Origin of the sequence: Mesorhizobium sp. M0478, from assembly GCF_040321305.1 — a bacterium.
Taxonomy (GTDB): Bacteria; Pseudomonadota; Alphaproteobacteria; order Rhizobiales; family Rhizobiaceae; genus Mesorhizobium.
The window spans coordinates 114,680-172,002 of sequence record NZ_JAMYRH010000013.1; the positions used below are offsets into that span (position 1 = coordinate 114,680).

Below are 57,323 nucleotides of genomic sequence, written 5' to 3' on the forward strand. Positions count from 1 at the left end.
CGGCTCAACCCTTTCAGAAGGTCGATCTCCATTCCGGGATGGTCGTCGGGGGCGCTCATGGCATGGCTCCGTGGCGGGGCTGTTTCAGGCGGTCTGGATGGCGCCGGTGATCAGGCCGGTCACTTCCTCGGGGCTGGATTGCGCGATCGGCTTGTCGGCGACCTTGCGGCCGCGGCGCATCACCACGACCCGGTCGCAGACCTCGAACACGTCAGGCATGCGATGGCTGATCAGGATGACCGAGAGGCCCTGGTCCTTCATGCGGCGGATCAGGGCCAGCACTTCGGCGACCTGCCTGACGCTGATCGCCGCCGTCGGCTCGTCCATCAGCACGATCTTGGATTTGGCCAGCCGGGTTCGGGCGATGGCCACCGCCTGCCGCTGGCCGCCCGACATGCGCACGACGAGATCGGCGGGCCGCGTCTCCGACTTCAACTCGCGGAAGATCTCGGCCGAGCGCATGTTCATGCTCTTGTGGTCGAGCACTTTCAGCGGCCCAACCTGCTTCATGATCTCGCGGCCGAGGAAGACATTGGCCGAAGCCGTCAGATTGTCGCAAATCGCCAGGTCTTGATAAACGACCTCGATGCCATGCCTGCGTGCATCCGCAGGCCCCGATAACAGCACCGGCTTGCCTTCCAGGACATAGGTGCCTGATGTCGGCTGGAAATTTCCGGCGATGGTTTTGACCAGCGTCGATTTGCCGGCGCCATTGTCGCCCATCAGGCCGAGAACCTCGCCCTCGTTGATGTCGAGCGAGACATTGTCCAGCGCGCGGACGGCACCGAAATCCTTCACGATGTGTTCGAGACGCGCTAGAACCGGCATCGCATCCTCCCATGCCAATTTGTAAGTTTCTGATACAAATCATCGTTTGAAACTTGGGTCAATGGGCCTGGGGATGCTGAATATTTGTTGCAATGCACCCAACCTTGGGCCTTTCAAACCGCCTAGAAATTCTATTAGTATGATAATCAAACAAATTGTGGAGAACGACGTGCTGGTGTCGACCGATCTTCGGCCGAACGAAACGCGGGCACTTGCGGCGCTGTTTCGTGTCGGCGCGTTGAGCCGAGCGGCGCTCGCACGCGATCTCGGCCTGACCCGGTCGACCACCGGCGCCCTGGTGCTGGGGCTGACCGAAGCCGGTCTGGCGCGCGAGCGGTCGGATGGAACGGACGACGAGCAGGATAGCGAGGGTCGGGTCGGCCGTCCCGGTATCCTTGTCGAGATCGACGGCAATGGCGGCTTCTTCCTTGGCGCTTATATCGGCGTCAACTGGATCGCAGCCGTGGCTGTCGACCTTGCCGGCGCGCGGCGTGCGAGCGCCTCTAGGGCATTTGCCGGCCCCGGTAGCACGCCCGAAGCCGCGGTCGACATCATCGGGGAACTCGTCGCCGAGATCCGCTCACAATTGCCTGCGGGCACGCGCCCCTACGGGCTCAATGTCGCCGTGCCCGGCTTCCCCGCCGCCGACGGGATTTCATACCATGCCACCATCCTTGGCTGGCACGGGGTCAATCTGGCGGAGCTTTTGCGCACTGCCTTTGGCGCGGACTTTCCGATCCTCTTGGAAAACGATGCCAATGCCGTGGCGGTGGCCGAGACATACCGGGCGCAGCCGGGCAAGGACCATGAGGATGCTCTGGTCATCCTGATCGAGAACGGCGTTGGCGGCGGCATCATCAATGCCGGCAGGCTGCATCGCGGCCGGCTCGGCGGCGCCGGGGAAATCGGGCATCTGCGCATCGGCGACGAAGGTTTTGTCTTCGACGCGAAGCGCCCGGGCCGACTGGAATCCTATGTCGGCAAGGATGCTTTACTGGCTCGCTATTTGCACATAAGCGGACTGCGCGCCGGCGTGGATGAGTTTGTCGCAGCGCTGGCCGGCGGCGATCCGGCAGCCGTTGCCACCGCGCGCGACTGGGCGCTCTGGTTCGGCCGCGGCCTGGCGACACTTGCCTGCACCTTGCAGCCGGAGCGCATCATCCTCTCCGGCTCGGTCAATGCGGTCTATCCCTTTGTCGCCGAGCAGGTGGAAGCTTTCTTGCTGGACTTCCTGGCTGAAGGTTACCCCGTTCCCACGGTCGAACTGTCGCGCGTCGGGGCCGACGGTCCGGCATTGGGCGCTGCCTGTCTGCTGCATCAGGCAGCTTTGTCGGGCGATCCGCAATTTCAACTTCGCGGCCTCGCCGCGCGCTAATCAGGAGAGATTCAATGCCTCGCAAAGACGAAAAGCGGCTGCGTGTCGGCGTGCTCGGCTGCGGTCCGATTGCCCAGGCGGCGCATTTCGAATCCTGCACCAAGGCACGCAATGCCGATCTCTATGCCATTTGCGATGTCGCCGACGATCTGCGCGACAGGATGGCCGCGACCTACGAGCCTGAAAAATCCTATGCCGACTACGGCCTGATGCTGGCCGATCCCGATCTCGATGCCGTCATCATCGCGACATCGGACATTTTTCACGTCAAGGCCGCGGAACTGGCGCTCGATGCCGGCAAGCATGTGCTTTGCGAAAAGCCGCTGGGCGTTTCGGTCGAGGAGGTCGAAGGCTTGCGGGCCACGCTCGACAAGAGCGGCAAGGTGCTTCAGGTCGGCCATATGAAGCGCTTCGATCCCGGCATCCAGGCGGCAAAGGCTTTCGTCGACGACGAAATGGGCGAGCGGCTGGCGTTCAAAGGCTGGTACTGCGACAGCACCCACCGCTACCCGATGACCGATGCAGTGCAACCGCTGATCATCACCAGCGCCAAGGCGCGCAAGCCTGCCGTCAATCCCAAGGCGGATCTGCGCCAATACTACATGCTGGCGCATGGCAGCCATCTCCTTGATACGGCGCGCCATCTGCACAGGTCGATCGAGGCGGTGGAGGCCCGGCTCACCGAGCGCTATGGCGCCTATTGCTGGTTCATCACCACCATCTTCGCCGACGGCACGATCGGCCATCTCGACCTGACGGTCGCCGTGCGCATGGACTGGCACGAAGGGTTCCAGATCTACGGCGAGAACGGCAGCGTTCTCGCGAAGACCTATAACCCCTGGTACTACAAGAGCAGCGAGGTCGACATTTTCCGCGAGGCCGATGGCAGTTGGCACCGGACGCTTGGCGCGGATGGCCACTTCTATCGCCGGCAGCTCGAAGGCTTTGCCGATGTCGTGCTAAATGGCGCGCCGATGATCGGCGCCGGCATCGAGGACGGCATCGCCTCGGTCAGGGGCATGGCGGCCATCGCCCGCTCGGCCGCTGCCGGCGGCCGCGCCGTCCGTCTGGCCGATGTCGACGGGGTCGTGTGATGCAGCTTGGGATTTTCGCCAAGACCTTCGCCACCACCGGCGCCTTGCCGGTGCTGCGCGCGGTCGCGGACGGCGGCTACACGGCGGCGCAGTTCAACATGGCGTGCCTTGGACTGCCGTCGATGCCGGACAGCATTGAGCTCGGCGCGGCCCGGTCCGTCGCTGAGGCGAGCGGCGAGGCCGGCGTTTCGATCGCGGCGGTTTCGGGAACCTACAACATGATCCACCCGGATCGCACGGTTCGCATCCAGGGACTCGCCCGGCTTGAGGTACTGGCCGCGTCATGCGCCGATATGGGCACCCGTCTGATTACGCTGTGCACCGGCACAAGGGATGCGCAGGATCAGTGGCGCTGGCATCCCGACAATGCAAGCGAGGCGGCATGGAGCGATCTGCGGACGGAGATGGAAGCGGCGATCGCGATTGCCGAGCGCTTCGACATCGAGCTTGGCATCGAACCGGAACTGGCCAATGTCCTCTCCAGCGCCCGGGCCGCACGCCGCCTGCTGGACGAAATGAACAGCACGCGGCTGCGCATCGTGCTCGATCCGGCCAATCTGTTCGAAGTGGCCGACAGCGCGGAGCGTCATCGCCTCATCGACGAAGCCATCGATCTGCTGGCCGCCGAGATCGGCATGGCCCATGCCAAGGACCGCCATGCCGATGGCAGTTTTGCCGCAGCCGGAAAGGGCGTGGTCGACTTCCCGCATTTCATCGGCCGCCTGAAGGCTGCCGGGTTCGACGGCCCCTTGATCACACATGGCCTGACAGAGGCCGAGGCGCCCGGCGTCGGCGCTTTTCTGCGCACCGTGCTGGAAGCGAGCGACGACACGTGAAAAAGACCTTCAGCCGAGATGGCGTCGACCTTGCCTACCGGGACGTCGGCGCCGGGCCTCCCTTCATCTTTCAGCACGGCCTAGGCGGCGACGACGCGCAGGTCGCCGACGTGTTTCCCGATCTGCCGGTGACCCGGCGGGTGACGCTCGAATGCCGTGGCCAGGGTGGATCCGGCTACGGGCCGGTCGAGCGGCTTTCGATCGCGACGTTTGCCGAGGACATTGAAGCGTTGGCCGACGATCTCGGCATCGGTCCGGCCGTCGTCGGCGGCATTTCGATGGGCGCGGCGCTGGCACTGCGCCTGGCGGTGCATAAGCCGGCCCGCGTGCGCGCGCTGGTGCTCGCGCGGCCCGCCTGGGTAGCCCAGGCGGCTCCGGAAAATATGAAGCCCTATGCCGTCGTCGGCAATCTCTTGATGCGCCATTCGCCTGAAGACGCCAGGCGTCTGTTCGATGACAGCGCTATTGCCGGCGAACTGGCCAGGCTGGCGCCGGACAATCTCGCCAGCCTGCAAGGCTTCTTCAATCGCCCGGACCCGGTTCTGTTCGGTAGGCTGCTTTCGGCGATCGCCGGCGATGGTCCCGGCGTGAGCGAGGCGGACATCCGCGCTATCGCGGTGCCGACTCTTGTCATCGGCCATGACCATGACCTCGTCCATCGCCTGGCCGACGCACAGACGCTGGCCGGACTCATTCCGTCGGCCCGGCTTTGCACCATCACAGCCAAATCGCAGGATCGCGCCGCCTACCGGCTGGAATTCCGCGCCTGTCTTTCGGAATTCCTGGAACCGCTCGCATGACGCATCAAACGATGGACGACACGATCGCCGTGGTCGAGATCGGCGGCACGTCGGTCAAGGTTGGCTTTGCCGACCACGGCATCCCGGTGGATTTTGCCCGCACCTACCCGACCGCGCAACTGCGCAAGGGCGCGCCCGTGGCGGGGTTGGCCGATGCGGTCACCGCAGCCTGCCGCGATGCCGGGCTCAAACCTGCACGGGTGGTTGCGACGGTGCCTGGGTTCATCGACCGCGACTTCGACACGGTGCTGCACACGGCCAACATTCCCGAGCTGAACGGCATCCGGCTGGGTACGGAACTGGCATCGCGGCTCCGCGTTCCCGTGCGGCTCGAACGCGACGTCGTGCTGCAATTGCTCGGTGAAAGCGTCGCCGGCGCAGTGAAGCGGCAAAAGGAAGTGCTGGCGGTCTATCTCGGCACCGGCATCGGTGCGGCCTATCTCGGCAAGGACGGCATTTTCAGGGGCGGCGGCTGGGCGCTGGAAATCGGCCATATGCCGATCTACCGGCCTGACGAAAGCGGACCGCCAAACCGCGTCGAGACCTACGCCTCAGGGGCAACGCTTGTCGACCTTGCCGCGGACTACGATATCCCGGTTGCCGAGCTGTTTTCGGCAACCGGGCAGCCGCCGTCGCTGCGCGAATGGCTCGATGAGATCGTCTGGCAGCAGGCGGTGACCATCGCAACGGCAGCCGCTTTGTTTTCCCCGCAGACGATCCTGATCGGTGGCGGCATTGTCGACATGAAGTCCTATCCCCGCCAGGCGCTCAAGCAGCGCATCGCGGACAGCCTGCCGCATTCGCTTGTTGTAGAGCCTCTGGACATACGCTGGGCGGCCCTGGGCTGGCAGGCGGCGATCCATGGCGCGGTGCTGCTCGGCGCGGTGTGATCGCCGTGGTTGCTGTCGGCGAAGGATTACTTGATCGTCTTCCCGTCCGCCCCAAACCGGTATGTCTTACCCGGCTCCGGCGTTGCATACAGCGTCGCACCTGGCTCGGCGTCGTAGACACCGAAAATGCGGACCGTGATCAGCCCGGCCTTTTCGCAGTCGAGATAGAGGTTGGTGTCGGCGCCGAGATGTTCGGCATGCACCACCGTTCCCTTCCAGGCGCCGGACCTTGGATCCACGGTCAGATGCTCCGGCCGCACGCCGATCGTCTTGGCCGTCTCGCCCAATCTGGCGCCGTCGATGAAATTCATCTTCGGCGAGCCGATAAAGCCGGCGACGAACTCGTTTGCCGGCGAATTGTAGAGCTCCATCGGGCCGCCGATCTGCTCGATCTGGCCGGCGTTGAGCACGACGATCTTGTCGGCCAGCGTCATCGCCTCGACCTGGTCGTGGGTGACGTAGATCATCGTCGCCTTCAGCCGGCGATGCAGCTGCGCGATCTCCAGCCGCGTGTTGACGCGAAGCGCTGCGTCGAGGTTCGACAAGGGCTCATCGAAGAGGAACAGTTTTGGCTCGCGCACCACGGCGCGGCCGATGGCGACGCGCTGGCGCTGGCCGCCTGACAGCTCCGCCGGCCGCCGCTCGAGATACGGTTCCAGCGACAGCATCGACGAGGCGACGCCGATGCGGCGTTCGATCTCCGGGGCGGGCGTGCCGGCCTGCTTGAGGCCGAGGCCCATATTGTTCTTCACCGTCAGATGCGGGTAGAGCGCGTATGTCTGGAACACCATGGCGATGCCGCGTTTTGCCGGGGGCGTGGCCGAGACATCGGCGCCGTCGATCACCACCCTGCCGGAGGTCGAATCCTCCAGCCCGGCGATGACCCTGAGCAAGGTTGACTTGCCGCAGCCAGATGGGCCGACGAAGACGACGAATTCGCCGTCGGTCACTTCGAGGTTGATGCCTTTCAGCACCTCGACCGGCCCGAAGGCCTTCTTCACATTCTCGATTACCAGCGAGCCCACGGCTTCGTCCTTGTTCTAGAGTTTGCCCTACTAGAGCTTAACTGGGGCGCCGCTGCGCACGCTCTCATCGGCGGCAAGGCAGACGGCGAGCGATTTCACCGCGTCGTCCATGTGGCGGGTCAGGTCAATGTCTTCCCGGATCGCCTTCAGCACGAAGGCCTGTTCGAGATCGCAGAGGTCCTGGTGGCCGGGTTCGCCGTCCATCGACAGCATCTCGTCCGGCCTGGCGAACTTGCCGTCCGCGCCGGTCGCCGCACTGTGCAGGCGGATGGTCGAGGTCTTGGTGTGGGTGTCGATGTCGTCCGACTTCACACCTTCCTTCATGACGATCGACACGCAGCCATTGGGCGAAATCACGTCCTTCACGAAGAACGCTGTCTCGGAGATCATCGGGCCCCAAGCCGCCTCGTACCAGCCGACCGAGCCGTCGTCGAACAGCACCTGGAGATGGCCGTAATTGTACATTGTCGGCGCGATCTCCTCGGTCAGCCGCAGCCCCATGCCGCGCACCTCGACCGGCCTGGCGTCGGTGATCTGCAGCATCACGTCGAGATAGTGCACGCCGCAATCGACGATCGGCGACGTCGTCTGCATCAACTGCTTGTGCGTCTGCCAGGTCGGGCCTGACGATTGCTGGTTGAGGTTCATGCGAAACACGTAAGGGCCGCCGAGCTTGCGCGCCTCGGCGATCAGCCTGACCCAGGACGGGTGGTGGCGCAGGATGTAGCCGATCACCAATTTTCGGCCATTGGCCTTGGCCGCGGCGACGACGCGCTTGGCGTCCGCCACCGTCGTTGCGAGCGGCTTCTCGACGAAGACGTGGCAGCCGGCCTCGAATGCCTTCACCGCATAGTCGGCATGGCTGTCGGAATAGGTGGCGATGCAGGCGACATCCGGCTTTTCATCGCGCAACGCGTCGTCGAAGGAGCGCCTGATGCCATAGCCCGACAGCCCGTCCGGTAACGGCACGTCGGAGCGGTTGATCAGGGCCGCGATCTCGAAGCCCGGATTAGTGTGGTAGGCCAGCGCATGGCTACGCCCCATGTTACCGAGGCCTGCGACGACGACGCGAAGGGGCGATTTAGAGGTCACCTAACTACTCCAGATGTTCCAGTTGTTCCTTCTGAGAGGGTGTCACCCCACCCGGCGCTTCGCGCCGACCTCCCCATCGAGGGGAGGTAGGACGTTGGCGCGAACACCCTCACTGCCAAAGAAGCTTCTCCGAAAGTCGCCCTTTGGCGGTCGTGAATGAAGCCACGACCTTTTACCTCCCCTTGATGGGGAGGTCGGCGCGCAGCGCCGGGTGGGGTGAAGGCTCCAGCAGAGATTTGTAGGGCTCACTTGACGGCTCCGGATGTGATGCCGCGGATCAGCTGCCGCGAGAAGATGACGTAGAGGGTCAGCACCGGCATGATCGCCAGCGAGAGTGCGGCCAGGATGGCGTTCCAGTTGGTGACGAACTGGCCGAGGAACAACTGCGCGCCGAGCGTCACCGTCTTGGTCTCTTCCGACGGCGCCAGGATCAGCGGGAACCACAGATCGTTCCAGATCGGGATCATGGTGAAGACGGCGACCGTCGCCATCGACGGCCGCACCAGCGGCAGCACCAGCCGGAAGAAGATCGTGTATTCCGACAGGCCGTCGATGCGGCCGGCATTCTTCAGATCGTCGGACACCTGCTTCATGAATTCCGACAGGATGAAGACGGCCAGCGGCAGCCCCTGCGCGGTGTAGACCAGGATCAGCGCCGTCAGCGTGTTGACCAGCCCGCTCGCCACCATCAATTGCAGGATGGCGACGGTGCCGAGCCGGATCGGGATCATGATGCCGAGCGCGAGGTAAAGCCCCATCAGCGTGTTGCCGCGGAAGCGGTATTCCGAGAGCGCGAACGCCGCCATCGCGCCGAACAGAAGCACGAAGAACAGCGAGGCGACGGTGACGACCAGGCTGTTCTGGAAATAATGGATGAAGTCGCCCTGGCCGATCACCGTGGTGTAGCCGATCAGGTCGAAGGTTTTTGGCGTCGGCGGCGTCAGCGGCTCGCTGAAGATGCCGGCGCGCGATTTGAACGAGTTCATGATGACCAGGATCACCGGAAACAGCGCGATCGCCGTATAGGTCAGAAGGATCGCGTGGGCGCCGATGGTGCGGGGCAGCGAACGGGTGGCGGTGCTCATTGGAAGGTCTCCTGACGAGCGATGACTGTTGAGGTCGGCACCAAGGCACCCCCCTCTGTCCTGCCGGACATCTCCCCCTCAAGGGGGAAGATTGGCAGCTTGAGGCTCGGCGCCTCTTCTCCAACGCTGGAGATTTGCGAAGCCAATGGTGCCATCCAATCTCCCCCCTTGAGGGGGAGATGGCCGGCAGGCCAGAGGGGGGTGTTTAGCCGTAACATGTCTGCCCTCTAAAACTGGTAGCGACGCAGGCGCGTCTGGACGAGGAACAGGTAGACGCAGACGCCGCCGAGGATGATCAGGAACATCATCGTGGCGATCGCCGCACCCATATTGGGATCGCCGGTCTGCAGCTGGAAGCCGAAGAAGGCGCGGTAGAGGAAAGTGCCCAGAATATCGGTCGAATAGTTCGGGCCGGCCAGCGCCCCTTGCGCGGTGTAGATCAGGTCGAAGGCGTTGAAATTGCCAACGAAGGTCAGGATCGAGATGATGCCGATCGAGGGCAGGATCAGCGGCAGCTTGATCTTCCAGAACTGCGACATGCCGGTGATGCCGTCACACTCGGCCGCCTCGATCACCTCTTCGGGGATCGACAGCAGCGCCGCATAGATCAGCATCATCGGAATGCCGACGAACTGCCAGACCGAGATCAGGCTGAGCGCGGTCAGGGCATATTGTTCTTTGCCGAGCCACGGCGTGAACAGGCTTTTCAGGCCGACCAGATCCATCAGATGCGGCGCCACGCCCCACAACGGCGACAGGATCAGTTTCCAGGCGAAACCGACGATGACGAAGGAGAGGATGGTCGGCACGAAGATCGCGGTGCGATAGAAGGCGGCGAATCTCAGCCTCGGGCTGGACAGCAATGCCGCCAGCATGACACCGATCGGGTTCTGCACCACCATGTGGATGATGAAGAACCAGGTATTGTTCCGCAGCGCGTTCCAGAAGCCGACCGACCAGTTGGGGTCGCCGAACAACGTACGGAAATTAGTGAAACCGACGAACACCTGATGCTGATCGACATTGCGGAACAGCGACAGCTGCAGCGTGCCGGCCAGCGGCAGGATCATGATCGCCGTATAGACCAGCAGCGCCGGCGCCAGAAAGACGCCGATATGCCAGCGGAACGGTCGTTTCGGTCGTGTTTGTGCGGCCATGAGTGCGGTCCCCGCCGATCAGGTTTAGCAATGCCTTCGACGGCAGCGCTGCCCCCTCACCCTTACCCTCTCCCCGTGAAGGACGGGGAGAGGGGGCGCCTGCGTTTCGGCTAATCCTTCTCCCGTCACTATACGGGGAGAAGGTGCCGGCAGGCGGATGAGGGGCGGCGCCGTCGTTCGCAGTCGATGATGCTGTCGAAAAACGCAGGGCCGTCCACTTGGGGCCCTGTCTGTTGTCTGAGCTCTTATTTGCCCGGCTTGTACCAGCTGTCGAGGCCGTCCTGCAGCTTCTTGGCGGCAGCTTCCGGCGTGTCGGTGCCATTGATCACGTTGGCCGATTCAACCCAGGTTTCGTTCTCGAGGTTCGGCGTGCCGCGCGACAGGATCTGGTAGGTCGAGCGGATCGTCGACTTGCACTTGTCGCGCCAGGAGACGAATTCCTGCGCCACCGGGTCTTCCATCTTCACCGGGGTGGAATTTAGGCTGAAGAAGCCCGGCAGTGCGTTGGCGTAGATGGTGGCGAAGTCCGGCGAGGCGACCCAGGACAGGAAGGTCTTGGCCGCGTCGGCATTCTTCGACGCCGCATTCAGGCCCATGCCGATATCGGTATGGTCGGAGATGTAGCAGGTGTCGCCGGCCTTCTCGACCGGCGGCGGGAAGGCGCCCATCTTGAACTGCGCCTGGGTGTTGAACAGACCGATCTCCCACGATCCCGCCGGGTAGATGGCGGCGCGGCCAAGCGTGAACAGGTTCTGGCTGTCCGGATAGGTCTGGGCCTCGAAGCCGTCGCCGAGATAAGGCTTCCACTTGGCCAGTTCCTCATAGGGAGCAACCCAGTCCTTGTCGGTCAGCTTCTGGTCGCCCTTGATCAACGCTGCGCGGCCCTCTTCGCCCTTCCAGTAGTTCGGACCGATGTTCTGATAGCCCATGGTCGCGGCTTCCCAGAGGTCCTTGGTGCCCATGGCCATCGGGATGTAGGTGCCGTCGGCCTTGATCTTGTCGAGCGCGGCGAAAAACTCGTCACGCGTCGTCGGCACCTTGAGGCCGAGCTTGTCGAAGGCGTCCTTGTTGTAGATGAAGCCGTGAATGACCGAGGCCATCGGCACGCAGAAGCTCGCCTTGCCGTCGTCGGTCTGCCAGGCGGCCTTGGCAACGGGCGAAAAGTTTTCCATGCCGGGCAGCGCCGACAGGTCGGCAAGGTTGCCCTTCTTGAACAGTTCGAGCGACTTGTCGAACGGGCGGCAGGTGATCAGGTCGCCAGCCGAGCCGGCGGCGAGCTTGGCGCCGAGTGCGGCATCATACTCGGTCGGCGCCGACGGTGCGAACACCACTTTGATGCCCGGGTTCTTGGCCTCAAAAGCCGGGATCAGCTTGTCCTTCCAGATGGCAAGGTCGTCGCCGCGCCAGCTTTCGATATTGAGCGTTACGTCATCGGCGTGAGCCAACCCGGCGGTGCCGAGAATGCTGGTGCCGAGAAGCAGTGCCGTCAGTAATTTCGTTGTCATGCTAGTCTCCCTGTTGACCTTTTTCAGGTTCGGTTTTGAGAACAGGGGCCTTCGCGCCCTTGTTCCCCTCGATCGCGGAAAGGGCTGGCCGCAGCTTCTGGCCGGTCCCTTCCAGTATCTTCTCGGCCGCAACGGCGTTGGCAGCGCCGGCGGCGAGCAGAATGGCTGTCTTGACGACGCCGCCGCTCGCTTCGAGCAGCCGCACGGCGTCTTGCCGGTCGCGGCCGCTGATAGCGGCGACGATGCGAGCCGCGCGGTCGCGCAGCTTGATGTTGTCGGCGGTGAGATTGACCATGTAGCCGTCATGGACATGGCCGAGATGAATGGCGGTAAGCGTCGACAGCATGTTGAGCGCGATCTTCTGGGCAGTGCCGGCGCCCATGCGCGTCGAGCCGGCAATCACCTCCGGTGGCGTCTCGAGCAGGATGGCGACGTCGGCCAGCCTGAGCAGGGGCGTGTCCTTGTTGTTGGCAATGGCGATGGTTGCCGCGCCCCGGCTGCGCGCATCCTTCAGCGCCTGCACCGCATAGGGCGTCGAGCCGCTGGCCGAAATCGTGATCAGGCAGTCGCCCTTGCCGATGCCGGCGCCGGCAATTGCCGTCGAGGCTTCGTCGGTGTCGTCTTCCGGTCCGCCGGCCAGGGTCTTGAAAGCGTCGTCGCCACCGGCGATGAGGATGGCGATGCGTTCGCGCTTGATGCCGAAGGTGCCGGGCAACTCCAGCGCGTCGGCCAGCGCCATCAGGCCGGAGCTGCCGGCCGCAGCATAGGCGAGCTTGCCGCCGCCGTTCAGCCGCCCGGCGATGATTTCGGCTGCGGCGGCGATGGCAGGAATGGCGTCGCGCACAGCCTTGGCGGCCTCGATCTGCGCATTGACCAAAGAAGAAAGGATGGCGTCCGGGGCCTGGATGTCCAGTCCCTCGGCATTGCTGTGAAGCGCTTCGGTGCGCGGTTCGGTCATCCCTGTCCCTCCGATGGAAGAACAATACCAAAAAAATACCACTTGTCCACACGCATTAACGAAATTGCGAACTGGAAAGCCTTGATCCGGCAAAATTCCCGGGTTTTTCAACCTGATACGCCTTAATCTTTTTGAAACGGAAATTAATCCCTTGGCTATTGGTATTTTATTGGTATTATCCGCCCGGAGGAGACATCGCGTGAAATTCGTGCTCGGTATCGACGGCGGCGGCACCAGCTGCAGGGCAGCCCTTGCGACAGGCGATGGCGTTGTCATTGGCCGTGCCAAAAGCGGCGCCGCCAACATCCGCACCGATCTCACCGGCGCTCGCACCCACATCGTCGAGGCTGCTCGTCAGGCCTTCATCGCCGCCGGGCAAGATCCGGACCTGATCCCGCAGACACCAGCCATTCTCGGCCTTGCCGGAGCCAATGTCGGCACCTACCGCCAGCAGCTTGAAGCAATCCTGCCGTTCAGCATCAGCCGCGTCGAGACGGACGCCGAGATCGCGCTCGAAGGGGCAGTCGGCTCTGGTGACGGCGCCATGGCTATCCTCGGCACCGGCACCGCCTATATGGCGCGCAAGGGCGGCACGTCGCGCGCCATCGGCGGCTGGGGCTTTCAGGTCGGTGATCAAGGCAGCGGCGCCCGGATCGGCCGCGACCTGCTGGAGCAGACGCTGCTCGCCCATGACGGCGTCCGGCCGCGCTCAGCCCTGACCGACAGCATGATGGCCATTTTCCGCAACAATCCCGAAGACGTGGTCGAGTTCACCACCAATGCCAAGCCCGGCGATTTCGGCGGCTTCGCGCCCAAGGTTTTCGAGCATGCCGAGAAGGGCGACAGCGTCGCCAACTGGATCGTGGACAAGTCGGTTGCCGATGTCGAGGCGTCGCTCCACGCGCTCGACCTCTCTGATGACGCCCCGCTCTGCCTGCTCGGCGGGCTGGCGCCGCTCTATGGGCCGCGCCTTTCCCAGCGCTACCAGGCGCTGCTGAAAGCGCCGCTCGACGATGCGCTGGGCGGCGCCGTGCAGATGGCGGCCCGCATCTTCGTCAAAGCGGAGGCGACGCGATGAGCGATGCCGCCGACCAGATCTTCGCCACGCTGAGGCAGTCGTCGCAGAGCGGCGCCCCGCTCTACCTGCAGCTCAGGAAAAGCATCGAGGACGCCGTCAATCGCGGCCTGATCGGGCCGGGCGATGCGCTGCCTTCCGAGCGCGACATCGCCACCAAGGCCGACATTTCGCGCGTCACCGTCCGCAAGGCGGTGCAGGACCTAGTCAAGGGCGGCATCCTCGTGCAGCGCCACGGCTCCGGCACCTTCGTGGCGCCGCGCATGGAGCGCGTCGAGCAGTCGCTGTCCAGGCTCACTTCATTCACCGAGGACATGGCAAGGCGCGGCATGGCGGTGCGTTCAGCCTGGCTCGACCGCGACCTCTACCCGCCCTCGCCCGACGAGATGATGGTGCTCGGCCTGTCCTCGAACGAGCTGGTGGCGCGCGTGGCGCGCCTGCGCATCGCAAACGACACGCCGCTGGCCATCGAGCGCGCCTCGTTGTCGGCCAGCGTGCTGCCGGATCCGGCCGGGATAGGCTCGTCACTCTATGCGGCGCTGCAACTGACCGGCAACCGGCCGGTGCGGGCGGTGCAGCGCATTTCCGCCGCCAATCTCGGCGACGCCGATGCGCGTCTGCTCGAAGTGCCATCCGGCATTGCCGGCCTGCACATCGAACGCATTTCCTATCTCGCGAGCGGCAAGGTGATCGAGTTCACCCGCTCCATCTACCGCGGCGACGCCTATGATTTCGTTGCCGAACTGCGCCTGACAGGGCCGAGCGAAGAGGGCCGACCATGATCCCCAAGACCACCCATATGCGGCGCGAGATCGACGAAATTCCGCAAGCCGTCGCGCGTCTGCTCGATGGCTCGGCGGCGGTGCTGACCGAGGCCGGACGCGGCATTCGCGAGCGCGATCCGAGCTTCGTCGTTACCATCGCGCGCGGTTCGTCCGACCATGCCGCCACCTTCATGAAATATGCCGTCGAACTGACCGCCGGCCTGGCCGTGGCATCGGTCGGTCCGTCGATCGCCTCGATCTACGGCGCCAAGCTCAAGCTCGCCGGTTCCGCTTGCCTCGCCATCTCGCAATCCGGCAAGAGCCCTGACATCGTCGCCATGGCCGAGACGGCACGGGCCGGCGGTGCGCTCACCGTCGCCATCACCAACACCGCCGATTCGCCGCTGGCGCGGGCTTCGGATTTTGCCATCGACATTCTGGCCGGCCCCGAGCGCAGCGTCGCGGCGACCAAGACATTCGTCAATTCGGCGGTCGCCGGCCTGGCGCTGATGGCGCATTGCACCGGCGACGACAGACTGCTGGCCGCCCTTGCCCGCCTGCCCGAGCATTTTAGCAAGGCGATCGCCTGCGACTGGATGGCGCTGGCCGGCGCGTTGGAGACGCCGCAATCGCTGTTCATCCTGGGACGTGGCCCGTCGGCGGCGATGGCCGACGAGGCGGCGCTGAAATTCAAAGAGACCTGCGGCATGCATGCCGAGGCCTACAGTGCAGCCGAAGTCATGCACGGCCCGCTGGCGCTGGTCGGGCCAGGCTTCCCGGTGCTGGCGCTCGCCGCCCGCGATGCCTCCGAGCCGTCCGTGGCAGAGGCTGCCGACAACCTTGCCGGCAAGGGTGCAGCAGTTTTTGTAACCTCGGACAAAGCCAAGAGCGCGGCGCGGCTGCCGCATGTCGCTACCGGTCATCCCTTGACCGACCCGCTGACGCTGATCGTCTCCTTCTACGGCTTCGTCGAAGCCTTCGCCCGCCATCGCGGCCTCGATCCGGACGTACCGCGCAATCTGCGCAAGGTGACGGAAACCGTATGAGCGACCGTTTTGCCCTGACTGGCGCCCGAATTTTCGATGGCGACGACTGGCATGATAACGCCGCCCTTGTCGTGCACGGCGATGTGGTCGAAGGCATTCATCCCGTCGGCGCCATTCCGTCGGGCGTTGCCCGCATCGACGCCGGGGGCGGCATGCTGGTGCCGGGTTTTGTCGACCTGCAGGTCAATGGCGGCGGCGGCGTCATGCTCAACGACCATCCCGATGTCGCCTCGCTGGCAACAATCTGCCGGGCGCATGCGCCGTTCGGCACGACCGCACTGCTGCCGACGCTAATCACAGATACGCCTGACATCACCGCCGCGGCCATTGCCGCCGGCGCCGGGGCGGCACGGCAAAAACTGCCGGGGTTTCTCGGCCTGCATCTCGAGGGACCGCATCTCTCGGTCGCCCGCAAGGGGGCGCATGACCCGGCGCTGATCCGGCCAATGACGGATGCGGATGAAGCGGCGCTGGTCGCGGCACGCAAAAACCTGCCGGTGCTGCTGACGACGATCGCGCCCGAATCCGTCGAGCCCGCCCGTGTTGCGGCTTTGGCCAAGGCCGGCATCGTCGTCAGCCTCGGCCATTCCGATACCGGCTATGGCACGGCCAGAGCCTTTGCCGACGCGGGCGCCAGCGTGGTCACACATCTGTTCAACGCCATGAGCCAGATCGGCAACCGTGAGCCGGGGCTGGCGGGTGCGGCCATCGACATAGGCAGTCTGTCGGCCGGGATCATTGCCGACGGCATCCATGTCGATCCCGCCACCATGCTGATCGCGCTGCGCGCCAAGCAGGGGCCGGGCAGGATCGTGCTGGTCACCGACGCCATGGCGACGATCGGCACCGACATGACGTCGTTCACCCTCAACGGCCGCATCATCTATCGCAAGGATGGCAGTCTGCGGCTGGCCGACGGCACGCTGGCCGGCGCCGATCTCGATATGATCTCGGCCGTCCGCTACATGCACAGGATCGTCGGGCTGGACGTGTCGGAAGCGTTGCGCATGGCCTCGCTCTATCCGGCGCAGGCGGTCGGCCAGGCACACCGGCTCGGCCGCTTCGCCAATGGCACGGCTGCCGATATCGTCGCTCTGTCGGACGCCCTCGACGTCAACGGCGTCTGGATCGGCGGCGACAAGGTTTTTGCAGGCGCGGACAGTCCGCGCTAAAGTCCACTTATGCATGATGTCGACTGCGTTGTCGCTGGAGCCGGTGTTGTCGGCCTCGCCATTGCCCGCGCGCTGGCGCTGTCGGGCCGCGAGGTGCTGGTGGTCGAGAAGGCCGCAGCCATCGGCACGGGCACCAGTTCGCGCAATTCGGAAGTCATCCATGCCGGGCTTCATTATACGCCGGGCAGCCTGAAGGCCCGTCTCTGCGTCAACGGCCGCGAGCGTCTCTATGCCTATTGCCGCGAGCACGACGTCGCCCATCATCGCACCGGCAAACTGATCGTTGCCGTCGAACCCGACCAGTTGGACAAACTGCAGGCGATCCAGATCAACGCGGCGCAATGCGGAGTCGGTGACCTCAAGCTTTTGACGCGCGCAGAGGCCGAAAGCCTGGAACCGGCGCTGAGCTGCGCCGGCGCGCTGCTGTCGCCGTCAACCGGCATCGTCGACAGCCAGGCGCTGATGCTGTCATTGCGTGGAGACGCGGAAGCGGCCGGCGCATCTTTCGCCTTGCTCACCGTTGTCTCAGGCGCGAGCATCGAAGCCGACGGCATCCGGATCGACACGCGCGACGCCGATGGCGAGGGTTTCACCTTGAAGACCGGCGCCTTCATCAACGCCGCCGGCCTCGACGCGCAGGCGCTCGCCGGCCGCATCGAAGGCCTCCCGCAAGACCGTGTTCCGCCGCTGTGGCTGGCGCGCGGCAATTATTTCGCGCTTTCCGGCCGCTCGCCCTTTTCGCGGCTGATCTATCCGGTGCCGGTCCATGGCGGCCTCGGCGTGCATCTGACCCTCGACATGTCGGGGAGCGCGCGCTTTGGCCCGGATGTCGAATGGATCGATCGCGTCGACTATACCGTCGATCCCGCACGAGGCGCTGCCTTCTACGACGAAATCAGGCGCTACTGGTCCGGCCTGGCGGACGGCGCCCTGCAACCGGCCTATGCCGGCGTCAGGCCGAAACTGTCCGGTCCGGGCCAGCCGGCCGCCGACTTCGTCATCCAGGGACCGGCTGACCACGGGGGCGGTCAGATCGTCAATCTGTTCGGCATCGAGAGCCCTGGCCTTACCGCCAGCCTCGCCATGGCAGAGCATGTCGTTGGGCTTTTATATCCGCAATGACGGGCGTTCTGAAACGTCGGGCAGGCGCATACCATGAAACCTTTTGATATGGAGGTCGTTGTCGGGGCATATGTCCGAGGCAAAACCCAAATCGAAACCGGCCGACGGCATCGAAGCGCGCGATGCCACGAAGTCGCGCCGGGAAAAGCCGTCACGGCAAACGCGCGGAGATGGACCGCGCGAGGACACGCCGCGCGAGAAAAAAGCAGCGGCCGCCGAAGCCGCGTCCGAGCCCGTTGGCGAGGCTGCGCCGCCGCCGGATGCCGTCGAACCCGATCCCAAGCTGACGCCTGAGCAGGCCGAGCAGGCGCGCAAGAAATATCTGCTGCGGCGTTTCTGGATCAGCGGGCGCGGCTATTGGGGGAGGCATGGCGACAAGCTCGCCTGGCCTTTAACGATCGGAGTGCTGCTGCTGATCTGCATCAACATCGGTTTCCAGTATGGCATCAATGTCTGGAACCGCTCGATGTTCGATGCCCTCGAGCAGCGCAACGCCCGCACAGTCTATCTCCTCAGCGCCGTATTCGTGCCGCTGGTGATCTGCAGCGGCAGCCTTGTCGTTGCGCAGGTCTATCTGCGCATGACGATCCAGCGCCGCTGGCGTTCCTGGCTGACCACCGGGGTCGTCGCGCGCTGGCTGGCAAACGGCCGCTACTACCAGCTGAACCTCGTGGGCGGCGACCACCAGAACCCCGAGGCCCGCATGACCGAGGATCTGCGCATCGCCACCGAGTCGCCGGTCGATTTCACCGCCGGCGTCCTCAACGCGTTCCTGTCGGCCTCGACCTTTATCGTCGTGCTGTGGACCATCGGCGGCGCGCTCACCCTGCCGATCGGCCGTGAGAGCATCACCATTCCCGGCTTTCTGGTCATCACCGCGATCATCTATGCCGCCATCACCTCGACCTCGATGGTGGTCATCGGCCGCGACTTCGTCCAGCTCTCCGAGCGGAAGAACCAGGCGGAGGCCGAACTGCGCTACACGCTGACGCGCGTGCGCGAAAACGGCGAGAGCATCGCCTTGCTGGGAGGCGAGGACGAGGAGCGCAGCGGCATCGACAGAAATTTCGGCCACGTGCTGAGGCAATGGGCTCTGCTGACCGGACAGCACATGCGCACGGCGGCGGTGTCGCAGGGATCGAGCCTGTTTGCGCCGGTCGTGCCGATCCTGCTGTGCGCGCCAAAATTCCTCGAAGGCTCGATGACGCTTGGCGAGGTGATGCAGGCGGCGTCTGCCTTTGGCATCGTGCAAGGCGCGTTCGGCTGGCTGGTCGACAACTATCCGCGCCTCGCCGACTGGAACGCCTCCGCGCGGCGCATTGCCTCGCTGATGATATCGCTCGACGGGCTCGAGCGCGCCGAGCAGAGCGATGCGCTCGGACGCATCAACCGAGGCGAAGCCGAAGACGGCGCCATCCTCAGCCTCGACAATCTTTCCGTGACACTCGACGACGGCACCTCCGTGGTCAAGGAAACCGAGGTCGTGATCGAGCCGGGCGAGCGGGTGCTGGTTTCAGGCGAATCCGGTTCAGGCAAGTCGACGCTGGTGCGGGCCGTCGCGGGCCTGTGGCCATGGGGCGGCGGCAGCGTCAATTTCCACACCGACAGGCGCCTGTTCATGCTGCCGCAACGCCCCTACATCCCTTCCGGAACGCTTCGCCGCGCGGTCGCCTATCCCGCGGCGGCGGACAAGTGGACCATCAAGCAAATCAAGGCTGCCCTCGACAAGGTGGGGCTTGGCTATCTCACCGGCAGGATCAAGGAAGAGGCGCCATGGGACCAGACGCTGTCGGGCGGCGAAAAGCAACGCCTCGCCTTCGCGCGCCTGCTGCTGCATCGCCCCGATATCGTGGTGCTGGATGAAGCGACTTCGGCGCTCGACGAGAAGAGCCAGGACACGATGATGTTGACGGTGATCCGCGAACTGCCTGACGTCACCATCATCAGCGTGGCGCATCGTGCGGAGCTCGAAGCCTTCCACAGCCGCAAGATCACCCTGGAGCGGCGCGAGGGCGGCGCCAAGCTCGTCAGCGACGTCGACCTCATCCCGCGCAAGCGCAAACGCAGCCTGCTGAACCGCGCTTTGTGGGGTTCCAGCACTCGGGTGAAAAAGCCGCGCAGGTAAAAGGCGCCACTGCCGAACCGCGAACAGATGTCCAGGCGAAGCGCTTGGGCAAAGACATTAGCTGGCTATGGATTAGCCGTAGAGACCCTTGTAGGTCTCGCGCAGCAGGTTCTTCTGCACCTTGCCCATCGTGTTGCGCGGCAGCTCATCGACGAAGATCACCTGCTTCGGGTGCTTGTATTTGGCCAGCTGGCCGGCAATGGCGCCAACGATCTCGGCCCCGGTGATCTGCGATGCCGGCGCCCGCACCACGACAGCGGTGACGCCTTCGCCGAAATCGGGATGGGCAATTCCGATGACGGCACTTTCCAAGACGCCGGCAACGGCGTCGATCTCGCTCTCGATCTCCTTGGGATAGATGTTGTAGCCGCCGGAGATAATGAGATCCTTGCCGCGGCCGACGATGTGGACGTAGCCGTCCGCGTCGATGATGCCGAGGTCGCCGGTGATGAAGAAGCCGTCCTTGCGAAACTCCGCCTTGGTTTTTTCCGGCGTGCGCCAATAGCCGGAAAAGACATTCGGACCTTTGACCTCGATCATGCCGACTTCACCCTGGCCAAGCGCATCGCCGCTGTCAGGGTCGGCGATGCGCAGCGAAACGCCGGGCAGCGGGAAGCCGACCGTGCCGGCCCGACGCTCGCCCTCATAGGGGTTCGACGTGTTCATGTTGGTCTCGGTCATGCCGTAGCGCTCGAGAATGGCGTGGCCGGTGCGCTCGCGCCAGGCGTTGTGCGTTTCGGCGAGCAGCGGCGCCGAGCCGGAAACGAACAGGCGGATGTTCTTCGCCGCCTGGGCATCCAGCCCGTCCTGCTGCAGGAGCCTGGTATAGAAGGTCGGCACCCCCATCAGCACTGTCGCGCGGGGCAAGAGCGAGACGATGCGGCCGGCGTCGAATTTCTGCTCGAACAGCATCGAGGCGCCGGCCATCAGGGTGACGTTGGTGGCGACGAACAGGCCGTGCGTGTGGAAGATCGGCAGGGCATGGATCAGCACGTCATCCCCGGTGAAACGCCATTGCTCGACCAGCACGCGCGCATTGGAGGCCAGGTTTTCGTGGCTGAGCATGGCGCCCTTGGAGCGTCCGGTGGTGCCCGATGTGTAAAGGATTGCGGCCAGATCGTTCGGCCCGCGCGCCACGGCGTCGAAATCCGTGGGCTGTTGTGCCGCCAGTTCGGTCAGCGAGCCCTCACCATTGCTGCCAAGCGTGAAGGTGGCAGCACCCGACGCGTGCGCCAACGGCGCGATAGCGCCGGCGCGGGCCGGGTCGCAGACGACCAGCCGCGGCTCGGCATCACCGAAGAAATAGCCGAGTTCGGCCAGCGTGTAGGCGGTGTTGAGCGGCAGGAAGACCGCGCCGGCGCGCAGGCAGGCGAGGTAAAGGAAAATGCATTCAGGGCTTTTTTCGACCTGCACGGCAACGCGGTCGCCCGGCTCGACGCCGAAATGCCTCAGCGCATGTGCCAGCTGTGCCGATTGCGCCAGCATGTCGCCATAGGCGATCGCGCGTCCGTCATCGGTCGCCATCAGGATGCGCTCGGAGGCTGAAATCCGGCTGCGGAACGCGTCGAACAGGTGATTGGTCATGCGCATTCCCTAGAGATGATGCCGAAAAGTGTGAAGCGGTTTTCGGAGGACATCATGCTCTATCCCTTTGATTTAGAGCCGGATGGCCTTGGAACAAAGGAAACGATTTCGCCTCCGTCCGGCAAAAACGTGAAATCGGGTTTGCCGCCGATCAGATGAAGGCAAGCGGACTTGGATAACGGGCGATTTTGGATAGCGGGCGGATTTTGGATAGCGGACCGGAAGCGCTTCTATCTGCGGCTGCGCAGCGCCTTGGTGGCGCTCACGCGTGGATCGCCGCTGTCGTTGAAGCGCTCCATGCACATGGCTGCCGTCAGACGGTAGTGGTTGAGGAGGGCTTCAACGGCGCCGTCGGCATCGCCATCCACCGTGCGCTCCGCAATCAGCCGATGTTCACTGATTTCGTCGCGCTCGCTGCCGTCCTGGGAGATCAGCCGGTAACGGGAGGCCTGATCCGAAAGCTGGTCGCAAAAGCCGGTCAGCCAATGCGAGCGGCAGCCTGCGATCAGTGCCCGATGGAAGGCGCGGTGCAGCTTTTCCCATTCCGGATTGTTCGAGGACGGATCCTCCGGCAAGCGGCGCGGGGCACGCGCCAGGCGATGCAAGGCCAGCACGAGCTGCTCTTCCCATTCGCCGGTGCGGTTGGCAATGGATTCACGCAGCGCCCGCTCTTCCAGCCAGCAGCGGGTGCGCGTCAATTCCTCGAGTTCCGGGGCACTGACCGGCATGATGAAGAAACCGCGCTGGTCGTGGCGGCCGAGCAGGCCTTCCGAAGCAAGTCGGTTGAGGGCCTCGCGAACCGGTGAGGCGCCGGCGCCGTAACGGGAAACCACCCATTCGACACGAAGCTTGCTTTCACTTTCAAACACGCCGCGCAGGAGATCGTCGCGAAGCTGTTGATAGACCGTACTAGCGAGTGTGCTCTTGGGTCCCGCGCCTTCGCTCACATCGGCAGATCCGTAGGTCAATACGACTCCTGTAGCTCTCCCATGCTCCGCTAGCCCGTTCGCGAAGCAAACGATTTCCCCTGCAAATTTACTGTAACTCCTAAGGCATCCGCCCCTCAAGCGAAAGATCACGATATTCGACTTAAAGAGGAAGGTTGACCGCATCTTATCCGCCGGAAGTAACTAAAATCGTGAAAAACTTGTTCTTCTGAAGAAAGTTTGTCTGCCAGCATGGCAGGTGCCCTCGAGAAACAGCTTCGAGATCCCGAATACGGATAATTTTTTCTTAACGCGCGTCATGCCGCCGGATTGACCTCTCCCCGCATGCAGATCCCTTCGGCAGTTATCCACTAGATTTATGGGCCAAAACTAGTGCCGGATGCCGCGATCCTGTCGCTTGCCGCGATGCCCTTGCGGCTGCCACCCGTTGACGGCTTTTTGGGAGATCGAAGGATCAGGCAGGGAGATCAGGCCGAGGAGAACCTACCAGCCGGGAACTTGCCCTGGAACTGATGTCAGCCGGCAGCCCGGTCGGCCGCGGTTCGGATGGCTTCTATATTGGCCCGGTAGGCTTCGACGCTGCCGCCCTTGAAGATGGCGGCGCCCGCCACCAGCACATCGGCGCCGGCTGATGTGACCAGGGGGGCGGTTTCCGGCGACACGCCGCCGTCGACCTCGATGCGAATCGGCCGGTTGCCGATCAGCGCTTTCACCCGCTTGACCTTGTCGACCATGGCCGGGATGAAGGCCTGGCCGCCAAAGCCCGGATTGACGGTCATGATCAGGATCAGGTCGAGCCGGTCGAGCACATATTCGATCGCACTTTCCGGCGTCGCCGGATTGAGCGATACGCCGGCCTTCTTGCCGAGACCCTTGATGGTCTGAAGCGAGCGGTCGAGATGCGGTCCGGCCTCGGCATGCACGGTCATGCCGTCGCAGCCGGCATCGGCAAAGGCGGCCAGATAAGGATCGGCCGGCGCAATCATCAAATGGCAGTCGAAAAAGGCCTTGGTGCGGTTGCGGATGGCCTTGATCACCGGCGGGCCGAAGGTGATGTTGGGCACGAAATGCCCGTCCATCACGTCGAGATGGATCCAGTCGGCGCCGGCCGCCGTCACCGCCTCGACCTCGTCGCCGAGCTTCGAGAAATCCGACGCCAGCACCGATGGCGCGATCAGGGTCTTCCTGCTCATGATGCGGCCCCTTTGGGCGCCCTGTTTGCGGGCGCGGCCTTGACGACTGCTAGAGCAATTCCAAGAAAAGTGGGAACGGCTTTCCGTCCGGAATTGCGTGAAAACAAAGAGATAGAGCGGTTCGGCTTTTCCACCAAACGATGAACTGCTCTAGACCATGATCCCGGAAAGGGAAAGTCGGTATTTGCTGCGCCCGGCAGCGGGTTCGGCGAATACCTGGCCGCCCGATCGCCGCAGCGCGCCCAAGGAAAAACCCCGCCGGATCGCTCCGGCGGGGTTCTGAATTTTGACTCGTATCCAGATCCTATGGCTTGAAGTTGGCCGCCGGATCCCTTTGCGGCTGTACCTGCGTCTGCGGCGTGCGCTTCGGTATGAACTGCTGAAGGACACCTGGATTGAGCAACAGGGTCGGATCGAGCGACGGCTGCTGCCGGATCGCCCTGCAGTTCGGGAACCGACCAACGGTGCCTTCGGGGCAGCGCCGCTTGATGATCGGCACGCACTGGCCGCCGACCATCTGCGAGCCCGGGGCGCAGTCTCCCACCTGCGGCCTCGGCTTGCGGCATGCGCCGTCGATCGCCTGGGTGCCGCGCGGGCAAACACACTCGCCGCGCTTGTTGTGCACCTGGCCGCGTATGTCGCACTGTTCCAGCACAGGCTTCTTCTGCCGGCAGGCATTGCCTTGCACCTCGGTACCCCGCGGGCAGACACAATTGCCGTTGGCGTCGTGGACCTGGCCGCGGATCGAGCACTGCTCGGGCTTCGGCCGGATCGGCCGGCAGACCTTGCCCCTGACTTCTGTGCCGTCCGGGCAGACGCAATCGCCATTGGCGTTTTGGATCTGACCACGGATCGAGCATTGTTCAGGCTTTGGCCGGATCGGCCGGCAGGCTCCATTGCGCACCTCTGTCCCACGCGGGCAGACACAATCGCCATCGGCGTCATGAACCTGGCCGCGTATGCCGCACTCCTCGGGCTTCTGCTTGTCGCGCACGCAGGCATTTGCCTGTCGGTCGAGATGCGTACCTTCCGGGCAGTAGCAGCCATTGCCGTCCGACGTCGGGACCGAACCGGGGATGGTGCAGCCAGGCTTGTCGGTCTTGATGCAAGCGCCGTTCTCAAGCTCGGTTCCGCGGGGGCAGACACAGCGTCCATCCTCGGTGCGGATCTGGCCCTTGAGCAGCACGCAGGGCCTTGGATCCTTTGGCTGGATGATGACGCCGCCGTCGGGCGAGCACTGGCCGTTGCGGAACGTCGTGCCTTCCGGACACACGCACCGACCGGCATCGTTCATGACGAACCCCGGCGAGCATTCCTTCTTCACCTCGCGCTTGATGGTGAAGGGATGGCAGGCATAGGCCTTGCCGCGATCGCCCTGGATATTGGTCAGGTCGCCGGGCAGTACGTCGCCGCCGCCTTGCACCCTGGTGTCGGGAGACAAGACCCCGACGCAGTTCCGGCCGCTGACGTTGCCCCGCAGATTGGCCAGGGGAGCGTCGGGAAGGACCACGGTGACCTTGTGCACATGGCTTTCCCCGGCGCCGAGCGTCAGGTTGGCAATGCAGGTCAACGGCAAGGTCGTCGGTTCGGGCGAGCAGCCGAAGGGCGGCTCGATCGAGGTGATCGCGACGCCTTGCAGCCGCCCCAGCCCGTCCACCCCGATCGCATCGCCGATGCGGACCGGACCGGAGAAGGCGGTCTGGCCATCATTGGTGATGGTGATCTCGAACGAGCAGGGTTGCCCGGGCTGGCACTCGGCATCGCCGGTCTTCTTGACGCTGATGGTGGACGTGCCGCCGCCCTTGGCGCAGGCCTGGCCGATAGGGTAGACGATATCGTCTCCAGGGGCCGGGCCATACGAGCCGCGTGCGCAGTTCTCGAACGCGCCATTGGCCGAGACCGTCACGTCGAAGTGCCTCGATGTTCCGGGAGTCATCACGGCGCCGGGAATCTGGCACGACAGCGCATTGGCCGGAACCGCTCCGCAGGCCCATTCCGCACCGTCGGGTGTGACGGTCTGGATCTGGACCGGCGCGCCACCCGATATCAGCGTGGCAGCATCGTTGACCCGCACCGGACCGGTGGGGGCAGAGGTGCCAAGGCTGATGACGGTGATGCGGCAGGAAACCACCGCCGCACCGGCGAGCGAGCCATTGCAGACCTTGGTGATGCGTAGGGTCGGCTTGCCGCCATTGGGATGACGGAAGCGTTCCTTGGCGCAGGCCTTGTTGTTGGTGAGGTCGACCTCACCGGGGACGGGCTTCAGCGCCGCGCAGTTCTCGACCGAATCCGACTGGTAGCCGGCCGGCATGACCGCCCTGACGACGATCGGCGTCGAGGCGCCCGGCATCAGCACGATGCCTGCATTGTCGCAGCGGAACTGGCCGGGACCGTTCGGTCCGCATGTCCAGGGCGGAGACGGGCCGAAGGTCGAAGAGGCCGGCGCGCCGCCCGGGTAATTGTCGACAACCGTCAACGGCCCATTATAGGGGACGCTGCCATTGTTGAGGATGTCGATCACGAAGTAGCAGATGCCGTCGGGCGTGCAGACCGGGATGCGGGCACGCTTCTTCAGGATCAAGTCGACCTTCTTGTCGACCGGGGGCCGGCAATCGCGGTCGCGGTCGCCACGCCGGCAGATCGGGATCGAGGCACAGCCGCGATCGTTCTGCTGGCTGCCGAACAGCGGCTTGCCGCTGGCGCCGTAATTATAGGTGGCGCAGTTGCGCAACGCGCTGCCTTGCCAACCACCCGCCGGCTTGAAGCCGAGCTTGAGGTTGATGGAGGCCCCCGGATTGAGCGTGGTCACCGGATAGGTGCACGTCATCGGGGTCACGCCGGGCATGCATACCCAGGGCGGGTTGGGCCCTGAATCCAGAGTCGAGCCGGCCGGCAGCGTCACCTCGTCGAGCACGATCTTGCCGTGATACGGCCCGTCGCCGACATTGGTGACCTTGATGGTGAAGTCGCAGCCGCCGCCCATCGTGCAACGCGTCACGTCGGCGCGTTTCTCGACCTTGAGGTCCGGTTCCTTGTCCTTGGGGGGACATCTCAAGTCACGCGGGATGACGATGTCGATGGTCTGCGTGCAGCATAGTCCCCAACCCTCCTTCGGGCCGGCATAGGTCTCGATGCCGGTGACGATGAGGTGGATGACGTCGCCGGGCGATGCACCGACGATCTTCCAGTTCAGCACACCGCCGCCCGCCGGCACCAATTGCGTGTCGGGGATGATGGTGATGCCTGGGGTCGTCGTCGATACCTGCACCCATTTGCCGCCCATCTCCGGGCCGACAGGCATGTGGTAGATGAACGCGCCGCCGCCTTGCACGCAATCGACCGTGCCGCGCTCCACCTTGAAACATTCCCGGTCGGGAGGCGGAGGCCGCTTGTCACAGTTGGTGAGGTCGATCTTGATCGAGGTCTTGGCCCCGGTCTTGTAGTCGCCGTCGTCGGGCTTGCCCGGATCCTGCGACGGGATGATGGCCCCCGTGCCGACGCCCGGCGTCACCTTGATCATGCCCTGGTTGTCGACGATGGTCGGCGAAGGAAACGCCGCATGGTCGATCTTGGCGGTGATCTTGAAATTGATGACGCGTTCATTGCCAGCCCCAGCGCCGTCGAGATCGGTGGTGGAAATCCGGAAATCGGAAACCGTTGCCGTATCGTTCGGATTAGCCGAGGTGCTGATTGTCGCACCCGGCAGCGGTCCGCCAGACGCATCCGTGCCGTCGCCGGACACGTTGACGTTGACGATCGCAAGACCGTGCGGAAGCTGATCCTTGAAGTCGAGTTGGAGTTTCTTCAGCCTGGCCGAAAAGCTTGGGTCGGCAAAGCCTTGCGAGTCGCCGCGCAGGCCAAAGCTCAGGGAGTAGACGACGTAGTCGCAGCTCCTCTGTGTGCCTGTTTTGGTGAAGAACGGCACGATCCGTTCCGGCCTCGGATTGACGATTTTTGAATTGTCGAGGTCGAGCCGCAGTTCCGGAGTGATCGGGACTGCATCTTCGGCGTGGCTTGCCACAGGGGTGAACATGGCGACCGCGATACCGGCCGCCATCAGCCAGCGCGCGCCGCGCCTGGCATATGACAGGGGTTTCATGATGGTCTCCATGACGTTGGATTGACTGCTGTTCGCGGTCGGGGAAAGTGCGAGATTTTTCATCTTCCCCTCCTCAACGTTCGCAGCTGACGGCTGGGGTTCTGAGCGGCAAAGTCATCTTGCAGCAAGGGTAGTAGCCACCCTTGTCCTTGTCGGACTGCCTGTAGAAGCAAAGTCCAACATCGACTCTGTCGCCCGGAGAATGGCCGGTGATGTCGACCGTGTAAGGCTTACCGGGAGCATGCGACTGGGGTGATGTCACCCCGACGCCTGGTGTCATGGACTGGACCTTGATCGAATCGCCGCCAAAGCCGGCATGGTCATGGAGATAGAGGTCGGCCTGGAGGCCGCGAGGCGTGCAGTAGAACTGAACATCCTCGACATCGATGCACGGAGGCAGATCGCCGGGCGGTGGGAAGCCCGGCGGATAGAACGGCGGCAGATAACCGCCTGGGATCTCTTCATAATAGCCGGCACGGCCGTCGCAGGGGTGCCAGACCTCGACGTCGCCGACATGGCCTTCCACTTCTGGGTCTTCGAAATAGCCGTCGAAGTCGACGAACCACGAGCCGAAAGGCGGCACGTTGGCCGGCTTGACCAACGGCGTCGGCGTGATCTGCACGCCGTGCACGGCAAGCGGCCCGCCGGCGGCGAGCTGGTCGGCAAGTGTCGGGTTGTCGCGCAGCTTGTCGCCGGTGTTGACCAGCGTGTCGGTGCACACGCCGGTGTCGAGATTGCCGTCGGCGTCATAGCCATATTGCAGGTCGAGCCCACCGGCCGACTGCCGGTTGCCTTGCGGGAAGCCGACTGCATATTCCTGCGGCTCTTCCACCCAGACCGATTCCGTCGCCGGATCGTCCGGGTTTTCGCGCCAGTAGCGGATGACCTCGCCCTTGCCGGAATCGGCGAACTGGCTGTAATCGTAGCGATTCTCGACCGGGCCGCGCTGCGCCAGATACATGAAGCCCTGGTTGTCGAAGGCGATGTCGGTGACGGCGTAGTCCTTGTCGGCCTTGACCGTCAGCTCCCAGCGCGGATCACCGGCAAAGCTGCCATCGCGGGCAATGCCAACCGACCAGATCTCGGCCTTTTCGCCGACCGAATAATAGAGCCGGCCGCCATGATAGGCGACGGACCAGACGCGGCGTTCGTCCTGCGTGTAGCCCCATGTGTCGGGGTCTTCCGAGTCGAAGGCAGCACCCTGTATGTCCATCACCGCACCGTCATCGGCGACGGGAGCCAGCCCATGCGCCGGCCGCCCGGCAACGCCGTGATCGAATGTGTCGATCAGCGTGCCGTTGGCATCGAGGCGGTGGATGAGGCCGGTGTCGAGATCGCTGGCGAAGAACTCGCGGTGATTGCTGTCGAAGCTGATGTCGCCGATGCCGGAACCGCTGTTGGTGTCAATGTCGGCGAATTTGGAGACCGCGCCGGTGATGCCGTCGATCTTCCAGATCGTGCCCGGACCGCCACCGCTTTCGGTGCCGAACTGGCCGTCCATGAAGACGGCGCCTGCGGTTCCGCGGCGCTGTCGCTCGGGCCGACCGTCGGCATCTTCGTCCGGGGTGACGATACGGATGCCGTGCAGCGAGGTAGCGCCGGCATAGAGGTTGGGGACGCCCGAGGGAACGCCGTCGCGCACACCGTCATCATAGGTGATGGCGAATACCTGGCCGATCTGTTCGGCCGTCACCTCGAAAGGCGGCGGCGTGTAGACGAGCTGGCCGGAAGCCGGTCCGCCGAGCGCCGAAACGTCGAAGACGCGCAAGGTGGCGCGCGTCGTGTCGATGAAGGTTTCGTCGACCGGGTCGACGCCGGGCGGCAGCCCCCCCCTTTCGGAATCGGCAGAGTCGAAATTGGGAATGACGGTGCCGGAAAATCCAGTGACCGCCATCGAGCCGGGATAGATGATCTGGGTTTCCTGCGCTTGGGCGGCTGTGCCCAACCAGAGCGCGGCGCTCAGCGCCAGGGCAAGCAAACCGCCGGCCAGATGGAGCGAACGGCGCAAACCGCCGCTTGGAGACGACATGGACGCGCCGCGATCGCAGGACATAAAACTCCCCCCGAAGTTTTCGGGAGGAACATCCGGTCCGGCCGCGCGAAACAGGGCAAGGCGCGGCGTTCCGGCACGTTCGTCCCTGATCGAATTGTCTGCTTTCCTCATCTTCACGATACGCCTGCTCCTGCGCAGGGTCAACGGAATCAGCCGAAAGCCCAGCGCATCGACTCCATCCCGAAGGCGGTGGTCTCGCTGAGCTTGCGTTGGTCCCGGAGACCGTGGAGCCTCTGGGGTCCTGGTCATGGGGGCATCCTTTCCGGCCCGCACCATGCGGCGCCTGGTCGTCAGTCGCAGGCTGAAGCGGAAAGGTTCATGCAAAACGGCGGCCGGGTCTGTCCGCCATTTCACAGAGGCGCGGCTAATTCCTTGTGTCAACTCAAGGTGGAAAACAGTCTTGGCGCGCGAAAGACCGGCCGGCTTACTTACCGTCAGTGCCGGCTTCTGCTAGCGTCTTCCCAACCCTGGGGGGATCATGACACGCAGGCACTTCGTTCTGTTCCTGGCGGCGCTTTTTCCATGTGCGTTGCCGGTCCATCAATCCGTGGCCAAGACCTTGATCTACTGCACCGAGGTCAGTCCGGACACGTTTGATCCCGCACTCGCCTCCGGCGCCCGCGACGCCTCGGCCACCGCTCTCTACAACCGCATGGTCGAGTTCGAGCCCGGCACCACGAAGGTACGCCCCGGCCTTGCCGAAAGCTGGGAGATTTCCGACGACGGCCTCACCTACACATTCCACCTGCGGCACGGTGTGAAATTCCACAGCGTCGAGGGCTTTACGCCGAGCCGCGACTTCGACGCCGACGACGTGCTGTTCACCTTCGACCGTCAGGCCAACGCTCAGAACCCGTTCAACAATTATGCCAAACGCCAGTACATTTACTTCGACGGCATCGGCATGCCGGATCTTGTCGCCGGCTGGCGCAAGCTTGACGACCATACCGTCGTGATGACGCTGAAGGCGCCGCATTCGCCGATGCTTGCCGACCTGGCGATGGATTTCGCTTCGGTCGTTTCCAGGGAATATGCCGATAAGCTCGTCGCCGAGAAGCGGCTGCTCGACCTGGCGCTGAAGCCGGTCGGGACGGGTCCGTTCCAGCTTGTCGACTACCAGCAGGATGCGGTCATCCGTTACAAGGCCAATCCGGACTACTGGCGCGGCAAGCCGAAGATCGACGATCTCGTCTTCGCCATCACCGCCGATGCCAGCATTCGCATGGAAAAGCTGCGCGCCGGCGAATGCGACCTGATGCCCTATCCAAATCCGGCCGACCTGGAGGCGATCAAGGCGACACCCGGCATCAAGGTCATGCGGCAGGAGGGCCTCAATACAGGATACCTCGCCTTCAACACTTTGCAGAAGCCCTTCGACGATCCAAAGGTGAGGAAGGCGATCGCCATGGCCATCGACACCCAGGCGCTGGTCGACGTCGTGTTCCGCGGCACCGGTGAAGTCGCACGCAATCCGCTGCCGCCGACGTCCTGGGCCTATGACAAGACGAGCCCCGATCATGTCTTCGATCCCGCTGCCGGCAGGCAGGGGCTCGCCGATGCAGGCATCAAGGACCTGCACATGAAGATCTGGGCGATGCCGGTGCAGCGTCCGTATAACCCGAATGCGCAGCGTATGGCCGAAATGATCCAGTCCGACCTGGCAAAGATCGGTGTCACCGTGGAAGTCGTGACGTATGAGTGGACTGAATACCTTGCCCGCTCGAAGTCACGCGACCGCGATGGCGCCATGCTGTTCGGCTTCACCGGCGACAATGGCGACCCCGACAATTTCCTGTCGGTGCCGCTTGGCTGTGCCGGCGTCGGCACCACCAATCGTGCCAACTGGTGTTTTCCGGCCTTCGACGATCTGCTCAAGCAGGCAGCCGGGATCGTCGATCCCGCTGCCCGCGCAAAACTCTATTCGCAGGCGCAAACGATCTTCAGGGAGCAGATGCCGTGGGTCACTATCGCCCACTCCGTGGTCTCGATGCCGATGCGCGAACAGGTGACGGGCTATGTCATGGACCCCTTTGATCACCATGATTTCTCGGGCGTCGATATCAAGGAATAGCGTTCGGTGTCTGCCGCCGATCTCGATGTCTATGTAGAGAGCCTGCGCAATTTCCGACTGGTGCGGAGCTATAGCATCGCGCAGTTGCTGTCTTACCTGGAACAGGCTGGATTGAAAGTGCGCCTGCTCGACCGGCCAGCCGGCCGAGATCGGGCCCCGGTGGCCTTTCTGCATGTCGACCTGACAGTCGTGCCGCCAACGTACCGCGGGCTCGGCCACCTCTACGACCGCACCATCAATGGCCGCGCGCTGTCCATCCACCGGCACCTTTATTCGACACTGAAGCTGGAGGCAGGCGACAGCCACGAGGGGCCGGTTGTCGTCAAGACGGTCCTCAACTCCAGGGGCCGACCAGAGCAGCGCTGGTGGCAGCATCGCAACGGCCTGACCAGGAGCGCGCATGCCATCCGCAAGCTCTTCGAACCCGGCTACAAGGACCGCCTGTGCCCGCCCTATAAGGTCTACCAGACGATCGGCGAGGTTCCGCGGGATGTATGGCGCAACAATCGCCTGATGGTGGAAAAGTTCGCTTTCGATACGCTCGACCTGCCCATCGTCAAGCACCGCTACATGTTCCTGCTCGGTGCCGAGGTCAACATGCGGCAGGTCTACGACGATGTGTTGTGCGCCGGCTCAAAAATCCTAAGCAATGAGGTGGGCGGCGCCGTGCCACCGGAAGTGCTGGCGGTGCGGCAGCGGCTCAACCTGGACTTCGGCGCCATCGACTATTTCATTGTCGACGGCAAAGGCGTTGTCGTGGATGCCAACAAGACCGTCGGCTCAAACCCTGAATGGCTGAAGAAGAATCGCTTTCGTCAGGAATTCAACGATCGCATGGCTGAGGAACTGATCGCCTTTGTCCGCGGTTGAGCCGGATCACCAGATCCAGTCGCCCTTGCCCAGCACCGACACCGCTTCGACGATACGGTTGAAGCTGGCGCGGGCCCGGCCGACCGTGTGCCTGGCCCGGAGATAGCCGTGCACCAGTCCCGGCTCCTCGAACCAGGCGGCATGGCCGCCGGCAGCGAGGACGCGGTCGCGATAGGCCTCGCCGTCCGACGACAGCGGGTCGCATTGCGCGGTGATCAGCACTGTCGGTGGCAGGCCGATGAAATCTGCGTCGGCCAGTGGATACAAAGTGATGTCGCCGGTCCCATTGAGGCCGCCGGTGCGGACATCCCTGTAGAAGTCGAGATCGCGCACCGTCAGCATCGGCGCTTCCGCATGCGTCAAATAGGAGCCTTGCGAACGGTCGCCGCCGAGGCCGGGATAGATCAGCACCTGGCCGATCGACTTTTTGGTATGGCTGCGCGTCGCGTGGGCGAGAGCCGCGCAGAGATTGCCGCCGGCGCTGTCGCCGCAGAGCAAAATAGGGCAGTCGTAGTTTGAGGCCGCCCATTCGAAGGCATGCAGCGCATCGTCGAAGGCGGCCGGGTGCAGATGCTCCGGCGCCAGCCGGTAGTCGATGGAGACCACTTCGAAGCCGGTCCGGGCGCACAGCTCGGCGCAGACATCGTCATGGCTGTCCAGCCCACCGAGGATGAAGCCGCCGCCATGGATGTAAAGCACCATCGCGGCATGGCCCGGTGTCGTGCTGCGATAAATGCGGATCGGGATGTCGTGGGCGGCAATGATTGTCGTTTCCGCCGTCACGCCATCGGGATAGCCGGCAAAAAACTCGCGGCACATCCTGTCATAGATCGCACGCTGCTGGGCGATGGTGTAGTCGATCGTGTCGGGAGGATAGTAGGAGTTGGTCTTCTCGATGAAGGCCCAGGTCTCGGCGTCGATGAGGGTTTTGTAGTCGGTCATGCAGCTCCTTTACCTCCCCCTTGATGGGGGAGGTCGCCGCGAAGCGGCGGGTGGGGGTGGTGGCGCATCACCCCACCCCGGACCTTCGGTCCGACCCTCCCCATCGAGGGGAGGGTAAAGAGGCTACTTCCCCTTCCACACCGGGTCGCGCTTTTCCGCAAAAGCCCGGAACCCTTCCATATTGTCCTCCGAGCCATAAAGCGCATCGACCGTCGCCAATTGCCGGCGCGTCACGCGGTTCATCGCGTCCTGGAAGGTCAGCGCCTCGGCCACCCGCGCCGTCTCCTTGATCGCGGCAAACACCAGTGGCGGACCGCCGGCGAGCAGCCGGGCGATCTCCCAGACGCGCTCCTCGAGCTTGTCCTTGGGCAGCACTTCGTTGACCAGGCCCCAGCGATGCGCTTCCGCCACATCCATCCAGCGGCCGGTGAGCAGAAGGTCCATGGCGACATGGTAGGGAATGCGCTTGGGCAGCTTGATCGTCGCGGCATCAGCCAGCGTGCCGGCGCGGATTTCGGGCAGGGCGAAGGAGGAATGGTCGGAGGCGAAAATGAGGTCGCAGGACAGCGCCAGCTCGAAGCCGCCGCCCACCGCCATGCCGTTGACGCAGGCAATGATCGGCTTGTTCATGTCGCGCAGCTCCTGCAGGCCGGCAAAACCGCCGACGCCATAGTCGCCGTCGACCGCATCGCCACCGGCTGCTGCCTTCAAATCCCAGCCGGCGCAGAAGAACTTGTCGCCGGCGGTCTTGACGATGGCGACGCGCAGTTCCGGATCGTCGCGGAACGCCTTGAAGGTCTCGCCCATCAGCCGCGACGTTTTCAGGTCGATGGCGTTGGCCTTGGGCCGGTCGAGCGTGACCTCGAGGATGGTGCCTTCGCGGCGAGTTGAAATGACGTCAGACATTCTTCTTCTCTCCCAGCACCAGCAGCGCGTCGGCAATCCAGGCGCCCTTGCCCTCGGCGCAGACGATCAGCGGGTTGATGTCGAGTTCCTCGATCTCTCCGGCATTCGTCTGCACGAAGCCGGCAATGCCGGCGATGGCGTCGATGGCAGCCCCGACATCGGCCTTGGGCCGGCCACGATAGCCGTCGAGCAGCGGAAACAGTTTGAGGCCACGCAGGGCGGCCTCGATGTCGTCGCGCGTCGCCGGCAGCATGAGCGTAACGCTGTCGCGCAACAGCTCGACCAACACGCCGCCGGTGCCCAGTGTCATGACCGCGCCGAACATCGGATCGCGGGTGAAGCCGACGATCAACTCGGCAACGCCGTCGCGCACCATGCGTTCGACATAGAGGCCGGTGCCGAGCGGCAGCAGATCATGCGCGGCCGTGCTGACCGATTCGGCGTCCTTGAGATTGAGCCTGACAGCGCCGACCTCGGATTTGTGGGTGACGCCGAGCGCCTTCAGCGCCACCGGGAAGCCGAGCGCCATGGATGAGATGACGGCCTCGACAGCGTTAGCGGCACGTTCTGCCTTCGGCACCGGCAAGCCGGCCTTGATCAGCCGCGCCTTGGCTTCGGCCTCGTCAGGGGTGACATGATCGCCGCCGGCAGCACCGGCAGCCGACGTGTCGATCGGCTGCGCCTGCGGCTCGGCCCAGGCCCAGCCGATGAAGGCTGCCGCGCCTGCGGCGTCCATGGCCTCGGAAATGCCGAACAACGGCACCATGCCGCGCGCCATCAGTTCGGCGGTATATTCCTCCGGCAGGTTCTCCGGCAGCGAGGAGACGATCGCACCATGCGCCTTGTTGGTCTTCAGCGCCGATTCGAAGGCGCGCAGCGTCGCCCACCAGTCGGTGACCGAGCAGCGGTCGGGGCGCGGGAAATCGAGCACCAGCATGTTGAGGTCGAAACCGCCCGACACCATGGCGGTGAAGGTGGCGGTCATCGCCGGTTCATTGTTCCAGATGAAGGTGTGATAGTCCAACGGGTTGGCGACCGCGACCAGCGGCCCGAGCGTCGATTTGACATGGGCGCGGTGTTTGCTGGTGAGCTCCGGGAAATTGACCCAGCGGCCTTCGGCGCTGTCGGCCATGACAGAGGCTTCGCCGCCCGAGCAACTCATCGATGACAGTCTATAGCCGGGCAGTGGTCCTGTGACGTGCAGAAGCTTCAGCGCCTCGATAAAGGCGGGGATGGAATCGACGCGCGCAATGCCGAGCCGCCGCAGGAAAGCGCCCGAAGCGGCATCCGAACCGGCGAGCGAAGCTGTGTGCGAGACGGTCGCCTGCCTGGCCTGTTCGGACCGGCCGACCTTCATGGCGATGATCGGCTTCTTCAGTTCGCGCGCCCGCGCCGCCAGCTTCTCGAAGCCGGCTACCGAATCGAAGGCTTCGATGTGCAGGCCGAGCGAGGTGACGCGCTCGTCCTCGATCAGGCCGAGCGCCATTTCGGAGAGGCCGGTCTGCGCCTGGTTGCCGGCGGTCATCAGGAAGGCGATCGGCAGGCCGCGCTTCTGCATCGTCATGTTGATGGCGATGTTGGAGGACTGGGTGATGATGGCGACGCCCTTGGCGCCTCCGGGCAGCCTGATGCCGCCATGCTGGTCGGGCCATAGCAGCGCGCCATCGGCATAGTTGATCAGGCCGTAGCAGTTCGGCCCGATGATCGGCATCTGGCCCGCGGCAGCCACCAGTTCGGCCTGCAGCCGCTCGCCGTCATCGTCATAGGCCTCGGTCTCAAGAAAGCCCGCGGCAAAACAGACGGCGCCGCCGGCGCCACGCTTGGCCAGCGCCTTGATCACCTCGATGGTGAGATGCCGGTTTACGCCGACAAAGGCGGCGTCGGGCGCCCCGGGCAATTCGGCGACCGAGCGATAGGCCTTGCGGCCGGCGACCTCGTCCTTGTTCGGATGCACCGGCCAGATTTCGCCGACAAAGCCCATCTTGATCGATTGGGCGACGACGGCGGCGGCCTGGGCCCCGCCGAACACCGCGATGGATTTTGGGCGCAACAGACGCTCAAGCTTGTGCATGGGTTATGCCCCGAACGGGCGCAGCAGCGCCCGCGAAATGATGTGGCGCTGGATTTCCGACGTCCCTTCCCAGATGCGCTCGACACGGGCGTCGCGCCAGATGCGCTCCAGCGGCAGGTCATCCATCAGCCCCATGCCGCCATGGATCTGGATTGCTTCGTCGGCAACAAAGGCGAGCATTTCGGTAGCCTTCAGCTTCGCCATGGCCATGTCCTGATCGGTGACGGTGCCCTGATCGTACTTCCAGCCGGCTTCGAACACCATCAGGTCCGCCGCCTTCAGTTCCGTCGCCATGTCGGCGAGCTTGAACGACACGCCCTGGAACTTGCCGATCTGCTGGCCGAACTGCTGGCGTTGCGCCGAGTATTCGATGGCGTGGCCGAGTGCCCGCTCGGCGCGGCCGAGACAGGTGGCGCCGACCTGCAGGCGCGTGGCGCCGAGCCAGGAATTGGCGAGGTCGAAGCCCTTGTGGACCTCACCCAGCACCTGGCTTGCCGGCAGGCGGCAATCGTCGAATTCGAGGATGGCGTTGGTGTAGCCGCGATGCGAGACGTTGCGGTAGCCGTCGCGCACGGTGAACCCCTTGGTGCCCTTGTCGACGAAGAAGGCGGTGATCTTCTTGCGCTTGCCGCGCGGCGTTTCTTCCTCGCCCGAAGCCATGAAACTAATTGCGAAATCGGCAAGATCGGCGTGGCTGATGAAATGCTTGGTGCCATTGAGCACCCAGTCGTCGCCGTCCTGCACGGCTGACGCCTTCATGCCGCGCAAATCGGAGCCGGCGCCGGGCTCGGTCATCGCCAGGCAGTCCCACTTCTCGCCACGAATACACGGGAACAGGTATTTTTCGCGCTGCTCGGGTGTGCCGGCGAGCAGGATGTTGGAGGGGCGCGCGACGCAGGTCCAGTGCAGCGCATAGTTGGCGCGGCCGAGTTCCTTCTCGTAGAGCAACCAAGTCACCGTATCGAGGCCGGCGCCACCGACATCGGCCGGCATGTTGGCCGCATAGAGCCCGGCTTCGATTGCCTTGACCTTGATCTCCTCGATCAACTCGCGGCGCAGCACGCCGGTGCGCTCGACCTCGCGTTCATGCGGGTAAAGCTCATTCTCGACGAACGCGCGCGTCGTCTCGACAATGAGCTTCTGTTCCTCCGAAAGACCGAAATCCATGGTCCTCAGCCCTTCTTCTTTTTCTTCGGCTTTTCCGCCTTCTTCACCGGCTTCGATGCCTTGGCCTTTTCTGCGGCCCTGGATGCGGCCGGCTTCTTCGCCGCCAGCTTGGCCAACTGCTTGGTATAGTCCTTGTGCAAGGCGCCGGCGCCCCAGCCCTTGCCTTTGTTCTGTTTCGACAGAGCATCCATGATCGCGACCAGATTGTCGTCGCGGATCTTTTCCAGCTCACGGATCGACAGGCCATGCGCCTGGTCGTCCGACTGGGTGGCGATCAGATCGACCAGCTCGTCGTTGAACTCCGGCACGTCCATCAGCTTGGTCCACGGCCATTTCAGGCACGGCCCGAACTGCGCCATAAAGTGGCGCATGCCTGCCTCGCCGCCGGCGACGCGGTAGACCTGGAACATGCCCATCTGCGCCCAGCGCAGGCCGAAGCCATAGCGCATGATGTCGTCGAGTTCCTCGACCGTGCAGATGCCGTCCTTGATCAGCCACAGCGCCTCGCGCCAGGCCGCCTCCAGCAGGCGGTCGCCGACAAAGGCCTCGATCTCCTTGCGGATCACCACCGGCTTCATGCCGATCGAGGCATAGATTTCCTTGGCAACCTCGATCGCTTCGGGGAACGTCTGCTCGCCGCCGACGATCTCGACCAGCGGCAGCAGGTAGACCGGGTTGAAGGGATGTCCGACAACCAGACGCTCCGGATGCTTCTTCATCGCCACCTGCATGTCGGTCGGCTTGATGCCCGAGGTGGACGAGCCGACAATGGCGTTGGCCGGCGCGTAGAGATCGATCTCGGCCAGTACGCGGTGTTTGAGGTCGAGCCGCTCCGGCACGCTCTCCTGGATGAAATCGGCATCGGCCACCGCCTCGGCGATGGTCTTGGCAAAGGTCAGTCTGCCTTCCTTGGGCAGGCCGCCGGGAACCATCTGCCTGTAGGCGCGGCGCGCGCCCTTCATCACTTCCGAGACCTTGCGCGACGCTTCCAGGTCCGGATCGAAGATCGACACATCGATGCCGTTGAGCAGCAACCGCGCCACCCAACCGGCGCCGATGACACCGCCGCCAATGGCGGCTGCCTTGTTGATGATGCTCATGGTCAGGCTCCGGTTTTTGTCTTGGCGGTTTGAGGGTCGATGAGAGGCACGCGCTCGCCAACGCGGATCACGGAGGGGTCGTAGGCCTTGCGGGCGAAGACTTCGAGCACGAAGGGCCGGAAGAATTCGATCGGCAGCGTGTCGTAGTCCGGGTCGAAGCTCGACTGGTCCCAGCGTTCGCAAAACTGGTCGCAATCGTCGAAATAGGCATGGCCGGCGAAGCGGTCGCGAGCATGGCGGTTGCCGCCGAGATGATGCGCGTAATAGAGCCGCTGGAAGTCGCCATGCTTTTCCACCACCCAGGTGCATTGCTCGCGCACGAAAGGTTTCAGGATCGAGGCGGCGTATTCGTCGTGATTGTACGGTGCGTAGATGTCGCCGATGTCGTGCAGCAGCGCGCAGGCGATCCAGTCGGTGTCGGCGCCGTCGCGCCAGGCCCGCGTCGCCGCTTGCAGCGAATGGCCGAGCCTGGTGATCTTGTAGCCCGACAGGCCTTCGTCGAGTTGCACCAGTGCGTCGAGCAGCCGCTCGCCGGTCCTGGCGGCATAGTCGATCTCATGGGCGGTCAGGAACTCATAGTCTTGCCTGTCGCCATCCTTCATCGCAGTGAATTTGACGGTAGCCATGATCCGCTCCCGTCTTAAGCAGCCGCTGCGATCGGCGCCCGCTTGGTGAGGTTGAGCTTCCTGCGCACTTCCTCCGGCCCCAAAATCCTGGCGCCGAGATTGGTAACGATGCTGGCCGCGCGCTCGACGAGCTGCGCATTGGTGGCCAGCACGCCCTTGTCGAGCCAGAGATTGTCTTCGAGACCGACGCGGACATTGCCGCCGGCGAGCACTGCAGCGGCTGCATAGGCCATCTGGTTGCGGCCGATGGCGAAGGCCGACCAGTTCCAGGTCGACGGCACGTTGTTAACCATGGCCATGAAGGTGTTGAGGTCGTCCGGCGCCCCCCACGGCACACCCATGCAGAGCTGCACCAGCGCGTCGGGATTCAAGACCTTTTCTTCGACCAGCTGCTTGGCGAACCAGAGGTGGCCGGTATCGAAGGCTTCGATCTCCGGCTTGACGCCGAGCGCGGTCATCATGCCGCCCATGGCGCGCAGCATGCCGGGCGTGTTGGTCATGACATAATCGGCCTCGGCGAAGTTCATGGTGCCGCAATCCAGCGTGCAGATTTCCGGCAGGCACTGGCGCACATGTTCCATGCGGTTGGTGGCGCCGCCCATGTCGGTGCCTTTTTCATTGAGCGGCAGCGGCGCTTCCGGTGAGCCGAACACCATGTCGCCGCCCATCCCGGCGGTCAGGTTCAGGATCACGTCGACTTCTGCCGCGCGGATGCGCTCCGTCACTTCGCGGTAGAGATGGACATCGCGGCGCGGCTTGCCGGTCTCGGGGTCGCGGACATGGCAGTGGACGATGGCCGCACCGGCCTTGGCCGCGTCGATGGCAGAATCGGCGATCTGCTTGGGCGAGCGTGGCACATGCGGGGAGCGGTCCTGCGAGCCGCCGGACCCGGTCACGGCACAGGTAATGAAAACCTCACGGTTCATCGCGAGCGGCATGGACATCTCCTCCCATAGAAACAGGCCCCAACAATGACCGACTTGCCGGAAACTGTTTTGCGATTTACGAAGCTCCCATGATCAAAAGCGAAAAACCGACCATCTTTCGCGCCGAGCGATCGCCGCTCAAGGTGACGCTGCTGGTCTTTTCAGGCTCGTCCATCATGTGCGTGGCGTCGGCCGTCGACCCGCTGCGCGCCGCCAACCGCATCTCAGGCGAGACGCTGTTCGATTTCAAACTGGTCTCGGTCACCGGCGAGGCGCCGGTCACCACATGCGGCCTGCCGGTGGCGGTCAGGGGCCGCTTCGATGCGGCCGAGCCGACCGACGTGCTTGTCGTCGTCGCCGGCTTCGGCACCCAGAATTACGCGACATCGGCTCTGCTTTCCGGATTACGGCGAGCGGCCCGCGCGGCTCGCGCCTGCGGCGGCGTCGAGGCCGGCACATGGCTGGTGGCGCGCGCCGGCCTCCTCGAAGGCCGCAGCGCCACCACCCATTGGGAAGACATGGAGGATTTTTCCTCCGCCTTTCCCGGCGTCGACGTGCGTCCGGACCGCTACGTCATCGACGGACCGGTGTTCACCTCGGGCGGGGCGTCGCCGACCTTCGACCTGATGCTGCATCTGATCCGCACCCGGCTCGGCATGGCCGTCGCGCTCGATGTCGCCAGCGTCTTCATCTACGACCAGGCGCGCGCCGCGACCGACGCGCAGCCGCTGGTCTCGCTCGGCCGGCTCGACGGCTACGACCCGCGTCTGGCGCAGGCTATCCGGCTGATGGAATCGCATGTCGACCAGCCGCTGACCATCGACGCGGTGGCAAAACGCGCCGGGGTGACGGCGCGGACATTGGAGAGCATTTTTCGCAAGTCGATCGGCGAGACGCCGGGCGCATATTATCTCAGGCTGCGGCTGGGCGCGGCGCGGCGGCTGGTGGTCGACACGCGGATCGCCATGGCGGATATTGCCGGGCGGACGGGGTTCTCGTCCGCCGCGGCATTTTCCAGAGCGTTTTCAAGAGCGTTCGGCGAAGCCCCGGTCAGGCTGCGCCGAGGTTGATGCATGTCGCCCAAAAGTGTGTCGCGGTTTTGGGATTACGACATGCACAGACAAAGGGAGATCAGGCTGCGTTCTGTCGATCGCTGCCGGCGTCCATCTGCGAGCGCATCTGCCTCGCCAGACGGACTTCAAATCGGCTGCTGACAGCACGATCCCATTCGTTTTTCACGCTGTCGGTCGGCCGCGGCAGCGCCATCAGCCGGTCGATGATCGATCCGGTCTCGCCGGATGAGAGCAGGGCGTCGATTTCGCGTTCATGCTGCATATCGGTTCGCCTCCTTCCTTTTCACCCGCCACAACCGCATCCTTATACGAGATACGTGACGGCAGTTTGAAGGCAAGAGCGAGGTCATTGAGGGGCGCCAAAGGGCAAACCCTTGTCGTCGGATAGGGTCTTGCGCAAACCCCATTCCGGGGCGGCCGGAATGTTATCCAGCCACCCTTGAGCACAACGAATCGGCTTTCCGCCCTCAGACGTAGCGGTTGACGATGTTTTCCAGCAACTCCTGGCGGCCGGAGCGTGGCTGCGGCTCGATCTTCTTCTTCACCACGCGCTCGGCGATGTCTTCCAGCGAGCGCTTGCCCGACAGCATCGCCTTGCCCTCGGCCGTGTTCCAACCGGCATAGCGCTCGGCCAGCGGACCCGACAGCGCCTTGTCCTCGACCATCTTGGCGGCTGCCTTGAGGCCTCGTGCGCAGGAATCCATGCCGCCGATATGGCCGATCAGCAGGTCCTGCGGGTCGAGCGACTGGCGGCGCAGCTTGGCGTCGAAATTGGTGCCGCCGGTCTTGAAGCCGCCGGCCTGCAACACCTGGTAATAGGCCAGCGCCATCTCGGGCACATTGTTGGGGAACTGGTCGGTGTCCCAGCCCGACTGGTAGTCGTTGCGGTTCATGTCGATCGAGCCGAAGACGCCGAGCGCATTGGCCAGCGCCAGCTCGTGCTCGAAGGAATGGCCGGCAAGAATCGCGTGGCCCTGCTCGATGTTCAGCTTCACTTCCTTCTCCAGCCCGAAGCGCTTGAGGAAGCCGTAGACCGTGGCAACGTCGTAGTCGTACTGATGCTTGGTCGGCTCCTGCGGCTTCGGCTCGATCAGGATCGTGCCTTTGAAGCCAATCTTGTGCTTGTAGTCGACGACGAGACTGAGGAAGCGCCCAGCCTGCTCCTGCTCGCGGGCAAGATCGGTGTTGAGCAGCGTTTCATAGCCCTCGCGCCCGCCCCACAGTACATAATTCTCGCCCTTCAGCCGCTTCGTGACGTCGATGCAGCTTTTCACCGTCGCCGCCGCATAGGCGAAGACATCCGGATCGGGATTGGTGGCGGCGCCCGACATGAAGCGGCGGTTGGAGAACAGGTTGGCCGTGCCCCAGAGCAGTTTGACGCCGGTCTTCTTCATCTTGGCGGCAAAATAGTCGGCGATCTCGTCGAGCCGCGCGGCACTTTCGGAGAAATCCTTGCCTTCCGGCCGCACGTCGGCGTCGTGGAAGCAGAAATAGGGCGCGCCGAGCAGCGAGAACATCTCGAAGGCGACGTCGGCTTTCAGTTTGGCCAGTTCCATCGTGTCGACGCCGCCAGCCTTGGGAAACCAGGGCCGGTCGAAGGTCTGGCCGCCAAAGGGATCGCCGCCCGGCCAGGCGAAAGAATGCCAGTAGGCGACGGCGAAGCGCAGATGGTCTTCCAGCCGTTTGCCGGCCACCACCTCGTCGGGATTGTAGAAGCGGTAGGCCAGCGGGTTGATCGAATCCGGCCCCTCATACTTGATCGCTTTGATGTCGCCGAAAAATCCGCTGCTCATGATTTCTGTCCTCTCTCGAATAGTTCGCCCTGATTACCTCAGGCGTAATTGGTTTCGCTCTCGCTCGGGGTGAAAAGGCTCGTGTCAAAGCCACTCAACGAAGGAGACAGACCATGACCGACCTCAACACGATCGCCCAGAACTACATCACCGCCTGGAACGAGGCCGATGCGGATCGCCGCGCCGAACTGCTCAAGGCCACCTTCACGGAAGACGTCAGCTACCGCGATCCGCTGATGCAAGGCGACGGCCATGCCGGCGTAGCCAAGCTGATCGACGGTGTACAGCAGCGCTTCGCCGGCTTCCGGTTCTCGCTGAACGGCCAGCCGGACGGGTTTGGCGACCGCATCCGCTTCTCGTGGAATCTTGGGCCGGAAGGCGTGCCGTCGGTTATCGAAGGCACCGATATCGGTGTTATCGAGAACGGCCGTCTGAAGAGCGTCACCGGGTTTCTCGACAAGGTGTCGGCGCAGTGATCGATTAAGGGTGGCGCGAGACACCCCCCTCTGCCCTGCCGGGCATCTCCCCCGCAAGGGGGGAGATTGGCTGGCATCCACGCCTTCGCTAATCACCCACCTTACAAGACTGGCATACCCGCCGACGCTGCCGATCTCCCCCCTTGCGGGGGAGATGCCCGGCAGGGCAGAGGGGGGTGCCTCGCGCTCACTCACGCCATGGCGCCCTTGATCGCCGGATACAGCGCCCGGTAGCGCTGATAGGCATCGGCATACGCCCCGCCAAGCGGGACATCCGGTTCGATCGTCGCATCCGTCCTCGGCGCCGTACACACCGCCAGCGGATCGGCTCCGATTGCAGCGATCAGCCCAAGCCTTGCCGCCCCAAACGCCGCGCCGAAATCGCCGTCGGCCGGAATGTCCACCGGCACCTGCAGCGCCGTGGCGATCGCCTTCAGCCAGTAGCGCGAGCGCGAGCCGCCGCCGATCGCCGTCACCCGCGTCAAGATCGTGCCCGCCGTCTTCAAGGCTTCGAGACTGTCTCGGAAGGCGAAGGCGACGCCTTCTAGCACGGCCTGCGTCAGCACTGCGCGGCCGGATTCATGCGCCAGTCCGGTGAAGGACCCACGAATGGCGGAATCATTGTGCGGCGTGCGCTCGCCCGAGAGATAGGGCAGGAACGACACCCCGCTCGGCGCTTTCAGCACATCGCCAAGTTCGGCGGTCAATTCGCCGGCCTTCTTGCCTGAAATCTCCGACAGCCAGTTCAGCGAGTCGGTCGCAGACAGGATGACCCCCATCTGGTGCCAAGTGTTGGGCAGGGCATGGCAGAAGGTGTGGACCGCACTTGCCGGATTGGGCAGGTAGGAAGCGTTGGCGGCAAACAGCACGCCAGATGTGCCCAGCGACACAAAAGCGTGGCCGGCGCCGACCGTGCCCATGCCGCAGGCCGAAGCAGCATTGTCGCCGGCGCCGCCGGCAACCGGGGTGCCCGATGCTATGCCCCAGCTGGCGGCCAGTTCGGCGCGCAAGGCTCCGGCCTTCTCCGTGCCTTCGACCAGCGACGGCATCTGCCTTTCGTCGAGCGATGTCGCCGCAAGCAACTCGGGGGACCAGCGCCGTTTGCCGACATCGAGCCAGGAGGTGCCGGCCGAGTCGGACATTTCTGAGATATGCTCGCCGGTCAGCCACAGCCGCAGGAAATCCTTCGGCAAAAGCACCTTCGCCACTTTGGCGAAGACGGAGGGCTCATTGTTCTTCACCCAGGCGAGTTTCGGCGCCGTGAAGCCGGGGAAGACGATATTCCCGGTGAGTTGGCGAAAGCGCGGGTCGGCATCGAGCGCCGCGGCCTCAGCGTGGCTGCGCGTATCATTCCACAGAATGCAGGGGCGCAGCACCTGGTCGCCGGCATCGAGCAAGGTGGCGCCATGCATATGGCCGGAAAGGCCGATGCCCTTGACCGCGGCAAGCTCTTTCGGGTGCGAGGCTTTCAGCTCGGCAATGGCCGTCTCGCAGGCGCGGATCCAGTCCGTGGGGTTTTGTTCGGACCAGCCGGGATGCGGCCGCGATACGTCAAGCGAAGCATGGCCGGAGCCGATGATCTTCTGCCCGGCATCGATCAACAGCGCCTTGACGCCCGACGTGCCGAGATCGAGGCCGAGATACATGCATTCCTCCCATTGCCATTAATTTTTTCGGGTCTCGAAAAAATCTGGCTTGCCATTTTTTAAAACAAGATCCGCCGCGGGTCAATTCTCTGACAAATTGGCGGCGCGTTGCGAAAACAGCGCCGAAAGCGGACTGTCCGGCCGGGCCAGTGCGCGCTCGGCCGTCAACGCCCGGGCAAGCGCTGGGTCACCGGCGCGCAACGCCGCCTCGATCAGCGTGAGATCAATCACATCGCGCTGGGCGTGGCTGCCGCCAAAGCGATGGGCAATGGCGCGGATCGGTCGAATCAGGCGCACCGCTTCGCTGTAATTGCCCTCGCCGAATGCCTTGATGCCTTCCGTCAGTGGCTGGCCGACATCCCGGGTAAAGGCGGCGTTGTCGTCGCTGCCGCGCATCGCCTCGTGCTGGGCTTCGAGCAAGATCTTGGCCGGCCCTTCCAGCCCGGTGCCGACAAATGCCATCATCGCATGCGCATCGTTGAAGGCGTAATTGCCGGCTCCAGCCTTCGGCGCCCAGTTGGCAGCGAGCGCTGCCCAGCGGTCGCCGACATCGGCACCGCCGAGATAAAGCCGCCACAGGATCGCGGAGGCGTCGACCATGTTCAGCGCCAGCGTCGAACGCTCGCCATAGATCGGCCCGTCATAGAGTTTGAGCACCTCATCGGTCTCGCCGAGATCGTAGTGGAACAGCGCGAGATGCCACCAATTATGCACCTGCAGGAAGCTTTCTTTGGTCCACGCCTCGGGGTTGGCGCGCATCCAGGCGATGCCGTCCCGTTGCCGGCTCTGCATCTCCATGACATGGGCGACCGCATGCTGCGCCCAGCCGTCTCGCGGCTCGATCTCGATCGCCTGTCGGCCGAAACTTTCGGCTCTGATATAGTCGCCCATCTCCTCCAGACCGAAGGCCTGCATACCGAGAATGGCGTGGTAACCTGGCATGCCGCTCTGCCAGGACGGCAGCGCGCGGCCGATACGGTCGCGCAGCATGCGGGCATTGCCGGTGAAGTAGTCGATCTGGTGGCCGACCTGCAACGCCACCGCGTCGAGCGGGTTGTCGATGGCGATATCTTCGAGCAGGCGCGCGGCGTCATGCCAGCGTCCCGCGGCAAGGTGGCCAAGGGCCGCCACATGCGCCTGTTCGCGCGGCGTCGCGGCAAGCGGCAGTGCCGCAGCATGGCATGCCTGGGCGACCGCCGTTGCCTCGCGTTCGGTGGCGAGGCCGAACAGATACCCCTTGAAGACATGCGCCATGACGAAACCGGGATCCGCCGATATGGCGCGGTCAACGGAGCCGACCGGGTCGCCGACGAAGCATTGCAATTCATGCACGGCCTGGCTGTAGGGTGAAAACCCGGCCTCGGTCGCGCCCGAAAACATTAGGCCGAATGGATCTCTTACTGCCATATCGGCCCTGATGCTCCGCAGTTCCTAATTGCCCGAGCGCATCGCCACCGTGGCGATGCCGGCGCCGACCAGCAGCGTGCCGCCGGTGCGGTTGAAGATGCGGATCGCCTTGGGGTTGCGTACTACGTTGCGGGCGCGCGCCGCGATCAGCGCGTAGCCGAAGGCATTGGCGAAGGCGAGCGCCAGGAAGGTCGCTTCGAAGATCAGCATCTGTGTCCAGAAATCGGCTTCCCGGTTGAGGAACTGCGGCAGGAAGGCGACGAAGAAGGTGATGCTCTTCGGGTTGAGTGCGGTGACCAGCCAGGCGTGCGCCATCATCTTGGCGGCCGAGACGGCATCTGTGCGTGGTTCGGCTTTGAGCGCGCCGCCGGCGCGAAACAGTTTTACCCCGAGATAGATCAGATAGCAGGCGCCGATCAGCTTCAGAATGGTGAACACGGTCGCCGACGCGGCCAGCAGCGCGCCGATGCCCAGCATCGACAGGGTCATGGCGGTGAAGTCGCCCAGCGCCACGCCGACGGCCATCGGCAAGGCAGTGCGCCAGCCCTGGCCCAGCGCATAGGACACGACCAGAAGAATGGTCGGGCCCGGAATGATGAGCAGGACGGTGGAGGCGGCGGCGAAGGCGGCCCAGTTTTCGAACGACATCTTTGTCTCCTTGAGCGCAAAGAAAAGGATAAATCCTCGTGTGCGGAGGAATGTAAAGAGCCCTCTCCCAAAAATGCACGGCGGACCATTTCGCCAGATCGCTGCGGCTATTGGCGGCACAGGCTTAAGACCGGTCGTTGGGCCTTCACCCTTTTTCAACCATGTTTGGCGAAACTGCCTGCTATCCGGCCGGACCGTGTTTCCCGCCGACAGCGTAGGGTTTGGGTGCATGCGTGAGTTGCCGCAGAATGTGACGCCGCCAGCAAATGGCGACGCAAACGAGACCGAACATCTCTATTCCCGCCGCTTCGTCCTGTCAGGGGCCGGCGCCATGACGCTGCTCGGCATGGCCGGCTGCAGCACTTCGACGCTCGAGCTGCCGCAATTCCAGCTGGATGACACGGTCACCGGCTCGGTGCGGCCGATCCGTCCGGCGATCAGCGTCGACAAGAACGTCACCGGCCCCGATGTCATGTACGCTTCGCTCAACGATGGCGGCTTCGAAGTGCCGGCGGTGCCCTATCAGAAGGTCAAGCCGGAGTTCCGCCGCCAGATCGTCGTCAACGAGACCGGCGAGGCGCCCGGCACCATTGTCGTCCATCTGCAGGAGCGAAAGCTCTATCTGGTGCAGGAGGGCGGCGACGCCATCCGCTACGGCGTCGGCATCGGCAAGGACGGCTTCCGCTGGTCCGGCCGCGCCAACATCCAGTACGGCAAGGAATGGCCGACCTGGACGCCGCCGCCGGAGATGATCCAGCGCAAGCCGGAACTGGTGAAGTGGCAAAACGGCCAGCCCGGTGGCCTCACCAACCCGCTCGGCGCACGCGCTCTTTACATCTACCAGGACGGCAAGGACACCGGCTACCGCATACACGGTTCGCCGGAATGGGCGAGCATCGGCCAGGCGATGTCGTCGGGCTGCGTGCGCCTGATCAACCAGGATATCATCGACCTCTACAGCCGCGTTTCCAAGAAGAACCCGGTCGTGGTCGTCTGATCCTGTGCGGCGGTTTGGCGCCGCTGGAAACTCCCGTTGCGCGATGCGGCAAGCTAGGCCAAGGTGCCTTGAAAACCACAGCGCCGGGAGAGATCGAGCATGGCTGGAACGTTTGTCATCGCACAGGGCGGCGGCCCGACCGCCGTCATCAACCAGACGGTTGTCGGGGCCACGCTGGAAGTCCGCAAGCGCCATCCCGGCGCCAAGGTGCTGGGCTCGCTCCACGGCGTGCGCGGCATTCGTGACGGCAACTATGTCGACCTCTCCGCCATCCCCGAGGACCGGCTGCGGCTGATCGCCGGCACGCCGAGTGCCGCGCTCGGCTCGACACGCGACAAGCCCGACGCTGCCTATTGCGAAGTCATCCTCAACGGGTTGAAGAAGGCCGGCGCCGACGCTTTCATCTACATCGGTGGCAACGACACGTCGGGCACGCAGCAGATCCTGACCGACGCCGCCGGCGGCAGCATCGCTTTCGTCCATGCGCCAAAAACCATCGACAACGACCTCGAGGAAAACGACCACACGCCGGGCTTCATCTCGGCGGCCGAATTCGTCGCCGGCGCCTTCCTGTCCGTCGATCTCGATTTCCGCGCATTGCCCGGCATCTATGTCGGCATCGTCATGGGCCGGCATGCCGGCTTCCTCACCGCGGCGGCTGCAGCCTGGCAGCTCGATCCCGACAGCGGCCCGCATCTGGTCTACGTGCCGGAACGGCCATTCTCCGCCGCCGGTTTCATCGACGACGTGCGCGCCACGCTCGACCGCCACAAGCGCTGCATCGTCGCCGTCTCCGAAGGTGTCAGCACCGCCGACGGCAAGGCGCTGGTCGAAAGCCTGGTGCCGCCGGACAAGCTCGAGCGCGACGCGCATGGCAACGTCAAACTGTCGGGCAGCGACCTGCCGTCAGCTCTGGAACGTGCGCTCGCCGAAGGCCTGCCGGGCAAGCGCGCCCGCGTCGATGCGCTTGGCTACATGCCGCGCGGCTATGTCGGCTCGATCAGTGCCGTCGACGCGCAGGAGGCTTTCGACGCCGGCGCCTTCGCGGTTGCCGTTGCCGGCGAAGGCGGTGGCTCGGTGGCGCTGCAATATGACGGCACGAAAACCTTGCTGAAGAAGGTGCCGCTGAAGAACGTCGCCGGCAAGACGCGCCATATGCCCGACGATTTCATGAAGCCCGATGTCAACCAGCTGTCGGAAGCGGGCATGGCTTACCTGAAGCGGCTGGTGCCGGAAAAATACAAGGTGGGAAAGCCCTTCGTCTGATGGGCGGCCGTTTTGGCGGCACCCGTTTTGGTGGCGAGCGCGTTGTCGGCGACTGGTTCGGCAAGACGATCATCGACGACCGCACGACGATGCTGACCGAGCCGTTCGTGCATGATTTCGTGCGCGCCAACATCTGGCATTTCAGGGGACGCGACGCCGACCTGCTGGTCGACACCGGCATGGGCATCTGCCCGCTGGCGCCTGAGATCGACACGCCCGAGGGCAAGCCGCTCATCGTTGTCGCCACCCACATCCATCTCGACCATGTCGGCTCGCTGCACGAGTTTCCGCTGCGCGCCGGGCCGCGGCACAGTGCCGAGCATTTCGAGACCATGAACGATCAGGTGACCTACGCCTACATGTTTTGTAATCTCGACGGCGCCGTTTCGAAATTGCCGGCGCCGGGCTGGACGGCGGCCGACTACAAGATTCCGCCGGCGCCGCTGACGCGCACGCTGGACGAGGGCGACATCGTCGACCTCGGCGACCGGCAGTTCCGCGTCCTGCATCTGCCCGGACATTCGCCGGATTCGATCGCTTTGTTCGACGAGGCAGACGGCCTGTTCTTTGCCGGCGACGCCATCTACGATTCCACGCTGATCGACGACCTGCCGGATTCCTCCCGGCCTGATTATCGCCGTACCATGCAGCGGCTCCTTGACCTGCCTGTTCGCCTCGGCCATGGCGGCCATGGGCCGAGCTTCGACGGCAACCGGATGCGCGAGATCGCCACAGCCTATCTCAGGCGCACCGGAGGCCTCTGACGACATTGGGATTGGAACCAGCGTGGCGCCGTGGTCGAGCGCGTCAATCCGGACAAGGCAGCTGCCAATGCCGGCCTGCAGCCGGGCGACGTCATCGTCGCCGTCGACCGGTCGCCCGTGCGGGATGCGCGGCAAGCCAACCAGGCGATCGCCGAGGCCGGCAGATCGGGCCGGAAGTCGGTGCTGCTTTTGGTCGACCGGGGCGACGCGCAAATCTTCGTCGCCGTACCCTTCGCCGCCGGTTGAGTCATGATGCGGCGGGCTCGCTGAACGATCGGCAGGCCTGCCGCACGGCCCCGCCAAAATTCCTGTTGCCCGCCGCGACATCTTCGAGAACATTACGGCAGGCCGGCAATGGCCTGCTAAAAACGGACAGTCCGATGGTCACTCGCGGTTTTTCCTCCGGTCGAAAGCCTCCGACGGAGACCGATGCGCGCATTCCGCCCGGTCAGTATCTCGAACAGGGCTTTCCGGTGCTGTCGGCGGGGCCGACGCCGCGCGTGCGCACCGAGGACTGGTCGTTCACGCTCAAGCACGGGCCGCGCCGGATCAAGAAATGGAACTGGGCCGAGTTCAACGCGCTGCCCTTGACCAAGATGACGCGCGACATCCATTGCGTTACCGCCTGGACCAAGTTCGATACCGCCTGGCAAGGCGTGCTGGTCGACGACATCCTTGCCGATGCAGGCATCGAAGCGCCGACCGGCTTCCTGCTGGCGCATGGCTATGACGGCTATACCACCAACGTGCCGGCCAAGGATCTCACCGCGGGGAAGGCGATGGTGGCGCTGCTTTATGAAGGCAAGCCAATCACTGCCGACCATGGCGGCCCGGCGCGGCTCCTGGTGCCGCATCTCTATTTCTGGAAATCGGCTAAATGGCTGAACGGGCTGCAGTTCACCGAGCGCGACGAGCCGGGCTTCTGGGAATTGCGCGGCTATCACATCTATGGCGACCCGTGGCGCGAGCAGCGCTATAGCGGCGATCCATGAGCGAAGCGCCGCAATCTCCCTGGCAGACGGCGAAAATCACCCGGATCGAAAAGCGGACGCCACGCGTCACCAGTTTCTTTTTCGCGCTGTCACGGCCATTCGCCTATCGCGCCGGACAGCATGTCGACGTCAGGCTGACGGCGCCTGACGGCTACCAGGCGCGCCGCTCCTATTCCATCGCCTCGGCGCCGGAGAGCGGCGCCACGATCGAGCTGGCGATCGAGAAGCTCGACGACGGTGAAGTCTCGCCCTTCTTCCACGACATCGCCGCGGTCGGTGACGAGATCGAACTGCGCGGGCCGCTCGGCGGCCATTTCGTCTGGTCCGATGGGGATGGCGGGCCGCTGCTTCTGGTCGGCGGCGGCTCCGGCGTGGTGCCGCTGATGGCGATGGTGCGGCATCGAACCTTGCGCAAATCGGCGGTGCCGGTGGCGCTGATGTTTTCGGTGCGGGTCTGGGACGAGGTGATCTTCCGCGACGAGCTGATCGGTCTCGGTGACCGCCGCGACGGGTTCGAGCTGGTGCTGACGCTGACGCGCGAGGCCGTACGGCGCCCGTCCGACTATTCGAGGCGCATCGACACGGCAATGGTCATGCAGGCGCTCACGCGGCTGCCGCGGCCGCCGGCGCTCGCCTTCGTCTGCGGGTCGAACGCCTTCGTCTCGGCGGCTGCCCAGGCGCTGATCGACGCCGGTATATCAGCGGAAATCATCCGCACCGAGCGCTATGGCGTCTGAGAGGGCCACAGTGGTTCACCGTTTCATGGAAACAGCCACCCGCTCTCAGGTGGGTGAAAACCTTGCCGACAGCAATTGGAACGGCAGCGCGCCATAGGCGGCGACTTCGGCCTCATTGTCCCAGTTGCGGAACTGGCGCGATGGCCGTGCCTCGATCACCAGAGGCCGGCCGGTGTCGTCCACCGTTACCTTGCCGCGAAAGCGCAGCACACGTCCGCCGCCGGCGCGGCTGATCACCATGGAACGCAGGCGGGCGACATGGCCGCCGCCGGCATTGATTTCCATCTCAATGCGGCGCCGGATTGGTGGAACGACGATCCTGACGGTGACGTCCAGCACCATCGCTCCAGTCCTGTCCGGACGCGGCAGGGGCTGGGAAAGTGCAAACGGCGCCGACGTCGCTCTTGCCTTGCGCAATGTCGGCCTGCCGCGCCAGACGGCGGGCGTCGGCTGCTGCAGGCGGCCCTTTTTGCGTTTGAGGCGCAACTGCTTGGCAAAGCCGCGCGACAGCCAAACGAGGCCGCCGAAATCGGTGCGCGGCTTGGCCTGCAGCACCGAGGACCAGCGCGACAGGCCGGCGCGGTCGGCCAACTCAATCGTCTTTGCAAGTTCGGCCTCCGGCACCGCAATGCCGATCCCCAGGCAGAGATAGGAGAGCGCCACCGCCGCGGCGACGGCGAGGCCCCGCTTGGCGACGATGTCGGCGAACACGCCCCAGTCGACTGCGCCACTCTCGATGGCGACCGCACAGTCGACCAGCCAGTCGCTGTGGGTGTGGGCATCGAGGCCGCCATGTGCGATGGCGAGCGCCATGCGGTCGGCCGGAGAGGGCACAAGCACGCGGACGCCATTGAAATCGGCTGACAGCGCCCGCTGCCAGATCGCCAGATCATCTTCCGCGCTCTGCTGCGACCCGTCATAAGCGAGCTGGTGCAGGTCGATGTCGCCGAAACTGCCCTTGAAAAAATTCATCGAACGCAAGGACGCCAGCCTGGTGCGCAGATATTGCGGACTGACGCCGGTGGCGATCTGCCAGTCGCGTTCGCTAAGCACATCGAAGGCGGCAATCATGGCCTGCGAGCGCACCAGTATGTCGATGTCATGCGCCACCCGGCCGCGCTGCGCCGACGCGTTGACGGCGATGCGGCTGGCGCCTTTGATAAGCATCACCGCGCAGCCGGCGTCGATCATGGCCTGTAGCGCCGGCTCGGCCTCGCGCGCAGCCAGTCGCGATTTGGTCCACAGCATCTTTTGCAGGCCGACAAGACGTGGATAGGCCGGATGCCCAGCGAGCTTGCGGCCGAACCTGTCGGAGATCGCGGCCAGCAGCCGATGCTCGCGGAAAGCAGCATGGTCGATATCGTTCTCGTCGAGCCAGCGCGCCGCATAGGCCCCGGCCGCCTCTTCATCGGGGAGCAATGCGGCCTTCAGCAACTGGTCGAGGCCGCCAGTGGGCCATGACCAACCATAGTCCGGAAACCGACGGCCGATACGGCGCATGGCATTGGCCATCAGTCGGCGCTCGCCTTTTTCGCTGCTCGCCTTTGCATGGCCAGCCTTACGACTTCGACATAACCGCGGTCGCGCACGGGGTCGCGTCCATAGGACATGCTGTCGGGCCGGATGCGGCGCAAGGTTAGGACATCGTCGAGCATGGCAAGCGCAAAGCCCGCCTCGCGGACACGGGCGATCCAGTCGACCATGTCGCCGCGACCGCCTTGCGGGTCGATGATCGGACCGACGGCCTCGGCTACCTCCCGGCGGATCATCATCGTCGTGCGCGACCAGCCCGCCACGGCCACGTCCTGTTGCACATCGGGCTTGTCATCGCGAAACGTCCGCCAGTGGGCAAAGACTCCTGCCGTCGCGGGAAACCGCTCGAAATGCTCCAGCTGCCTTTCGATCTTGGTCGGCAGCCACAGATCGTCCGCATCGAGCGTGGCGACGAAGGGCGTCGCCAGCGCGGCGATGCCCCTGGTGGTGGCGCTGCCTGGTCCGGCATTGTCCTGGCGCAACACCTGCACCGGCATGCCCAGCGAATTGACCACCGCGACCGTATCGTCGGTCGAGCCGTCATCGACGACGATTATGGCGTCGGGCTGGACCGTCTGGGCCGCGACCGATCGCAGCGTCTCGGCGATGGTGGCGGTCGCGTTGAAGGCCGGAATGACGACGCCGTAGCTGGCCATCACAGGAAACGCCAATTCGCAAGTTCCTTGAAATCGAAGATGCCGTCGACAGGGTGCAAGGAGCGGTCGGCCTCGCGCCGTTTCATCGACTTGTAGACGGCGCGCATGAATTCGCGAAAAGGAACATCGGCCTGCCTGGTCATGTTGCCGGGATGGCGCCGGTAATAGAGCGCAACAGTGTCGGGCATCGTGAATTTCGGACCGCTTTCGAAAGTGCGCAGCAGATAGTCGGTGTCCTCGGCCTGGTGGAAATCCTCGTCGAAGCTGCCGATGCGTTCGACCAACCGCCGGACGAAGATAGCGGGAGACAGGTGAATGCCGCGAACCGTCATCGAGTGGCTGTCGGCTGTCGGCTCCAGCGTATCGTCATCTATGTCGTCGACCAGCGTCATGCGCGAATAGGTGAGCTCGAGGGTGGGGTCTGCGTCGAAACAGGTCAGATCCGCCTTGAAGCGGCCCGGCGGGGAAATGTCGTCGGAATCGAGAAACGATACCAGCCCGGTCTGCGGCAGCAATTGCCGCAAGCCCGCGTTGCGTGCCCGCGTCACCCCGGCATTCTGCTGCTGGAAAAGGCGAATGCACGGCGCCTCCGCGATCAGCGAGCGCACGACCGCCACCGAACTGTCGGTCGAACCGTCATCGATAACGATGATGTCGAGATCGGCGGCATCGCGCTGCCTCAGCAGCGAGCGCAGCGCCGAGCCGACATGGCGTTCGCGGTTGTAGACCGGCATGATCACGCTCAGCTTCACGCACGCATTCCAGGCTGTGATCTATTCATTCTTTCACCACTCTGCCGGGCGCTTGATCTCGAAAAGCCCCTCGACCGGGCGCCGCGACGGATCGGCCTTGCGCCGCCGCAAGGATTTCTGAATCACACGCAGATATTCGCGCACCGCCACATCCCTTTGCTTGGTCAAATTGCCGGGGTGGCGCCGGTAGTATACCGCGACGGTGTCGGGAAAAATGTGCTTTGGGCTGGTTTCGAAAATGCGCAGCAGATAGTCGGCGTCTTCGCCCTGCCGGAACTCCTCGTCGAAAGCACCTGTACGGTCGATGAGTGCCCTGCGGAGTATCCCGGCGCTAAGGCTGACGCCGCGCACGGTGGGACCTGCGCCGCCCCGTGCCGGCTGCAGGGTTTCGTCGTCCATGAGATCGACGCGCGTCATCAGCGAGTAGGTCAGCTCGAGCGCAGGGTCGGCCGCGAACAGGGGTAGGCCAGCCTTGAATCGTCCAGCCGGCGAGACGTCGTCCGAATCCAGGAACGACACCAGTTCGGTTTGCGGCAGCAACTGCCTCAGCCCTGTGTTGCGCGCGTTGGCCACGCCCTGGTTTGCCTGCTGGAACAGGCGGATGCACGACGCTTCCCGCATGATGGCGCGGACTGCTTCAACGGAGCTGTCCGTCGAGCCGTCGTCGACAACGATGATATCGAGATCGGCATCGTCGCGTTGCCTGAGCAGGGACCGCAACGTCGAAACGACATAGATCTCCCGATTGTACACCGGCACAATGATGCTCAACTTCATGCAGCGCCCCGAAGGACGAAATCCGCAATCGTGCCGGCGATCTCGCGCGGCTCGGTCCCCAGCGACAGCCGGTAGCATGGCAGATCGCGGGTAAGCTCGCTGAAAAAGCGAAAGCCCGCTTCCCGCTCGCCCGGCATCTGCACGATTCCTGACGGGGCCAAGGCGATCATGGCATCCTTGCGCGATATGGGCATGACCGAGCTTCTCGCACCTCCCCTGATATGGGGCACTATCAAAGCAATAATGTCCAGACTTGCAGGAGGTGGTCGAGGCGCGATCTCGTCGATGCGAAAGGCATGCTTGCCTTGCCAGTTCAGCGGTTGGTACGACTTTAGCCGACCCTCCAGCTTCAGCCGCTTGAAGCCCTCCGGATCCTGCTTGAGCGTGGCAAACAGCGGATAGGCCGTCACCCCCTCGGTCCGGTCGATCAGCACATAGTCGTCGCCGACGCTATCGAGCCCATTGAGCAGGCCGGCGACGACCGTTCCCGATTTGCCGGCACCGCCGGAGCCCGCCAGCAACACGCCCTTGCCATCGATGCCCAGCGTGCCGGCATGGGTGAGCCGCATGCCGCGCGCCGCATATTCCCAATGCAGGAAGGCGCGCAGCGGCGCCCCTTGTTCCCATGGCGGAAAGGCGTCGGCCGACATCATCAGCTGCGCCCCGACATGGCGTTGCGGATCATGGAACTGCCAGAAGTCGAGGTCATGATAGTAGCTGCCGCGCAATCCGGCCTCTTCCAGCCGGTTGGCAAAGGCATGATGGTTGTAATCGCCTCGGCCCCAGGTGGCCGGGGCGGGGACGCCATCGATGGCCGGGTGGGCGACGAAAATGCGGCAGCCGTCAGATGCAGACGGATTTTCCGGGGCCGGTATGAAGGCATGGCTCATGGCTTCCGCCAGCGTGCCATGGTCGAGGTGGACACTCAGGTCCAGTCCCGGCAACCGCACGCTGGCGGCAACGGGATAGAAGGCGGCGGCGCTTTCCGCGGCCGCCAGCACATGGCGGGCATAATCCGGCAGGGTTTGCAGCGTGATCAAAGGCATGTGTTGGTTGTTCAGCGTCCAGAATTGCGCCGGGTCGCCTGATGCATGTCGCTCGGGGTGGCCCCGGTTTTGAGACGACGACATGCATAAAATCAAAGATCTAAACCGCGTCGCCTGAGTCCGTTCAAACGCGACGCGCTTTAGGGAAACGATTATGCCTGTTTCACCGCCGGCCAGCCGAGAGGTTCCTCGACCTCATGGATCGGGTCGACAATGATGAGATCGGCAAGGTCGTCATGGACATCGACCTTGAGCG

51 protein-coding genes and 1 pseudogene (2 of these 52 running past the window's edge) are annotated in these 57,323 nt (G+C 64.1%); 21 read left to right on the forward strand and 31 right to left on the reverse strand.

Annotated elements, in window-relative coordinates:
- Together NKI64_RS25870 and NKI64_RS25875 are read right to left on the reverse strand one after the other, a co-directional pair.
- A protein-coding gene (locus tag NKI64_RS25870; protein ID WP_352670936.1) for an ABC transporter permease crosses the window boundary here: on the reverse strand, positions 1-32 show its start. The gene continues 949 nt to the left of window position 1, outside the view; only the first 32 of its 981 coding nucleotides appear in the window; its start codon is at positions 30-32; the stop codon falls past the left edge of the window.
- 52 nt (positions 33-84) lie between these two features.
- A complete protein-coding gene (locus tag NKI64_RS25875) occupies positions 85-828 on the reverse strand; it encodes an ATP-binding cassette domain-containing protein (protein WP_023822108.1) in 744 nt (247 codons plus the stop codon).
- Between the two features lie 139 nt (positions 829-967).
- On the opposite strand from NKI64_RS25875, the gene NKI64_RS25880 reads away from it, so the two are divergent.
- From NKI64_RS25880 to NKI64_RS25900, 5 genes are read left to right on the forward strand one after another with little or no spacing between them, the layout of a single operon-like run.
- Positions 968-2,203, forward strand: a complete 1,236-nt coding sequence (locus NKI64_RS25880) for an ROK family transcriptional regulator (RefSeq protein WP_023746608.1) — start codon at positions 968-970, stop codon at positions 2,201-2,203.
- 14 nt (positions 2,204-2,217) lie between these two features.
- Complete coding sequence (locus tag NKI64_RS25885) at positions 2,218-3,297, forward strand: Gfo/Idh/MocA family protein (protein ID WP_023822107.1); 1,080 nt, start codon at positions 2,218-2,220, stop codon at positions 3,295-3,297.
- Positions 3,297-4,133 carry a sugar phosphate isomerase/epimerase family protein gene (locus NKI64_RS25890; protein WP_023696939.1) on the forward strand — a complete coding sequence of 279 codons (837 nt, stop codon included), beginning with the start codon at positions 3,297-3,299 and terminating at the stop codon, positions 4,131-4,133. The genes NKI64_RS25885 and NKI64_RS25890 overlap by 1 nt, the downstream gene beginning before the upstream one ends.
- Positions 4,130-4,933, forward strand: coding sequence for an alpha/beta fold hydrolase (locus NKI64_RS25895; protein WP_027049253.1), 804 nt, complete (start codon positions 4,130-4,132; stop codon positions 4,931-4,933). The genes NKI64_RS25890 and NKI64_RS25895 overlap by 4 nt, the downstream gene beginning before the upstream one ends.
- On the forward strand, positions 4,930-5,823 hold the full coding sequence (locus tag NKI64_RS25900) for an ROK family protein (RefSeq protein ID WP_023696938.1): 894 nt from the start codon (positions 4,930-4,932) through the stop codon (positions 5,821-5,823). Before NKI64_RS25895 ends, NKI64_RS25900 begins: the two co-directional genes overlap by 4 nt.
- Positions 5,824-5,849: 26 nt before the next feature.
- Here the strand turns inward: NKI64_RS25900 and NKI64_RS25905 are convergent, their stop codons facing one another.
- The 6 genes from NKI64_RS25905 to NKI64_RS25930 form a co-directional block, all read right to left on the reverse strand.
- Positions 5,850-6,848 carry an ABC transporter ATP-binding protein gene (locus NKI64_RS25905; RefSeq protein WP_023668840.1) on the reverse strand — a complete coding sequence of 333 codons (999 nt, stop codon included), beginning with the start codon at positions 6,846-6,848 and terminating at the stop codon, positions 5,850-5,852.
- A gap of 30 nt (positions 6,849-6,878) precedes the next feature.
- Positions 6,879-7,940: a Gfo/Idh/MocA family protein gene (locus NKI64_RS25910; protein ID WP_023755586.1), complete on the reverse strand. Its 1,062-nt coding sequence runs from the start codon at positions 7,938-7,940 to the stop codon at positions 6,879-6,881.
- Between the two features lie 245 nt (positions 7,941-8,185).
- Positions 8,186-9,025: a carbohydrate ABC transporter permease gene (locus tag NKI64_RS25915; RefSeq protein WP_023668842.1), complete on the reverse strand. Its 840-nt coding sequence runs from the start codon at positions 9,023-9,025 to the stop codon at positions 8,186-8,188.
- 227 nt (positions 9,026-9,252) lie between these two features.
- Positions 9,253-10,182: a carbohydrate ABC transporter permease gene (locus NKI64_RS25920; protein WP_023696936.1), complete on the reverse strand. Its 930-nt coding sequence runs from the start codon at positions 10,180-10,182 to the stop codon at positions 9,253-9,255.
- A gap of 245 nt (positions 10,183-10,427) precedes the next feature.
- Positions 10,428-11,687, reverse strand: coding sequence for an ABC transporter substrate-binding protein (locus NKI64_RS25925; protein ID WP_352670879.1), 1,260 nt, complete (start codon positions 11,685-11,687; stop codon positions 10,428-10,430).
- A gap of 1 nt (position 11,688) precedes the next feature.
- The gene (locus NKI64_RS25930; protein WP_352537204.1) at positions 11,689-12,645 is read right to left on the reverse strand and encodes an N-acetylmuramic acid 6-phosphate etherase; all 957 of its coding nucleotides are present in this window, start codon (positions 12,643-12,645) and stop codon (positions 11,689-11,691) included.
- Between the two features lie 199 nt (positions 12,646-12,844).
- On the opposite strand from NKI64_RS25930, the gene NKI64_RS25935 reads away from it, so the two are divergent.
- The 6 genes from NKI64_RS25935 (at position 12,845) to NKI64_RS25960 (ending at position 19,949) form a co-directional block, all read left to right on the forward strand.
- Complete coding sequence (locus NKI64_RS25935; protein WP_023668846.1) at positions 12,845-13,723, forward strand: glucosamine kinase nucleotide-binding domain-containing protein; 879 nt, start codon at positions 12,845-12,847, stop codon at positions 13,721-13,723.
- Complete coding sequence (locus tag NKI64_RS25940; protein WP_023668847.1) at positions 13,720-14,502, forward strand: GntR family transcriptional regulator; 783 nt, start codon at positions 13,720-13,722, stop codon at positions 14,500-14,502. The genes NKI64_RS25935 and NKI64_RS25940 overlap by 4 nt, the downstream gene beginning before the upstream one ends.
- Positions 14,499-15,530, forward strand: coding sequence for an SIS domain-containing protein (locus NKI64_RS25945; RefSeq protein ID WP_352670882.1), 1,032 nt, complete (start codon positions 14,499-14,501; stop codon positions 15,528-15,530). Before NKI64_RS25940 ends, NKI64_RS25945 begins: the two co-directional genes overlap by 4 nt.
- Positions 15,527-16,702, forward strand: coding sequence for an N-acetylglucosamine-6-phosphate deacetylase (nagA, locus tag NKI64_RS25950; protein ID WP_352670885.1), 1,176 nt, complete (start codon positions 15,527-15,529; stop codon positions 16,700-16,702). Before NKI64_RS25945 ends, nagA begins: the two co-directional genes overlap by 4 nt.
- 9 nt (positions 16,703-16,711) lie before the next feature.
- Positions 16,712-17,824 carry an NAD(P)/FAD-dependent oxidoreductase gene (locus NKI64_RS25955; RefSeq protein ID WP_023828607.1) on the forward strand — a complete coding sequence of 371 codons (1,113 nt, stop codon included), beginning with the start codon at positions 16,712-16,714 and terminating at the stop codon, positions 17,822-17,824.
- A 70-nt stretch (positions 17,825-17,894) separates the two neighbouring features.
- Positions 17,895-19,949, forward strand: a complete 2,055-nt coding sequence (locus tag NKI64_RS25960) for an ABC transporter ATP-binding protein/permease (RefSeq protein ID WP_352670888.1) — start codon at positions 17,895-17,897, stop codon at positions 19,947-19,949.
- 72 nt (positions 19,950-20,021) lie between these two features.
- Here NKI64_RS25960 and NKI64_RS25965 read toward each other — a convergent pair whose 3' ends face one another.
- From NKI64_RS25965 to NKI64_RS25985, 5 genes are all read right to left on the reverse strand, one after another.
- The gene (locus tag NKI64_RS25965; protein WP_031244859.1) at positions 20,022-21,533 is read right to left on the reverse strand and encodes a malonate--CoA ligase; all 1,512 of its coding nucleotides are present in this window, start codon (positions 21,531-21,533) and stop codon (positions 20,022-20,024) included.
- A gap of 230 nt (positions 21,534-21,763) precedes the next feature.
- Complete coding sequence (locus tag NKI64_RS25970) at positions 21,764-22,501, reverse strand: GntR family transcriptional regulator (protein ID WP_023694237.1); 738 nt, start codon at positions 22,499-22,501, stop codon at positions 21,764-21,766.
- Positions 22,502-22,995: 494 nt separating this feature from the next.
- Positions 22,996-23,673 carry a ribulose-phosphate 3-epimerase gene (rpe, locus tag NKI64_RS25975; protein ID WP_023736228.1) on the reverse strand — a complete coding sequence of 226 codons (678 nt, stop codon included), beginning with the start codon at positions 23,671-23,673 and terminating at the stop codon, positions 22,996-22,998.
- Between the two features lie 304 nt (positions 23,674-23,977).
- The gene (locus NKI64_RS25980; protein ID WP_352670891.1) at positions 23,978-27,835 is read right to left on the reverse strand and encodes a DUF7929 domain-containing protein; all 3,858 of its coding nucleotides are present in this window, start codon (positions 27,833-27,835) and stop codon (positions 23,978-23,980) included.
- Between the two features lie 10 nt (positions 27,836-27,845).
- Positions 27,846-30,101 carry a hypothetical protein gene (locus tag NKI64_RS25985; RefSeq protein ID WP_031193739.1) on the reverse strand — a complete coding sequence of 752 codons (2,256 nt, stop codon included), beginning with the start codon at positions 30,099-30,101 and terminating at the stop codon, positions 27,846-27,848.
- Positions 30,102-30,303: 202 nt separating this feature from the next.
- Here NKI64_RS25985 and NKI64_RS25990 point away from each other — a divergent pair, with 202 nt between their 5' ends.
- Complete coding sequence (locus tag NKI64_RS25990; RefSeq protein ID WP_023736231.1) at positions 30,304-31,896, forward strand: ABC transporter substrate-binding protein; 1,593 nt, start codon at positions 30,304-30,306, stop codon at positions 31,894-31,896.
- A gap of 6 nt (positions 31,897-31,902) precedes the next feature.
- On the forward strand, positions 31,903-32,766 hold the full coding sequence (locus tag NKI64_RS25995) for a hypothetical protein (protein WP_023736232.1): 864 nt from the start codon (positions 31,903-31,905) through the stop codon (positions 32,764-32,766).
- 6 nt (positions 32,767-32,772) lie between these two features.
- Here the strand turns inward: NKI64_RS25995 and NKI64_RS26000 are convergent, their stop codons facing one another.
- The 7 genes from NKI64_RS26000 to bcoG all read right to left on the reverse strand — a co-directional run bounded on the left by NKI64_RS26000 (position 32,773) and on the right by bcoG (position 40,516).
- A complete protein-coding gene (locus NKI64_RS26000) occupies positions 32,773-33,708 on the reverse strand; it encodes an alpha/beta hydrolase (protein WP_352670896.1) in 936 nt (311 codons plus the stop codon).
- A 123-nt stretch (positions 33,709-33,831) separates the two neighbouring features.
- Positions 33,832-34,614 carry a carnitinyl-CoA dehydratase gene (locus NKI64_RS26005; RefSeq protein WP_023736234.1) on the reverse strand — a complete coding sequence of 261 codons (783 nt, stop codon included), beginning with the start codon at positions 34,612-34,614 and terminating at the stop codon, positions 33,832-33,834.
- On the reverse strand, positions 34,607-36,685 hold the full coding sequence (locus NKI64_RS26010; RefSeq protein WP_352670899.1) for an acetate--CoA ligase family protein: 2,079 nt from the start codon (positions 36,683-36,685) through the stop codon (positions 34,607-34,609). The genes NKI64_RS26005 and NKI64_RS26010 overlap by 8 nt, the downstream gene beginning before the upstream one ends.
- 3 nt (positions 36,686-36,688) lie before the next feature.
- Positions 36,689-37,852: an acyl-CoA dehydrogenase family protein gene (locus tag NKI64_RS26015; RefSeq protein ID WP_352670902.1), complete on the reverse strand. Its 1,164-nt coding sequence runs from the start codon at positions 37,850-37,852 to the stop codon at positions 36,689-36,691.
- A gap of 5 nt (positions 37,853-37,857) precedes the next feature.
- Positions 37,858-38,952, reverse strand: coding sequence for a 3-hydroxyacyl-CoA dehydrogenase NAD-binding domain-containing protein (locus tag NKI64_RS26020; protein ID WP_023702511.1), 1,095 nt, complete (start codon positions 38,950-38,952; stop codon positions 37,858-37,860).
- A gap of 2 nt (positions 38,953-38,954) precedes the next feature.
- The gene (locus NKI64_RS26025) at positions 38,955-39,578 is read right to left on the reverse strand and encodes an HD domain-containing protein (RefSeq protein ID WP_023702512.1); all 624 of its coding nucleotides are present in this window, start codon (positions 39,576-39,578) and stop codon (positions 38,955-38,957) included.
- Positions 39,579-39,592: 14 nt separating this feature from the next.
- Positions 39,593-40,516, reverse strand: a complete 924-nt coding sequence (gene bcoG / locus NKI64_RS26030) for a 3-dehydrocarnitine:acetyl-CoA trimethylamine transferase BcoG (protein WP_352670905.1) — start codon at positions 40,514-40,516, stop codon at positions 39,593-39,595.
- A gap of 77 nt (positions 40,517-40,593) precedes the next feature.
- Between bcoG and NKI64_RS26035 the strand changes: the two genes are divergently transcribed.
- Complete coding sequence (locus NKI64_RS26035; RefSeq protein ID WP_023736239.1) at positions 40,594-41,574, forward strand: GlxA family transcriptional regulator; 981 nt, start codon at positions 40,594-40,596, stop codon at positions 41,572-41,574.
- Between the two features lie 61 nt (positions 41,575-41,635).
- Here NKI64_RS26035 and NKI64_RS26040 read toward each other — a convergent pair whose 3' ends face one another.
- Entirely contained in the window at positions 41,636-41,839 is a 204-nt protein-coding gene (locus NKI64_RS26040) for a hypothetical protein (RefSeq protein WP_023668865.1), read from the reverse strand.
- 205 nt (positions 41,840-42,044) lie between these two features.
- The gene (xylA, locus tag NKI64_RS26045; protein WP_023703616.1) at positions 42,045-43,370 is read right to left on the reverse strand and encodes a xylose isomerase; all 1,326 of its coding nucleotides are present in this window, start codon (positions 43,368-43,370) and stop codon (positions 42,045-42,047) included.
- Between the two features lie 113 nt (positions 43,371-43,483).
- Here xylA and NKI64_RS26050 point away from each other — a divergent pair, with 113 nt between their 5' ends.
- Positions 43,484-43,846, forward strand: a complete 363-nt coding sequence (locus tag NKI64_RS26050; protein ID WP_023703617.1) for a nuclear transport factor 2 family protein — start codon at positions 43,484-43,486, stop codon at positions 43,844-43,846.
- Between the two features lie 191 nt (positions 43,847-44,037).
- On the opposite strand, the gene xylB is transcribed toward NKI64_RS26050, so the two are convergent.
- The 3 genes from xylB to NKI64_RS26065 all read right to left on the reverse strand — a co-directional run bounded on the left by xylB (position 44,038) and on the right by NKI64_RS26065 (position 47,547).
- Positions 44,038-45,492, reverse strand: a complete 1,455-nt coding sequence (gene xylB / locus NKI64_RS26055) for a xylulokinase (protein ID WP_023703618.1) — start codon at positions 45,490-45,492, stop codon at positions 44,038-44,040.
- Positions 45,493-45,573: 81 nt separating this feature from the next.
- Positions 45,574-46,899: a tetratricopeptide repeat protein gene (locus tag NKI64_RS26060; protein WP_352670910.1), complete on the reverse strand. Its 1,326-nt coding sequence runs from the start codon at positions 46,897-46,899 to the stop codon at positions 45,574-45,576.
- 24 nt (positions 46,900-46,923) lie between these two features.
- A complete protein-coding gene (locus NKI64_RS26065) occupies positions 46,924-47,547 on the reverse strand; it encodes a LysE family translocator (RefSeq protein ID WP_023696914.1) in 624 nt (207 codons plus the stop codon).
- A 229-nt stretch (positions 47,548-47,776) separates the two neighbouring features.
- Here NKI64_RS26065 and NKI64_RS26070 point away from each other — a divergent pair, with 229 nt between their 5' ends.
- The 6 genes and pseudogenes from NKI64_RS26070 to NKI64_RS26095 all read left to right on the forward strand — a co-directional run bounded on the left by NKI64_RS26070 (position 47,777) and on the right by NKI64_RS26095 (position 52,303).
- Positions 47,777-48,544, forward strand: a complete 768-nt coding sequence (locus NKI64_RS26070; protein WP_023668871.1) for a L,D-transpeptidase — start codon at positions 47,777-47,779, stop codon at positions 48,542-48,544.
- A 99-nt stretch (positions 48,545-48,643) separates the two neighbouring features.
- Complete coding sequence (locus tag NKI64_RS26075) at positions 48,644-49,810, forward strand: diphosphate--fructose-6-phosphate 1-phosphotransferase (RefSeq protein ID WP_023707783.1); 1,167 nt, start codon at positions 48,644-48,646, stop codon at positions 49,808-49,810.
- Positions 49,810-50,574, forward strand: a complete 765-nt coding sequence (locus tag NKI64_RS26080; RefSeq protein WP_031196287.1) for an MBL fold metallo-hydrolase — start codon at positions 49,810-49,812, stop codon at positions 50,572-50,574. Before NKI64_RS26075 ends, NKI64_RS26080 begins: the two co-directional genes overlap by 1 nt.
- Positions 50,575-50,589: 15 nt before the next feature.
- Positions 50,590-50,820: pseudogene (locus NKI64_RS26085) on the forward strand (PDZ domain-containing protein); the annotation flags it as partial.
- 134 nt (positions 50,821-50,954) lie between these two features.
- Positions 50,955-51,566 carry a sulfite oxidase-like oxidoreductase gene (locus NKI64_RS26090; protein ID WP_023696910.1) on the forward strand — a complete coding sequence of 204 codons (612 nt, stop codon included), beginning with the start codon at positions 50,955-50,957 and terminating at the stop codon, positions 51,564-51,566.
- Positions 51,563-52,303 carry an FAD-binding oxidoreductase gene (locus NKI64_RS26095; RefSeq protein ID WP_023696909.1) on the forward strand — a complete coding sequence of 247 codons (741 nt, stop codon included), beginning with the start codon at positions 51,563-51,565 and terminating at the stop codon, positions 52,301-52,303. Before NKI64_RS26090 ends, NKI64_RS26095 begins: the two co-directional genes overlap by 4 nt.
- Before the next feature lie 45 nt (positions 52,304-52,348).
- Here NKI64_RS26095 and NKI64_RS26100 read toward each other — a convergent pair whose 3' ends face one another.
- The 6 genes from NKI64_RS26100 to NKI64_RS26125 form a co-directional block, all read right to left on the reverse strand.
- The gene (locus NKI64_RS26100) at positions 52,349-53,815 is read right to left on the reverse strand and encodes a nucleotidyltransferase family protein (protein WP_023696908.1); all 1,467 of its coding nucleotides are present in this window, start codon (positions 53,813-53,815) and stop codon (positions 52,349-52,351) included.
- The gene (locus NKI64_RS26105) at positions 53,815-54,507 is read right to left on the reverse strand and encodes a glycosyltransferase family 2 protein (protein ID WP_245260271.1); all 693 of its coding nucleotides are present in this window, start codon (positions 54,505-54,507) and stop codon (positions 53,815-53,817) included. Before NKI64_RS26105 ends, NKI64_RS26100 begins: the two co-directional genes overlap by 1 nt.
- On the reverse strand, positions 54,492-55,244 hold the full coding sequence (locus NKI64_RS26110) for a glycosyltransferase family 2 protein (RefSeq protein ID WP_023668879.1): 753 nt from the start codon (positions 55,242-55,244) through the stop codon (positions 54,492-54,494). The genes NKI64_RS26105 and NKI64_RS26110 overlap by 16 nt, the downstream gene beginning before the upstream one ends.
- Before the next feature lie 33 nt (positions 55,245-55,277).
- Positions 55,278-56,021 carry a glycosyltransferase family 2 protein gene (locus tag NKI64_RS26115; RefSeq protein ID WP_023668880.1) on the reverse strand — a complete coding sequence of 248 codons (744 nt, stop codon included), beginning with the start codon at positions 56,019-56,021 and terminating at the stop codon, positions 55,278-55,280.
- The gene (locus NKI64_RS26120; protein WP_352511112.1) at positions 56,018-57,067 is read right to left on the reverse strand and encodes a serine kinase; all 1,050 of its coding nucleotides are present in this window, start codon (positions 57,065-57,067) and stop codon (positions 56,018-56,020) included. Before NKI64_RS26120 ends, NKI64_RS26115 begins: the two co-directional genes overlap by 4 nt.
- A 152-nt stretch (positions 57,068-57,219) precedes the next feature.
- Positions 57,220-57,323 carry the final stretch of a PqqD family protein gene (locus NKI64_RS26125; protein WP_023696905.1) on the reverse strand. It continues 319 nt past the right edge of the window, so 104 of the gene's 423 nt are visible here — the last part of the coding sequence; the start codon falls outside the window, past its right edge; its stop codon occupies positions 57,220-57,222.

Bases quoted from the DNA above. Each gene is read 5' to 3' on its own strand.
- NKI64_RS25875 (WP_023822108.1), bottom strand. From the start codon at position 828: ATGCCGGTTCTAGCGCGTCTCGAACACATCGTGAAGGATTTCGGTGCC.
- NKI64_RS25880 (WP_023746608.1), top strand. From the start codon at position 968: ATGATAATCAAACAAATTGTGGAGAACGACGTGCTGGTGTCGACCGAT.
- NKI64_RS25885 (WP_023822107.1), top strand. From the start codon at position 2,218: ATGCCTCGCAAAGACGAAAAGCGGCTGCGTGTCGGCGTGCTCGGCTGC.
- NKI64_RS25890 (WP_023696939.1), top strand. From the start codon at position 3,297: ATGCAGCTTGGGATTTTCGCCAAGACCTTCGCCACCACCGGCGCCTTG.
- NKI64_RS25900 (WP_023696938.1), top strand. From the start codon at position 4,930: ATGACGCATCAAACGATGGACGACACGATCGCCGTGGTCGAGATCGGC.
- NKI64_RS25915 (WP_023668842.1), bottom strand. From the start codon at position 9,025: ATGAGCACCGCCACCCGTTCGCTGCCCCGCACCATCGGCGCCCACGCG.
- NKI64_RS25920 (WP_023696936.1), bottom strand. From the start codon at position 10,182: ATGGCCGCACAAACACGACCGAAACGACCGTTCCGCTGGCATATCGGC.
- NKI64_RS25925 (WP_352670879.1), bottom strand. From the start codon at position 11,687: ATGACAACGAAATTACTGACGGCACTGCTTCTCGGCACCAGCATTCTC.
- NKI64_RS25930 (WP_352537204.1), bottom strand. From the start codon at position 12,645: ATGACCGAACCGCGCACCGAAGCGCTTCACAGCAATGCCGAGGGACTG.
- NKI64_RS25940 (WP_023668847.1), top strand. From the start codon at position 13,720: ATGAGCGATGCCGCCGACCAGATCTTCGCCACGCTGAGGCAGTCGTCG.
- NKI64_RS25945 (WP_352670882.1), top strand. From the start codon at position 14,499: ATGATCCCCAAGACCACCCATATGCGGCGCGAGATCGACGAAATTCCG.
- nagA (WP_352670885.1), top strand. From the start codon at position 15,527: ATGAGCGACCGTTTTGCCCTGACTGGCGCCCGAATTTTCGATGGCGAC.
- NKI64_RS25955 (WP_023828607.1), top strand. From the start codon at position 16,712: ATGCATGATGTCGACTGCGTTGTCGCTGGAGCCGGTGTTGTCGGCCTC.
- NKI64_RS25960 (WP_352670888.1), top strand. From the start codon at position 17,895: ATGTCCGAGGCAAAACCCAAATCGAAACCGGCCGACGGCATCGAAGCG.
- NKI64_RS25965 (WP_031244859.1), bottom strand. From the start codon at position 21,533: ATGACCAATCACCTGTTCGACGCGTTCCGCAGCCGGATTTCAGCCTCC.
- rpe (WP_023736228.1), bottom strand. From the start codon at position 23,673: ATGAGCAGGAAGACCCTGATCGCGCCATCGGTGCTGGCGTCGGATTTC.
- NKI64_RS25980 (WP_352670891.1), bottom strand. From the start codon at position 27,835: ATGAAAAATCTCGCACTTTCCCCGACCGCGAACAGCAGTCAATCCAAC.
- NKI64_RS25985 (WP_031193739.1), bottom strand. From the start codon at position 30,101: ATGGTGCGGGCCGGAAAGGATGCCCCCATGACCAGGACCCCAGAGGCT.
- NKI64_RS25990 (WP_023736231.1), top strand. From the start codon at position 30,304: ATGACACGCAGGCACTTCGTTCTGTTCCTGGCGGCGCTTTTTCCATGT.
- NKI64_RS26000 (WP_352670896.1), bottom strand. From the start codon at position 33,708: ATGACCGACTACAAAACCCTCATCGACGCCGAGACCTGGGCCTTCATC.
- NKI64_RS26005 (WP_023736234.1), bottom strand. From the start codon at position 34,614: ATGTCTGACGTCATTTCAACTCGCCGCGAAGGCACCATCCTCGAGGTC.
- NKI64_RS26010 (WP_352670899.1), bottom strand. From the start codon at position 36,685: ATGCACAAGCTTGAGCGTCTGTTGCGCCCAAAATCCATCGCGGTGTTC.
- NKI64_RS26015 (WP_352670902.1), bottom strand. From the start codon at position 37,852: ATGGATTTCGGTCTTTCGGAGGAACAGAAGCTCATTGTCGAGACGACG.
- NKI64_RS26020 (WP_023702511.1), bottom strand. From the start codon at position 38,952: ATGAGCATCATCAACAAGGCAGCCGCCATTGGCGGCGGTGTCATCGGC.
- NKI64_RS26025 (WP_023702512.1), bottom strand. From the start codon at position 39,578: ATGGCTACCGTCAAATTCACTGCGATGAAGGATGGCGACAGGCAAGAC.
- bcoG (WP_352670905.1), bottom strand. From the start codon at position 40,516: ATGCCGCTCGCGATGAACCGTGAGGTTTTCATTACCTGTGCCGTGACC.
- NKI64_RS26035 (WP_023736239.1), top strand. From the start codon at position 40,594: ATGATCAAAAGCGAAAAACCGACCATCTTTCGCGCCGAGCGATCGCCG.
- NKI64_RS26040 (WP_023668865.1), bottom strand. From the start codon at position 41,839: ATGCAGCATGAACGCGAAATCGACGCCCTGCTCTCATCCGGCGAGACC.
- xylA (WP_023703616.1), bottom strand. From the start codon at position 43,370: ATGAGCAGCGGATTTTTCGGCGACATCAAAGCGATCAAGTATGAGGGG.
- NKI64_RS26050 (WP_023703617.1), top strand. From the start codon at position 43,484: ATGACCGACCTCAACACGATCGCCCAGAACTACATCACCGCCTGGAAC.
- xylB (WP_023703618.1), bottom strand. From the start codon at position 45,492: ATGTATCTCGGCCTCGATCTCGGCACGTCGGGCGTCAAGGCGCTGTTG.
- NKI64_RS26060 (WP_352670910.1), bottom strand. From the start codon at position 46,899: ATGGCAGTAAGAGATCCATTCGGCCTAATGTTTTCGGGCGCGACCGAG.
- NKI64_RS26065 (WP_023696914.1), bottom strand. From the start codon at position 47,547: ATGTCGTTCGAAAACTGGGCCGCCTTCGCCGCCGCCTCCACCGTCCTG.
- NKI64_RS26070 (WP_023668871.1), top strand. From the start codon at position 47,777: ATGCGTGAGTTGCCGCAGAATGTGACGCCGCCAGCAAATGGCGACGCA.
- NKI64_RS26075 (WP_023707783.1), top strand. From the start codon at position 48,644: ATGGCTGGAACGTTTGTCATCGCACAGGGCGGCGGCCCGACCGCCGTC.
- NKI64_RS26080 (WP_031196287.1), top strand. From the start codon at position 49,810: ATGGGCGGCCGTTTTGGCGGCACCCGTTTTGGTGGCGAGCGCGTTGTC.
- NKI64_RS26090 (WP_023696910.1), top strand. From the start codon at position 50,955: ATGGTCACTCGCGGTTTTTCCTCCGGTCGAAAGCCTCCGACGGAGACC.
- NKI64_RS26095 (WP_023696909.1), top strand. From the start codon at position 51,563: ATGAGCGAAGCGCCGCAATCTCCCTGGCAGACGGCGAAAATCACCCGG.
- NKI64_RS26100 (WP_023696908.1), bottom strand. From the start codon at position 53,815: ATGGCCAATGCCATGCGCCGTATCGGCCGTCGGTTTCCGGACTATGGT.
- NKI64_RS26115 (WP_023668880.1), bottom strand. From the start codon at position 56,021: ATGAAGTTGAGCATCATTGTGCCGGTGTACAATCGGGAGATCTATGTC.
- NKI64_RS26120 (WP_352511112.1), bottom strand. From the start codon at position 57,067: ATGCCTTTGATCACGCTGCAAACCCTGCCGGATTATGCCCGCCATGTG.